At 62.8% G+C, this 54,422-nt stretch carries 50 protein-coding genes, 1 pseudogene and 2 riboswitches (1 of these 53 cut by a window edge); of the genes and pseudogenes, 32 read left to right on the top strand and 19 right to left on the bottom strand.

Going from position 1 to position 54,422, the window contains the following annotated elements; all coding sequences use genetic code 11:
* Positions 1–205 (top strand): annotated as a pseudogene (locus EBS11_RS10090) (hypothetical protein); the annotation flags it as partial.
* On the opposite strand, the gene EBS11_RS10085 reads toward EBS11_RS10090, so the two are convergent.
* The 5 genes from EBS11_RS10085 to EBS11_RS10065 all read right to left on the bottom strand — a co-directional run bounded on the left by EBS11_RS10085 (position 202) and on the right by EBS11_RS10065 (position 6,015).
* Complete coding sequence (locus EBS11_RS10085; protein ID WP_290602441.1) at positions 202–720, bottom strand: ribonuclease HI family protein; 519 nt, start codon at positions 718–720, stop codon at positions 202–204. The pseudogene EBS11_RS10090 and the gene EBS11_RS10085 sit on opposite strands and share 4 nt — an antisense overlap.
* A complete protein-coding gene (locus EBS11_RS10080; protein ID WP_290602440.1) occupies positions 717–1,058 on the bottom strand; it encodes a DUF6677 family protein in 342 nt (113 codons plus the stop codon). Before EBS11_RS10080 ends, EBS11_RS10085 begins: the two co-directional genes overlap by 4 nt.
* A gap of 36 nt (positions 1,059–1,094) precedes the next feature.
* A complete protein-coding gene (mgtA, locus tag EBS11_RS10075; RefSeq protein WP_290602439.1) occupies positions 1,095–3,779 on the bottom strand; it encodes a magnesium-translocating P-type ATPase in 2,685 nt (894 codons plus the stop codon).
* 393 nt (positions 3,780–4,172) lie between these two features.
* Positions 4,173–4,772 (bottom strand): TetR/AcrR family transcriptional regulator, encoded by a 600-nt coding sequence (locus EBS11_RS10070; RefSeq protein WP_290602437.1) that lies wholly within the window; start codon positions 4,770–4,772, stop codon positions 4,173–4,175.
* A 25-nt stretch (positions 4,773–4,797) separates the two neighbouring features.
* Positions 4,798–6,015, bottom strand: coding sequence for a Bcr/CflA family efflux MFS transporter (locus EBS11_RS10065; protein ID WP_290602436.1), 1,218 nt, complete (start codon positions 6,013–6,015; stop codon positions 4,798–4,800).
* A 163-nt stretch (positions 6,016–6,178) separates the two neighbouring features.
* On the opposite strand from EBS11_RS10065, the gene EBS11_RS10060 reads away from it, so the two are divergent.
* Positions 6,179–6,337: a hypothetical protein gene (locus tag EBS11_RS10060; protein WP_290602434.1), complete on the top strand. Its 159-nt coding sequence runs from the start codon at positions 6,179–6,181 to the stop codon at positions 6,335–6,337.
* 232 nt (positions 6,338–6,569) lie between these two features.
* On the opposite strand, the gene gcvP is transcribed toward EBS11_RS10060, so the two are convergent.
* The 3 genes from gcvP to gcvT all read right to left on the bottom strand — a co-directional run bounded on the left by gcvP (position 6,570) and on the right by gcvT (position 11,146).
* On the bottom strand, positions 6,570–9,470 hold the full coding sequence (gcvP, locus tag EBS11_RS10055; RefSeq protein WP_290602432.1) for an aminomethyl-transferring glycine dehydrogenase: 2,901 nt from the start codon (positions 9,468–9,470) through the stop codon (positions 6,570–6,572).
* Positions 9,471–9,573: 103 nt separating this feature from the next.
* Complete coding sequence (gene gcvH / locus EBS11_RS10050) at positions 9,574–9,954, bottom strand: glycine cleavage system protein GcvH (protein ID WP_077403327.1); 381 nt, start codon at positions 9,952–9,954, stop codon at positions 9,574–9,576.
* Positions 9,955–10,024: 70 nt separating this feature from the next.
* Complete coding sequence (gene gcvT / locus EBS11_RS10045; protein WP_290602429.1) at positions 10,025–11,146, bottom strand: glycine cleavage system aminomethyltransferase GcvT; 1,122 nt, start codon at positions 11,144–11,146, stop codon at positions 10,025–10,027.
* 74 nt (positions 11,147–11,220) lie between these two features.
* A riboswitch (glycine riboswitch) is annotated at positions 11,221–11,327 on the bottom strand.
* Positions 11,328–11,354: 27 nt separating this feature from the next.
* Positions 11,355–11,441, bottom strand: a riboswitch (glycine riboswitch).
* A gap of 169 nt (positions 11,442–11,610) precedes the next feature.
* Between gcvT and EBS11_RS10040 the strand changes: the two genes are divergently transcribed.
* The 7 genes from EBS11_RS10040 to def all read left to right on the top strand — a co-directional run bounded on the left by EBS11_RS10040 (position 11,611) and on the right by def (position 21,720).
* Positions 11,611–12,183 carry an ATP-dependent Clp protease proteolytic subunit gene (locus EBS11_RS10040; protein ID WP_290602426.1) on the top strand — a complete coding sequence of 191 codons (573 nt, stop codon included), beginning with the start codon at positions 11,611–11,613 and terminating at the stop codon, positions 12,181–12,183.
* 156 nt (positions 12,184–12,339) lie between these two features.
* Positions 12,340–12,975 (top strand): phosphatase PAP2 family protein, encoded by a 636-nt coding sequence (locus tag EBS11_RS10035; protein ID WP_290602425.1) that lies wholly within the window; start codon positions 12,340–12,342, stop codon positions 12,973–12,975.
* 192 nt (positions 12,976–13,167) lie between these two features.
* Positions 13,168–16,695, top strand: a complete 3,528-nt coding sequence (gene smc / locus EBS11_RS10030; RefSeq protein ID WP_290602424.1) for a chromosome segregation protein SMC — start codon at positions 13,168–13,170, stop codon at positions 16,693–16,695.
* Positions 16,692–17,873 carry a cell division protein ZipA C-terminal FtsZ-binding domain-containing protein gene (locus EBS11_RS10025; protein WP_290602423.1) on the top strand — a complete coding sequence of 394 codons (1,182 nt, stop codon included), beginning with the start codon at positions 16,692–16,694 and terminating at the stop codon, positions 17,871–17,873. The genes smc and EBS11_RS10025 overlap by 4 nt, the downstream gene beginning before the upstream one ends.
* Before the next feature lie 14 nt (positions 17,874–17,887).
* Complete coding sequence (ligA, locus tag EBS11_RS10020; RefSeq protein ID WP_290602422.1) at positions 17,888–20,239, top strand: NAD-dependent DNA ligase LigA; 2,352 nt, start codon at positions 17,888–17,890, stop codon at positions 20,237–20,239.
* Positions 20,240–20,293: 54 nt separating this feature from the next.
* Complete coding sequence (gene galU, locus EBS11_RS10015) at positions 20,294–21,187, top strand: UTP--glucose-1-phosphate uridylyltransferase GalU (RefSeq protein ID WP_290602420.1); 894 nt, start codon at positions 20,294–20,296, stop codon at positions 21,185–21,187.
* Positions 21,184–21,720: a peptide deformylase gene (gene def, locus EBS11_RS10010; protein WP_290602418.1), complete on the top strand. Its 537-nt coding sequence runs from the start codon at positions 21,184–21,186 to the stop codon at positions 21,718–21,720. The genes galU and def overlap by 4 nt, the downstream gene beginning before the upstream one ends.
* Before the next feature lie 126 nt (positions 21,721–21,846).
* On the opposite strand, the gene EBS11_RS10005 is transcribed toward def, so the two are convergent.
* The 4 genes from EBS11_RS10005 to map form a co-directional block, all read right to left on the bottom strand.
* Entirely contained in the window at positions 21,847–22,611 is a 765-nt protein-coding gene (locus tag EBS11_RS10005; RefSeq protein ID WP_290602416.1) for a flagellar brake protein, read from the bottom strand.
* A 154-nt stretch (positions 22,612–22,765) separates the two neighbouring features.
* On the bottom strand, positions 22,766–23,515 hold the full coding sequence (locus EBS11_RS10000; protein WP_152252659.1) for a pseudouridine synthase: 750 nt from the start codon (positions 23,513–23,515) through the stop codon (positions 22,766–22,768).
* A 41-nt stretch (positions 23,516–23,556) separates the two neighbouring features.
* Positions 23,557–26,124 (bottom strand): [protein-PII] uridylyltransferase, encoded by a 2,568-nt coding sequence (locus EBS11_RS09995; protein WP_290602414.1) that lies wholly within the window; start codon positions 26,122–26,124, stop codon positions 23,557–23,559.
* Between the two features lie 35 nt (positions 26,125–26,159).
* Positions 26,160–26,972 (bottom strand): type I methionyl aminopeptidase, encoded by an 813-nt coding sequence (map, locus tag EBS11_RS09990; RefSeq protein WP_076569965.1) that lies wholly within the window; start codon positions 26,970–26,972, stop codon positions 26,160–26,162.
* Between the two features lie 390 nt (positions 26,973–27,362).
* On the opposite strand from map, the gene rpsB reads away from it, so the two are divergent.
* From rpsB to EBS11_RS09910, 16 genes are all read left to right on the top strand, one after another.
* The gene (gene rpsB, locus EBS11_RS09985) at positions 27,363–28,115 is read left to right on the top strand and encodes a 30S ribosomal protein S2 (protein ID WP_086145236.1); all 753 of its coding nucleotides are present in this window, start codon (positions 27,363–27,365) and stop codon (positions 28,113–28,115) included.
* 159 nt (positions 28,116–28,274) lie between these two features.
* Positions 28,275–29,186, top strand: a complete 912-nt coding sequence (gene tsf / locus EBS11_RS09980) for a translation elongation factor Ts (RefSeq protein WP_131378663.1) — start codon at positions 28,275–28,277, stop codon at positions 29,184–29,186.
* A gap of 147 nt (positions 29,187–29,333) precedes the next feature.
* The gene (gene pyrH, locus EBS11_RS09975; protein ID WP_092715775.1) at positions 29,334–30,050 is read left to right on the top strand and encodes a UMP kinase; all 717 of its coding nucleotides are present in this window, start codon (positions 29,334–29,336) and stop codon (positions 30,048–30,050) included.
* A 175-nt stretch (positions 30,051–30,225) separates the two neighbouring features.
* Positions 30,226–30,786 carry a ribosome recycling factor gene (gene frr / locus EBS11_RS09970; protein WP_290602408.1) on the top strand — a complete coding sequence of 187 codons (561 nt, stop codon included), beginning with the start codon at positions 30,226–30,228 and terminating at the stop codon, positions 30,784–30,786.
* Positions 30,787–30,885: 99 nt separating this feature from the next.
* Positions 30,886–31,653, top strand: coding sequence for a polyprenyl diphosphate synthase (gene uppS, locus EBS11_RS09965; RefSeq protein ID WP_290602406.1), 768 nt, complete (start codon positions 30,886–30,888; stop codon positions 31,651–31,653).
* Complete coding sequence (locus EBS11_RS09960; protein ID WP_290602404.1) at positions 31,653–32,486, top strand: phosphatidate cytidylyltransferase; 834 nt, start codon at positions 31,653–31,655, stop codon at positions 32,484–32,486. Before uppS ends, EBS11_RS09960 begins: the two co-directional genes overlap by 1 nt.
* A gap of 10 nt (positions 32,487–32,496) precedes the next feature.
* Complete coding sequence (ispC, locus tag EBS11_RS09955; protein ID WP_290602402.1) at positions 32,497–33,681, top strand: 1-deoxy-D-xylulose-5-phosphate reductoisomerase; 1,185 nt, start codon at positions 32,497–32,499, stop codon at positions 33,679–33,681.
* Complete coding sequence (gene rseP / locus EBS11_RS09950; protein ID WP_290602401.1) at positions 33,678–35,039, top strand: RIP metalloprotease RseP; 1,362 nt, start codon at positions 33,678–33,680, stop codon at positions 35,037–35,039. Before ispC ends, rseP begins: the two co-directional genes overlap by 4 nt.
* 82 nt (positions 35,040–35,121) lie before the next feature.
* Positions 35,122–37,458 carry an outer membrane protein assembly factor BamA gene (gene bamA, locus EBS11_RS09945; protein WP_290602400.1) on the top strand — a complete coding sequence of 779 codons (2,337 nt, stop codon included), beginning with the start codon at positions 35,122–35,124 and terminating at the stop codon, positions 37,456–37,458.
* A 52-nt stretch (positions 37,459–37,510) separates the two neighbouring features.
* A complete protein-coding gene (locus tag EBS11_RS09940) occupies positions 37,511–38,029 on the top strand; it encodes an OmpH family outer membrane protein (RefSeq protein WP_290602399.1) in 519 nt (172 codons plus the stop codon).
* Positions 38,030–38,182: 153 nt separating this feature from the next.
* Positions 38,183–39,238 carry a UDP-3-O-(3-hydroxymyristoyl)glucosamine N-acyltransferase gene (gene lpxD, locus EBS11_RS09935; protein WP_290602398.1) on the top strand — a complete coding sequence of 352 codons (1,056 nt, stop codon included), beginning with the start codon at positions 38,183–38,185 and terminating at the stop codon, positions 39,236–39,238.
* Positions 39,235–39,729, top strand: coding sequence for a 3-hydroxyacyl-ACP dehydratase FabZ (gene fabZ / locus EBS11_RS09930; RefSeq protein ID WP_290602396.1), 495 nt, complete (start codon positions 39,235–39,237; stop codon positions 39,727–39,729). The genes lpxD and fabZ overlap by 4 nt, the downstream gene beginning before the upstream one ends.
* The gene (lpxA, locus tag EBS11_RS09925) at positions 39,729–40,520 is read left to right on the top strand and encodes an acyl-ACP--UDP-N-acetylglucosamine O-acyltransferase (RefSeq protein ID WP_290602394.1); all 792 of its coding nucleotides are present in this window, start codon (positions 39,729–39,731) and stop codon (positions 40,518–40,520) included. Before fabZ ends, lpxA begins: the two co-directional genes overlap by 1 nt.
* Entirely contained in the window at positions 40,504–41,679 is a 1,176-nt protein-coding gene (gene lpxB, locus EBS11_RS09920; RefSeq protein WP_290602392.1) for a lipid-A-disaccharide synthase, read from the top strand. The genes lpxA and lpxB overlap by 17 nt, the downstream gene beginning before the upstream one ends.
* 37 nt (positions 41,680–41,716) lie before the next feature.
* Positions 41,717–42,355, top strand: coding sequence for a ribonuclease HII (gene rnhB, locus EBS11_RS09915; protein WP_290602390.1), 639 nt, complete (start codon positions 41,717–41,719; stop codon positions 42,353–42,355).
* On the top strand, positions 42,352–43,137 hold the full coding sequence (locus EBS11_RS09910) for an RNA methyltransferase (protein ID WP_290602388.1): 786 nt from the start codon (positions 42,352–42,354) through the stop codon (positions 43,135–43,137). Before rnhB ends, EBS11_RS09910 begins: the two co-directional genes overlap by 4 nt.
* Before the next feature lie 65 nt (positions 43,138–43,202).
* Here the strand turns inward: EBS11_RS09910 and EBS11_RS09905 are convergent, their stop codons facing one another.
* A complete protein-coding gene (locus EBS11_RS09905) occupies positions 43,203–44,051 on the bottom strand; it encodes a pyruvate, water dikinase regulatory protein (RefSeq protein ID WP_290602387.1) in 849 nt (282 codons plus the stop codon).
* Between the two features lie 152 nt (positions 44,052–44,203).
* Here EBS11_RS09905 and ppsA point away from each other — a divergent pair, with 152 nt between their 5' ends.
* From ppsA to EBS11_RS09880, 5 genes are all read left to right on the top strand, one after another.
* Positions 44,204–46,633 (top strand): phosphoenolpyruvate synthase, encoded by a 2,430-nt coding sequence (ppsA, locus tag EBS11_RS09900; protein ID WP_290602386.1) that lies wholly within the window; start codon positions 44,204–44,206, stop codon positions 46,631–46,633.
* 166 nt (positions 46,634–46,799) lie between these two features.
* Positions 46,800–47,297, top strand: coding sequence for a Dps family protein (locus EBS11_RS09895; protein ID WP_290602385.1), 498 nt, complete (start codon positions 46,800–46,802; stop codon positions 47,295–47,297).
* Between the two features lie 176 nt (positions 47,298–47,473).
* A complete protein-coding gene (locus tag EBS11_RS09890) occupies positions 47,474–47,890 on the top strand; it encodes an NfeD family protein (protein ID WP_100872737.1) in 417 nt (138 codons plus the stop codon).
* Positions 47,891–47,905: 15 nt separating this feature from the next.
* On the top strand, positions 47,906–48,850 hold the full coding sequence (locus EBS11_RS09885; RefSeq protein ID WP_290602383.1) for a stomatin-like protein: 945 nt from the start codon (positions 47,906–47,908) through the stop codon (positions 48,848–48,850).
* A gap of 637 nt (positions 48,851–49,487) precedes the next feature.
* Positions 49,488–49,796 carry an H-NS histone family protein gene (locus EBS11_RS09880; protein ID WP_290602382.1) on the top strand — a complete coding sequence of 103 codons (309 nt, stop codon included), beginning with the start codon at positions 49,488–49,490 and terminating at the stop codon, positions 49,794–49,796.
* Between the two features lie 289 nt (positions 49,797–50,085).
* Here EBS11_RS09880 and smpB read toward each other — a convergent pair whose 3' ends face one another.
* Positions 50,086–50,535, bottom strand: coding sequence for an SsrA-binding protein SmpB (gene smpB, locus EBS11_RS09875; RefSeq protein ID WP_092804361.1), 450 nt, complete (start codon positions 50,533–50,535; stop codon positions 50,086–50,088).
* Between the two features lie 93 nt (positions 50,536–50,628).
* On the opposite strand from smpB, the gene EBS11_RS09870 reads away from it, so the two are divergent.
* Entirely contained in the window at positions 50,629–51,060 is a 432-nt protein-coding gene (locus EBS11_RS09870) for a type II toxin-antitoxin system RatA family toxin (RefSeq protein WP_290602380.1), read from the top strand.
* Positions 51,053–51,349 (top strand): RnfH family protein, encoded by a 297-nt coding sequence (locus EBS11_RS09865; protein ID WP_290602378.1) that lies wholly within the window; start codon positions 51,053–51,055, stop codon positions 51,347–51,349. Before EBS11_RS09870 ends, EBS11_RS09865 begins: the two co-directional genes overlap by 8 nt.
* A gap of 192 nt (positions 51,350–51,541) precedes the next feature.
* On the opposite strand, the gene EBS11_RS09860 is transcribed toward EBS11_RS09865, so the two are convergent.
* The 5 genes in view from EBS11_RS09860 to EBS11_RS09840 are tightly spaced (at most 5 nt apart) and all read right to left on the bottom strand, a layout consistent with a single transcriptional unit that may run on beyond the window.
* Complete coding sequence (locus EBS11_RS09860; RefSeq protein WP_290602376.1) at positions 51,542–52,651, bottom strand: DUF3596 domain-containing protein; 1,110 nt, start codon at positions 52,649–52,651, stop codon at positions 51,542–51,544.
* 5 nt (positions 52,652–52,656) lie between these two features.
* Positions 52,657–52,959, bottom strand: a complete 303-nt coding sequence (locus tag EBS11_RS09855; RefSeq protein ID WP_290602374.1) for a hypothetical protein — start codon at positions 52,957–52,959, stop codon at positions 52,657–52,659.
* Entirely contained in the window at positions 52,956–54,167 is a 1,212-nt protein-coding gene (locus tag EBS11_RS09850; protein WP_290602373.1) for a hypothetical protein, read from the bottom strand. Before EBS11_RS09850 ends, EBS11_RS09855 begins: the two co-directional genes overlap by 4 nt.
* Complete coding sequence (locus tag EBS11_RS09845; protein WP_290602372.1) at positions 54,164–54,397, bottom strand: hypothetical protein; 234 nt, start codon at positions 54,395–54,397, stop codon at positions 54,164–54,166. Before EBS11_RS09845 ends, EBS11_RS09850 begins: the two co-directional genes overlap by 4 nt.
* Positions 54,394–54,422 carry the 3' end of a hypothetical protein gene (locus tag EBS11_RS09840; RefSeq protein ID WP_290602371.1) on the bottom strand. The gene runs 298 nt beyond the window's last position, so the window shows 29 of its 327 coding nt (coding positions 299–327); its start codon lies beyond the right edge, outside the window; its stop codon occupies positions 54,394–54,396. The genes EBS11_RS09845 and EBS11_RS09840 overlap by 4 nt, the downstream gene beginning before the upstream one ends.

Raw genomic sequence — 54,422 nt, 5'->3', positions numbered from 1 at the left:
CGTGACCCAGCAAAACGCGGCCCTGGTGGAAGAGTCGGCGGCGGCCGCCGAATCCATGCAGCACCAGGCGCACAGCCTGGCGCAGGTCGTCAGCGTGTTCAAGCTCAATGGCCAGCAGGCCGGCGGCCTGAAGGGCATCGATGGCACCGCGCGGCCGGTGGCGAAGGCGCAGAAGGAAGCGCTGCGGATCGGCCGCGCCGCCTAATCCTCCTGCAGCGGCAAGCCTTCCCAGGTCGCAATCGCCCGCTGCGACAGCCTGTCCGCCTCGCCATTGCGGTGGCGCGGTATCCAGCGCAGGCTGACGTCAGGAAATTGTTGCAACAGGGCCACTACGGTGGCCCTGTGCATTTCCAGTCCCTTGGCGCCGGCCGGCGTCGTTCCCAGCACATCGTTGATCACCACCTGGCTGTCGCCGTACAGCAATAGCTGCACCGGCCGCACGTCCAGCGCCGCCCGCAGCACGGCCGTCAGGGCCGCATACTCCGCGTCGCTGCTGCTGCCATGGCCGGCCGCCTGGCTCACTTCGATGCGTTCGCCGTCCGGCCCCAGCAGCAGGGCGCCCACGCCCAGCCTGCCCGGATTCGGGTGGGCGGAACCGTCGAACCAGCCGCGCCAGGCCAGCGGGCCGCCGTGGTCCCGGCGCCTGGCGGCCAGCTGGGCGCGGCGCGCCTGCATCTTCGCTTCCCGGCGCTCCGCGCGCGCCTGCGCTGCCGGCGTCATGGCTTGATGAGCAAGGTATCGATGAGGCTGGCCAGCCAGCACACGGCCAGCACGCCCATGGCCACGGCCATGGCGGGACCATCGTTGGCCGACAGGGCGTCGACTCTTTCCACGATCAGCTGCACGTCGAGGGGCAGGGCGCCGCTGTTGATCTGTGCCATGACCTGGTCCAATCGTGCCATGATCTGGCGCAATACGAACAGCAGCGCGACCAGGGCGGGCACGAGGAACAGGCAGCCGCGCGCCTTGCGCTGCAGGACAAAATGCCCGCTGCCGGGAAAGACGAGGCCCGACAGCAGCAGGGCCAGCGTACGTTTGGAAAGGGGGGAGCCGCTCATGCGCGCCTTTATAAGGGGAAAGAGCGGCTCATCATACTATTGCCAGCCGAATTTGCGCAGATACACGCGTTTCATGACCGTCGTCAGCAGGGTGTAGCACACGAGGATGCCCAGCAGCCAAGGGAAATACGCGAGCGGCAGCGCTTGCAGCTTGAAGTAGGTCGCCAGCGGACCCATCGGCAGGAAGACGCCCACGGCCATGATGGCGGTGGTGGCCACCAGCAGGGGCACGGAGGCGATGCTGTCGATGAAGGGCAGCTTGGGCGTGCGGATCAGGTGCACGATCAGGGTCTGCGTCAACAGTCCCACGACGAACCAGCCGGACTGGAACAGCGTCTGCTTCTCGGGCGAATTGGCGTCGAAGACATACCACATCAGGGCAAACGTGCTGATGTCGAAGATCGAGCTGATGGGGCCGAAGAAGACCATGAAGCGGCCGATGTCGCGCGGGTTCCAGCTCAGCGGCTGCTGGATCAGTTCCGCATCGACATTGTCGAAGGGAATGGCGATCTGCGACACGTCATACAGCAGGTTCTGCACGAGCAGGTGCAGCGGCAGCATGGGCAGGAACGGCAGGAAGGCGCTGGCCACCAGCACGGAAAACACATTGCCGAAGTTCGAGCTGGCCGTCATGCGGATGTACTTGAGCATGTTGCTGAAGGTGCGGCGGCCTTCCAGCACGCCTTCTTCCAGCACCATCAGGCTCTTTTCCAGCAGGATGATGTCGGCCGCTTCCTTGGCGATATCGACGGCCGAATCGACGGAAATGCCGATGTCGGCCGCGCGCAGGGCGGGCGCGTCGTTGATGCCGTCACCCATGAAGCCGACGATATGGCCATTGCCGCGCAGGGCGCGCACGAGGCGCTCCTTGTGCAGCGGGCTGAGCTTGGCAAACACCGTATTTTCCTCGGCCGCCCTGGCCAGGGCGGCGTCGTCCATGTCGTCGAGCTGCGGGCCTTGCAGCACGCCGTGCACGGCCAGGCCCACTTCGCGGCAGATCTTCGCCGTCACCAGGTGATTGTCGCCCGTCAACACTTTCACGGTCACGCCATGTTCGGCCAGCGCGCGCAGGGCGGGCGCCGTCGATTCCTTCGGCGGGTCGAGGAAGGCCACGTAGCCGATCAGGGTCAGCGCCGTTTCATCGGCCACGCCGTACACGGTCTTATGGGGCGGCACTTCCTTGACGGCCACGGCCACCACGCGCAAGCCTTCCGCGTTCAAGCCATGCGTCGTGTCCAGCACTTTCGCCAGCAGGGCGGCGTCGAGCGGAATGCTCACGCCGCCGAGGCGCAAATGGCTGCAGGCGGCGAGGATTTCCTCGACGGCGCCCTTGCAGATCAGCTCATGGTGGTCGTCGCGCTCGGAAACGACGACGGACATGCGGCGGCGCACGAAATCGAAGGGGATTTCATCGACTTTCACGTAATCGCGGGCCAGCTGCATTTCCGTCAGCAATTCCACATGGTCGAGCACGGCGCGGTCCAGCAGGTTTTTCAGGCCCGTCTGGTAGTGGCTGTTCAGGTAGGCGAACTGCAGCACTTCGTCGGACGGCTGGCCGAACACGTCCGTGTGACGTTCCAGCACGATCTTGTCCTGCGTCAAGGTGCCCGTCTTGTCCGTGCACAGCACATCCATGGCGCCGAAGTTCTGGATGGCGTCCAGGCGCTTGACGACGACTTTCTTTTTCGACAGTTTCACGGCGCCCTTGGCCAGGGTGCTGGTGACGATCATGGGCAGCATTTCCGGCGTCAGGCCCACGGCCACGGACAGGGCGAACAGGAAGGCCTCCATCCAGTCGCCCTTGGTCCAGCCGTTGATCAGGAAGACCAGCGGCGCCATCACGAGGGCGAAGCGGATCAGCAGCCAGCTGACGCTGTTGACGCCCGCTTCAAACGCCGTCGGCGTGCGCTCGGTGGCCGTCACGCGCGTGGCGATGGTGCCGAAATAGGTGCGGTTACCGGTGGCGAGCACCAGCGCCGTGGCGGCGCCGGAAATGACGTTGGTGCCCATGAACAGCAGGTTGGCCAGGTCCATGGGGTCGCGGCCGGCGGCGTCGGCCAGTTCGGCCATCTTTTCTACTGGCAAGGATTCGCCCGTCATGGCGGCCTGGCTGACGAACAGGTCCTTGGCGGACAGCAAGCGGCAGTCGGCGGGGATCATGTCGCCGGCCGACAGCACGATGATGTCGCCCTGCACCAGCTGGCGGATGGGCAGCTCCGAGCGCTGGCCGTTGCGCAGCACGGTGGCCGTGTTGCTGACCATGGCTTTCAGGCGTTCGGCGGCGCGGTTGGAGCGGCCTTCCTGCACGAAGCGCAGCAGGGTCGACAGGATCACCATGGTGCCGATGACGATGGTGGCCTTCGGGTCTTCCGTCAGGTAGGAAACGATGGCCAGCACGGTGAGCAGCAGGTTGAACGGGTTCTTGTAGCACAGCCACAGGTGCTGGTACCAGGCCAGGGGCTTTTCATGCTCGACCTCGTTCGGCCCCGTCTGCGCGGCGATGACTTGCGCCTCGGCATCGCGCAAGCCTTCCAGGCGCGTGTGCAGGCGGTTCAGGGCGCTATCGAGGTCTTCATGGGCGGCAGCGAGCAGCTGGCGGGCCAGGTGGTCGGGCACGGGACGGGCCGTGCTGTTTTCCAGCGGCATGGCGCGGCGGCGGAAATGGCCGGCCGTGTGGCGCTTGCGCAGGAACGATTCGAACAAACGGGTGAAGAGATTCATGCTCTTCCTTTCGCGACGAGGTGTTGACGGGCGGCGCAGCCGCAGGCAAGACTTGCGTGCCGCAAGCGTACCATGGCAGCCATGATGCTTGCGGGCAATCCGGGTCAGTAGCCGGTCGCGATCGGAAAGAGGGGGAAGAGGCGCGCGGCCAGACTGGCCGCGAGAGACACCGCACCTTGCTCAGCAAGGCACGGAGGAAACGGGTTCCGCGTTGCTTGCTGTTTAGCTGCCGAGGCAATCGCCGATACAAGATCGGCTACTGTCACTAGAACAAGTACCCACGTGGGACTCCGTAAATGAATAATGGGGGCATCTTATGCACGTGCTGCAACAGTGTCAACTGAAGAAATCTTAGGTTTCCAAAGTGTAATGTGACTGTGGTATTTGCCGCCGTCATGCCGCCATCGCCAGCGAATCGGACAGGATCTGCCACAGCGCCGCGTGGCGCTGCTGCAGGGCGGCGCCGCCTGCGTAGATCAGTTCCACGTGCAGGCTGTCGACGATGCCCAGGTAGGCTTGCGCATACAGGTCGATGCGCGGCGGCGGCAGGGCGGGCGCCAGCCGGCCCAGGCTGGCCACGTAGTGCCGCTGCAATTGCGCCAGCAAGGCTTCGTAGCCCGTACCCACCTCCACGCGCAGGGGCGCGGGCGGCAAATACGCCGTGCGCAGCAGAAAGCGCAGATGGGCCGAATCCGCATAGCGCCGGGCCATGCGGTCGCAGTACAGGGAGCCGGCCAGCCGTCCGCCGGGCGCGGCCAGCGCCGCTTCGTCGGCGAAGCAGGCATCCATGAAGGCCTGCTCTTCCGCCAGCGCGTCGGCAAAGACGTCGAGGAAGAGGGCGTCCTTGCCGGCGAAGTGGGAATACAGCGACGCCTTGCGCATGCCCGCCTGTTCGGCGATGTCGCTGAGGGACGAAGCGTCGTAGCCGTGCTCGGAAAAGTGCACGACGGCGACGGCACAGATGTTATCGGCCGAGGCCGAGCGTTTCTTCATATGCAGGTAGTGGTGGGGTGAGGCGTCAGTGCGCGCCCAGGCTGCTGGCGGCGGCCGGATGGACGCGCGCAGTTGCCAGGGTCAGCCATGATACCAGCAGGCCGGCCCCGGTCAAGAACAGCAGCCAGGGCAGCGGCCCCCGTTCGGACAGGCCGGCCGCCAGCGGCGTGGCCAGCGAGGATAAGCTCATCTGGATGGCGCCCAGCAGGGCCGCCGTGGAGCCGAGGGCGCGCTGCTGCGAGCCCATGGCCATGGCCATCAGCGCCGCTTCCGCGATGCCCAGGCCGAACAGGGCCAGGAACATGCCCGGCACGACGGCGGTGATGCCGGCTCCCGCCCATGCGCCCAGCAGGGCCAGCACGGCGCCGCCCAGCATGGCGGCGCTGCCCGCCACGCACAGGCGCGCCACGCCGTGCCGCGCCACCAGCCGTCCGCTGGCCATGGCGCCCAGCAGCACGGCCACGCCCGTGGCGCCGAAGACGAGGCCGAAGCTGCCGGCGGACAGGCCGAAGTCGCGCTGATAGACGAGCGATGCGCCGCCGATGTAGGCAAACAGGAAGAAGAAGCTGGCCGACAGGGCCAGCGCGGGCAGCAAGAAGGCGCGGTCCGTGGCGATGCGGGCATAGGTGCGGTGCAGGCCTTGCGGCGAAACACGGTTCTTCAGTGGAAGAGTTTCCGGCAGGAACAGCGCGCTATTGATCAGGGTCAAGGCGCCCAGCGCGGCCAGGGCCAGCATCACGGCGCGCCAGCCGTAATGGGCGTCCAGCAAGCCGCCCACGGCGGGCGCCAGCACGGGCGCCAGGCCGACGATGGTCATCAGGAGGGCGAACAGCTGCGCCGCTTTGACGCCATCGGCCACGTCGCGCACCATGCTCATCACCACGACGAGGGTCAGCGCCGCGCCCAGGCCCTGCAGGGTGCGCGCCAGCAGCAGGATGGACAGCTGCTCCGCCTGCGCAGCCCACACGGCCGCCAGCATGTACACGGCGATGCCGGCCAGCAGCGGACGGCGCCGCCCCAGCATGTCGGTCAGCGGGCCGCACAGCAGCTGACCTGCGCCCAGGGCCAGCAGGAAGACGGTCAGGCTCAGCTGCACATTCGCATAGCTCGTGTGCAGTTCGCGCGCCATGGCCGGCATGGAAGCCAGGTACATGTCGATGCCGGCCGGGCCGAGCACGGCCACGAGGGCCAGGGAAGCGGCCAGCCCGAGACTGGCGGCGGGGGGAGTGGTTTGCTGCTGCATTGCGATTCCTTCTTGTCATCAAAAAAAGCGGCATGGACATTGCCGTCTTTTTTATTGTACACTGACTACCTACCGATAGGTAGGCTGGTCAATCACTGAAAAGGACGAGGACGATGACAAAAGAAACCATGACGGGTGCGCCGCACCTGCGGGGAGAGCGGACATGACGGAAGTGGGCATTTCACTCAGCGGCGTGGCCGTGGCCCTGCTGTTCGCCGCCTGGAGTTCGCACCGCTCCCGCTGCGAGCGGCGCGATGTCGTGCTGCTGACGATGCTGGGCACGGCCCTGGGCTTGCCGGGCGCGGCTTTGCTGGCACTGTAACGGGGCGCATAAAAAAACGGCAGGCCTTGCGGCCTGCCGTTCTGTTTTAATTTAATATTCCCGGTTTCTGCCGGGATTTTATTTCTTGATTGCTGAGTTTTGACGTCTGACAAAACCGTAGCGAGCGTCAGTGAGGCTCGGCGCCCCCTTGCGGCCGAGAAGCGCAACCGTACTCTAGTACGGTGAGCATCGCCGGCCGCAAAGCGCGACGCGCAGTAGGTTTGGTCTGGCGTTATTCCTCTTCGTACGAGCTGATAGGCGCGCAGCCGCAGAACAGGTTGCGGTCGCCGTACACGTTGTCGGCGCGGCCGACCGGCGGCCAGTATTTGCGCTGGCGCAAGGAAGCGACGGGGTAGGCGGCGATTTCGCGGCTGTACTTGCGTTCCCAGTTGTCCGACATCAATACCTGTGCCGTGTGCGGCGCGTTTTTCAAGGGGTTGTCGTCGTGGTCGAATTCACCGCTGGCGACCTTGGCGATTTCGCCGCGGATGGCGATCATGGCGTCGATGAAGCGGTCGATCTCCACTTTCGATTCGCTTTCCGTCGGCTCGATCATCAGGGTGCCCGGCACGGGGAAGCTCATGGTCGGCGCATGGAAGCCGAAGTCCATCAAACGCTTGGCCACGTCTTCGTTGCTGATGCCGGTGGCGTCCGTGATGGGGCGCAGGTCCAGGATGCACTCGTGCGCGACCAGGCCGTCGTGGCCCGAGTACAGCACGGGGTAGTGCGGCGCCAGGCGGCGCGCGATGTAGTTCGCCGCCAGGATGGCCGTCTCGGTGGCGGCCGTCAAGCCTTCGGCGCCCATCATGGCGATGTACATCCACGAAATCGGCAGGATGCTGGCCGAGCCGAACGGCGCGGCGCTGACGGCGCCGATGCCGGCCACGTCGCGCTGGTAGCCCGAGGAACGCTGGTTCGGCAGGAATTTCGCCAGGTGGGCGCCCACGCCGATCGGGCCGACGCCCGGTCCGCCGCCGCCGTGCGGGATGCAGAAGGTCTTGTGCAGGTTCAGGTGCGACACGTCGCCGCCAAACGAGCCTGGAGCGGCCACGCCGACCAGCGCGTTCATGTTGGCGCCGTCGATGTAGACCTGGCCGCCGTGCGAGTGGATGATTTCGCACAGTTCCTGGATGCCTTCCTCAAACACGCCGTGGGTGGATGGGTAAGTCACCATCACGCAGGCCAGGTTGGCGCTGTGCTTTTCCGCTTTCGCCTTCAGGTCGGCCAGGTCCACGTTGCCGTTGGCGTCGCAGCTGGTGACGACCACCTGCATGCCGACCATATTGGCCGATGCGGGGTTGGTGCCGTGCGCCGACGAGGGAATCAGGCAGATGTTGCGGTGGCCTTCGCCGCGCGACTCGTGATAGGCCTTGATCACCAGCAGACCCGCGTACTCGCCCTGCGAGCCGGCGTTCGGCTGCAGCGAGACGGCGGCGTAGCCCGTCAAGGCGCACAGCATTTCTTCCAGCTGCGAGATCATTTCGCGGTAGCCCACGGTTTGCGCGTCCGGCGCGAACGGGTGGATGTTCGAAAATTCCGGCCAGGTGACGGGGATCATTTCGCTCGTCGCGTTCAGCTTCATGGTGCACGAACCGAGCGGGATCATGGTGCGGTCCAGCGCCAGGTCCTTGTCGGCCAGGCTGCGCAGGTAGCGCAGCATTTCGTGTTCCGAGTGGTAGCTGTTGAAGACGGGGTGGGTCAGGTAGGCGCTTTCGCGCGCCAGGCTGGCCGGCAGGGCGCTGGTCACATTGGCTTCGACGCTGTCCAGGTCAGGCGCGGCAGGCGCGTTGGCCACGCCGTCGGCGAACACCTTCCACAGCAGCGCGATATCGTCGCGCGTCGTGGTTTCGTCCAGCGACAGGCCGACGTGGGTGGCATCGACCTTGCGCAGGTTGACGCCGTGCTTCAGGGCCGCCGCGTGCAGCTTGTCCGCGTCGGCGACGTTGACCGTCAGGGTGTCGAAGTAGGTGGCGTTGGCGATGCCGTAGCCCAGGGTCTTCAGGTTGGCCGCCAGCACGCCCGTAAAGCGGTGCACGCGCTGGGCGATCTGCAGCAGGCCGGCAGGGCCGTGGTAGACGGCGTACATGGAAGCCATCACGGCCAGCAGCACTTGCGCCGTGCAGATGTTCGACGTCGCTTTTTCGCGGCGGATATGCTGTTCGCGCGTCTGCAGGGCCAGGCGGTACGCCTTGTTGCCTTGCGCATCGACGGTCACGCCCACCAGGCGGCCGGACATATTGCGCTTGAATTCATCGCGCGTGGACAGGTAGCCCGCGTGCGGGCCGCCGAAGCCGAGCGGCACGCCGAAGCGCTGGCTGTTGCCGACGACGACGTCGGCGCCCCATTCGCCCGGTGGCGTGAGCATGGTCAGGGCCAGCAGGTCGGCCGCGACGATGACCATGGCGCCATTCGCGTGCAGTTTTTCCACGCCGGCGCGGTAGTCGCGCACGACGCCGTTCACGCCAGGGTATTGCAGCAGCACGCCGAAGCAGGCGTCCAGCGATTCGATTTCCGAAGGATCAAACGTACGCACGTCGATGCCGATCGGCTGGGCGCGCGTCTGCACCACTTCCAGGGTTTGCGGCAGCACGTCGCTGGCCACGTACAGCACGTTCGACTTCGATTTGCCCACGCGCTGGATCAGGGTCATCGCCTCGGCGGCGGCCGTGCCTTCGTCCAGCATCGAGGCGTTCGCGATGCCCATGCCGGTGAGGTCGGTGATCACTTGCTGGAAGTTCAGGATCGCTTCCAGGCGGCCTTGCGAAATCTCGGGCTGGTAAGGCGTGTAGGCCGTGTACCAGGCGGGATTTTCAAAGATGTTGCGCAAAACGACACCGGGCGTGAAGGTGTTGTAGTAGCCTTGGCCAATCAGGGATTTCAAGACCTGGTTCTTGCCGGCGATGGCTTTCAGGCGCGACAGGGCTTCCTGTTCCGGCATCGGCTGCGAGTAGGCGCCCAGGGGCAGGGCGCCCTTGTTGCGGATGTTGGCCGGGACCAGGGCGTCGATCAGCGCGGCGCGCGATGGATAGCCGAGGGTCGCCAGCATGGCTGCTTGTTCGGTGGAAGAAGGGCCGATGTGGCGGGCGATGAAGGCATCGCGTGCTTCGAGTTGGGTCAGGCTGGTGCGGGTCATGATATAGAGGCCAAAAAAGACTGAAAAACCGGGATGCGGCGCACGGGCGCAGCGCAGAAAAAATGCAAACGGGCCGCGAAAGCGGCCCGTGAGTCAAACGCGATTACGCGCCGGTGGTGGCGCCATAGGCGGCAGCGTCGAGCAAGCCGTCCAGGGCCGACACGTCGGCTGGCTTGATCTTGAACAGCCAGTTGGCGTAGGCGTCGGCGTTGATCGACTCCGGCGAGTTGACCACGTCGTCGTTGACGGCCACGACTTCGCCGGCGATCGGCGCGTAGATGTCGCTCGCTGCCTTGACCGATTCCACCACGGCGGCGTCGTCGCCGGCGCCATAGGTATTGCCCACGGTTGGCAGCTCGACGAAGACGATGTCGCCCAGGGCGTCCTGCGCGTATTCGGTGATGCCGACGGTGATGGTGCCGTCGCCTTCAAGGCGTACCCATTCGTGGGAAGCGGTGTACTTCAGGTCTGCAGGAATGTTCATGTGTGGCTCCAGATGGTAAGTGTTCGTTATTGATTATGGTTGTACGGTCTTGCGGGCGGCTCTAATACGCTTACGCAGCCAGGATTTTACCGTTACGCACGAAAGGCAGCTTGACGACGGAAGCGGCCAGCTGCTTGCCGCGGATTTCCACGTGCACGGTGTCGCCCACGGCCACGCCGTTCGGCACGCGCGCCAGGGCGATCGCTTCCTGCATCGTCGGGCTGAAGGTGCCGCTGGTGATTTCGCCCGTGGCGTCGCTGCCGGCGATGATGACTTTCTGATGCGCGCGCAGCACGCCGCCTTTTTCGCGCAGGATCAGGCCGACGAATTGCGCGTTCTGGCCCTTGGCCTGCAGGGCGGCCTTGCCGGTGAAATCGCGTTCGCTGACCAGGTCGATGGTCCATGCCAGGCCTGCGTCGAGCGGGTTGACGCTTTCGTCCATGTCCTGGCCGTACAGATTCATGCCCGCTTCCAGGCGCAGGGTGTCGCGTGCGCCCAGGCCGGCCGGCTTGACGCCGGCGGCGGCCAGCGCGTTCCACAGCGCTTCCACCTGGGTGGCGGCCACGCCGATTTCAAAGCCGTCTTCGCCCGTGTAGCCGGTGCGCGCCAGCATGACTTCGCCGAAGGCAGTGTCCTTGACGATGACGACGTTGAAGGGCTTGATTGCTTCCGAGGCCGCCTGCGTTTCCGGCAGCACCTGCCACACCTTGGCGCGCGCGTTCGGGCCTTGCACGGCCACCAGGGCCATGGCGTCGTTGCCGTCGCGGCGCTGGGTGATCGTCAGGCCGCTGTTGCTGGCCGTGTTTTGCTGCTGCATCCAGGCCACGTCTTTTTCCGCCGTGCCCGCGTTGACGACGAGGCGGAACCAGTTTTCATTGAAGAAGTAGACGATCAGGTCATCGATGACGGTACCTTCGGCATTCAACATGCACGAGTACAGCGCCTTGCCCGACACTTGCAGCTTGTCGACGTTGTTGGCCAGCAGGCCGCGCAGGAAAGCGCGCACGTTCGGGCCTTCGATGTCGACCACGCACATGTGCGACACGTCGAACATGCCGGCATCGCCGCGCACGGCGTTGTGTTCTTCGATTTGCGAGCCGTAGTTGACGGGCATGTCCCAGCCGCCGAAATCGACCATGCGGGCGCCGAGGGCACGGTGGGCGTTGTTGAGTGGGGTCGCTTTGAGCGTCATGGATTCCTCGGGACGAAGGTAAAAGGGGAGTTAACAAAACATAGAATAGCCAAACACGGCTTTCCAGCGTGATCACTGACCCCCCTGTCCTTTGTACCTGAGAGATTACGGGGGCTTGCCCCGTGCGCCCCTTCGGTGGGCCGCCGGCGTCACGCCGCGGCCGCTCTCCAGAGTTGAGCTAAAGATGTCGCCAAAGCAACAGCTTCAGTCCGCCTGATCGGTCCTTTTGCCTGAGAGTTTTTGGGTAGTGCCCCTTCGGCGGCAACGCTGGGTTGCCCTCTCCCGATCAAGTGGGAGGAATATATGCCAGCAGGGTAGTTCTGTCAATCTGTAACGACGCGGCGCGGGTGCGGCAAAAGCGCCGCCAAAGGCCCTGTTGGCGGGGTCTGGCCCTGTGCAAAAGGGCGCCCGGCCGCGCAGGAATGCGCTATCATGAAATCCTGGCTTTCTCGCGGGTGCCTGCCATGAACAGTACGCAAAACGAGACACAAAACAACACCGAGCAGCACGGTTACTTCACCCTCTCCGGCGACGTCAACAGCGACATGGTGCGGCGCGTCTTCAACGCCGCGGCCGACATCACGGAAGACAAGCTCACCACGGCGCACATCCTGATCCAGTCGAACGGCGGTTATGTCAGCGATGGCATCTGTCTGTACAACTTCCTCAGCAAGTTGCCGCTTGACATCATTACCTACAACGGCGGCGCCGTGGCTTCCATCGCCGTGACCCTGTTCCTCGCGGGACGCCAGCGCCATGCCAGCGACACGGCCCGCTTCATGGTGCACAAGTCGCACGCGACGGCCTCGCCCGGTTCCCGGCCCGATGCGCTCAGCATCATCGTCGAAGGCTTACGCGCCGACGACATGCGTACCGAGCGCATCCTGCGCAGCCACGTCAGCCTCACGGAAGAGCAGTGGCAGGTGCATGCGTATTCCGACCTGCACCTGACGGCCGAGCAGGCGCTGGAAGTGGGCATGATTTCCTCCATTTGCGATTTCGCGCCGCCCAAGGGCAAGCGCCTGACGAATATCTGAGGCGCCCCGCCATCCCTGACGTTGTTTCTTTGCGGTAATTTAAGGGGCGGAAATTGTAATGGAATGTAATTCTTGCCTGCTGTTGATGAAAACCCGGGCGCAAGCAGGGGCAGTCATGGCATAGTGCAAGCTGATCATGAAATAAATGCAGGCACGATGACTTGGTGGAACGGGATTTCTTTTGCGGCCGATATGTCCGTGATGGGGCCGGCGGGCGTGGCGATTGCCGTGTGGCTGCTGGTGTCGCGGCAGTGGAAGCTGGTGCTGGCCTGGAGCCTGTGGTACGGCGGCGGCCTGGCCCTCGTCGTGCTGTCCAAACTGGCCTTCATGAGCTGGGGCGTGGGCAGCAGCGCGCTGGACTTTACCGGCTTCAGCGGCCACGCCATGCGCGCGGGCGCCGTGTTCCCCGTGCTGATGTACGTGCTGCTGCAGCAGGCGGACGGGCGCTGGCGCCAGGCCGGCGTGCTCGTCGGCCTGGCCTTTGCCGTGCTGGTGGCCATATCGCGCGTGCTCGTGCATGCGCATAGCGTCTCCGAAGCCGTCAGCGGCTGCGTGCTGGGGCTGGCCGTGGCGCTCGGTTTCATGCGCAGCGCCCGCGGTGCCGTGAACATCGCCGTCAGCCATGCGCTGGCCTTGGCCAGCCTGGCGCTGATGGTGCTGCTCAGCTTCAAGGCCGAACCCATGCCCACCGAGCAGTGGCTGCAAAAACTGGCCATGGTGCTGTCCGGCCATGAGCGCGTTTTTTCCCGCGCGGACTGGAAACTGGCGCAGGATGGCCGTCCAGCCCCGTGACGTGCTGCCGGCCGCCGCCTGACGCTGCTGTTTTTTGGCCAGAAAAGCAGCGGGAAATGGTATGATGAACCACTTTTTCGCGGTGAGTGGCCAGGCTGCCGTCGCAATGGTGACCGCGGTGACCATGAAGTGTATATGAACCGGGTTCACCCATAAATCAAATGCCAGCATAGGCCAGGAACTCTAAAACACGTGCGTCTCTCTTCCATCAAGTTGTCGGGATTTAAGTCTTTCGTCGATCCCACCAATTTTCAGGTGCCAGGCCAGCTCGTGGGCGTGGTCGGACCTAACGGCTGCGGCAAGTCGAACATCATCGACGCCGTGCGCTGGGTGCTGGGCGAATCGAAAGCGTCGGAATTGCGCGGCGAGTCGATGCAGGACGTCATTTTCAACGGCTCCACGCATCGCAAGCCCGCCGGGCGCGCGTCCGTGGAACTGGTGTTCGACAACAACGATGGCAAGGCATCCGGCCAGTGGGGCCAGTACGCCGAGATCGCCGTCAAGCGCACCCTGACGCGCGACGGCACGTCCACCTATTACATCAACGGCCAGCCCGTGCGCCGGCGCGACATCCAGGACATCTTCCTCGGCACGGGCCTGGGTCCGCGCGCCTACGCCATCATCGGCCAGGGCATGATTTCGCGCATCATCGAATCGCGCCCCGAGGAATTGCGCGTCTTCCTGGAAGAAGCGGCCGGCGTCTCCAAGTACAAGGAACGCCGCCGCGAGACGGAAAACCGCTTGCAGGATACGCGCGAGAATTTGCTGCGCGTGGAAGACATCTTGCGCGAACTCAATGCCAACCTGGAAAAGCTCGAAGCGCAGGCGGCCGTCGCCACCCGCTTCCACGCCTTGCAGGCGGACCAGGAAGAAAAGCAGAAGCTGCTGTGGCTGCTGCGCAAGAACGAGGCGCAGAACGAGCAGACGCGCTATTTCCGCGAAGTGGAACAGGCGCAGACGGACCTGGAAGAACAGACGGCCAAGCTGCGCAACGTGGAACTGACCCTGGAGCAGATGCGCCAGGCGCACTTTGCCGTGGGCGACCGCCTGCATACGGCGCAAGGCCATCTGTACCAGACGAATGCGGAAATCGGCAGCCTGGAAGCGCAGATCAAGTTCGTCATCGAGTCGCGCGCCCGCCTGCAGGCCCAGCTGGCCACCCTGACGGCCCAGCGCGACCAGTGGAACAGCCAGGGCGGCGAATACCAGGAACAGATCGAGGAAGCGGAATTCCACCTCGAGGAACTGGCCGCCAAGGTAGAACAGTCGCAGATGATGGCCGAGCAGAAGGGCGAGCAATTGCCCGAGCTGGACGCCGCCTGGCGCGCCGCGCAGCACAAGAGCACGGAATCGCGGGCGAAAATTATGCAGGCCCAGCAGCAGCTGGAACTGGAATCGGCGCACCAGCGCAACGCGTCGAACATCCTGGCCAGCCTGTTGACGCGGCGCGAGCGCCTGCAACAGGAAAAGAACAGTCTCAGCCTGCCCGACAGCAGCCACCTGGAAAACCTGAAGCTGCAGCTGGAAGAAAAACAGCAGGCGCTGGAAGAGCAGGGCTTCTATCTGGAAGAGGCGCTGGAGCAGCAGCCCAAGCTGGAGCAGGAGCGGGCCGAGGCGCAGGCGCAAGTCAATGCCGAGACGGCGGCGAATGCCCAGCTGGAAGCGCGTCTTTCCGCTTTGAAACAATTGCAGGAACGGGTGCAGACCCAGGGCAAGGTCCAGCCCTGGCTGAAAAAGCACGAGCTCGACACCTTGCCGCGCCTGTGGCAAAAGCTGCAGATCGATGCGGGCTGGGAAGCGGCCATGGAATCGATCCTGCGCGAGCGCACGTCGGCCCTGCAGCTGTCGAACATCGACTGGGCCAAGGCCTTCTTTGCCGACGCGCCGCCCGCCAAGCTGGCCCTGTACGCGCCGTCCACCGTGGCGCCGCTGCCGATGCCGGAAGTGGCGGGACTGAAACCCTTCCTGAATTTGCTGAAACTCAACGATCCGGGCTTGCGCGGCCTGCTGCAGGATTGGCTGTACAACGCCTACGCCGTGGAAGACGCGGCCGAGGCGCTGGCCGAGCGGGGCAAGCTGCCGCCGGGCGGCTATTTCGTCACGCGGCTTGGCCACGTGGTGACGGCCACCAGCGTGCGCTTCTATGCGGCCGATTCGGAGCAGGAAGGCATGCTGGGCCGCCAGCAGGAAATCGACAACATCGGCAAACAGTTGCGCGCCCAGCAATTGCTGGCCGAAGAGGCGCGCGCCCGCTCCGTGCGGGCCGACGCGGCCGTGGGCACCCTGACGCGCAACCTGTCCGACTTGCGCCTGCGCATACAGCAGCTGACGTCGTCCGTGCATACCTTGCAGCTGGACGTGGTGAAACTGTCGGAAGTGGAAGCGCGCTTCAACCAGCGCAGCACGCAGATCGGCGCCGACCTGGCGGAAATCGCCGCGCAGGAAGCGGAACAGATGCAGACCAAGCTGGAATCGGAAGAGAAATTCGAGCAGCTGGACATGGAACTGGGCAACTTGCAGGAAGCCCACGAAGACGGCCATACGGATTTCCTGCAGAAGGAACAGCGCCTGGCCGAGGCACGCGAAGCCTTGCGCGACCTGGAGCGGGCCGCCAAGGATACGGAATACGCGGAAAAAGCCCACCGCGCGAAGATCGAGGAATTGCGCCGCAACATCGCCACGGCCAGTACGCAGGCCCAGCAGGTGACGGCCAGCCTGCAGGCGGGCGAACTGGAACTGGCGAATCTGGAAAGCGGCGCGGCCGCCGACGGCTTGCAGGACTTGCTCGAGCGCCGCACGACGCAGGAGCGGGCGCTGGCGGACGCACGCCACGAGCTGGACCAGATCACGCAGCAGCTGCGCCTGTCCGAAGATGCGCGCACGCAGTCGGAACGCAGCCTGCAGCCGCAGCGCGACAAGATCATGGAAATGCAGCTCAAGGAACAGGCCGCGCGCCTGAACCAGGAGCAATTCGCCCAGCAACTGCTGGAATCGGGCGCCGACGAGGCCGCCCTGACGGAGAAATTGCATCCGGACATGCGTCCATCGTACCTGCAGGGCGAAGTGACGCGCCTGACGAATGCCATCACGGCCCTGGGCGCCGTCAACCTGGCCGCGCTGGACGAGCTGGCGCAGGCGTCCGAGCGCAAGAATTTCCTCGACGCCCAGAATGCCGACCTGACGGAAGCGATCAACACCCTGGAAGACGCGATCCACAAGATCGACAAGGAAACGCGCGACTTGCTGCAAGACACGTTCGACAAGGTCAACCACCACTTTTCCGAGCTGTTCCCCATTCTGTTCGGCGGCGGCCAGGCCAGACTCACCATGACGGGCGACGAGATTCTCGATTCCGGTGTACAAGTCATGGCTCAGCCGCCTGGCAAGAAAAATGCCACCATCCACCTGTTGTCAGGTGGAGAGAAGGCGCTGACCGCGACGGCATTGGTGTTTTCCATGTTCCGCCTGAATCCGGCGCCGTTCTGTCTGCTCGACGAAGTCGATGCACCGCTGGACGATTCGAACACGGAGCGCTTCTGCCGCATGGTCAAGCGCATGTCCGACCAGACCCAATTCCTTTTCATTTCGCATAACAAGATTGCGATGGAAATGGCCCATCAATTGATCGGTGTGACGATGCAGGAGCAAGGCGTATCGCGCATCGTGGCGGTGGACATGGAGTCCGCCGCAAATTTTGCTACCGAGGCACAAGCAGCATGACAGACTTACAAATTACCTTGTTCGGCGCCGGCGGCGTCTTTATCGTCGGTGTTTTCTCCTACAACAAATGGCAGGAATACAAGGCCAAGAAAAGCGTGGAGCGGGCCTTTTCCACCGACCACGACGACGTGCTGATGCGCGAAGGCGAATCGCCCGTCGCCGATGCCCAGGAACCCGTGCTGCGCCAGGAGCCGCGCTTCGATACGGCGCCAGCGGCGCCCGCCGTCAAGGCGGAACCGTCGTTCGGCGCGCCGCCCCCTGTCGCCGTGGCCGATGCTCCCGTGCACGCGGAACCGTCGCTGGGCGATGCGCCCGCCGAATCCGTCCCCGTGGCCGCGCCGGCCGCGCCGCCCGTGCAGGAAGTGAGCGCCGCCAGCGAACAGGCGACCAGCCTGGTCGACCCGCTGATCGACTGCCTGCTGCCCCTGTCGCTGGAAGCGCCCGTGCGCGGCGACAAGATCCTGCCCGTGCTGCAAACCCTGCGCCTGGTGGGCAACAAGCCCGTGCACTTCATTGGTTTGCACGTGAATGGCGACTGGGAACCGATCACGCATGGCGGTGTCTACACGAAGATGCAGGGCGGCGTGCAGCTGGCCAGCCGCAGCACGGCCCTGAATGAACTGGAATACTCGGAACTGGTCACGCGCCTGCGCGGCGTGGCCGACGACATCGGCGCCGAGCCGGAAGTGCCGGACATGATGGAAGTGATGGCCGAAGCGCGCAATCTGCACCGCTTCGTCGCCGGCCACGATGCCCAGCTGGGCGTCAACCTGCACACGAACGGTGCGCCGTGGGCCATTTCCACCCTGCTCGTTGCGCTGGAGAAACAAGGCTTCGACGTGCGTCCGGACGGCCGTTTCGTCATGCCCGATGGCGACGGCGGCTACCTGTTCTCGCTGTCGACCAACGTCACCCTGGCCGAGGAAACCACGCCCCGATTGACCCTGCTGCTGGACGTGCCCTGCGTGGCGCCCGCGCGCGACGGTTTCGGCGCCATGGTCGCCTGCGCCAAGGCGCTGGTGGGCCGCCTGGACGCCACCATCGTCGACGACTACAACCAGGCCCTGTCGGACGCGGCGCTGGCCGAGATCGCCGGCCAGGTGCAAGAGTTTTACCAGGAAATGGACGCGGCCGACATCCCGGCCGGTTCCACCCGCGCCCTGCGTTTATTTAGCTGAAGAATCCCGCAACAATGACCGATCTGACCAACCAGGACGCCGCCAGCCGCGTCCTGGCACTCACCGCCGAACTCAACCGGCACCTGCACGCCTACCACGTGCTCGACAATCCCACCATTCCCGACGCCGAGTACGACCTGCTGTTCGCCGAACTGCAGGCGCTGGAAGCGGCCCACCCGGAGCTGCGCGCGCCCGATTCGCCCACCCTGCGCGTGGGGGCGGCGCCCCTGCCGCAATTCGAGCAAGTCACGCACACGGTGCCGATGTTGTCGCTGAACAATGGTTTCACCGATGACGATATCGTCAATTTCGACCGCCGCGTGCGCGAAGGCCTGGAACTCGATGGTGAAGAGGTCGCATATGCGGCCGAAGTGAAATTCGATGGCCTGGCCATCAACCTGCGCTATGAGCACGGCCTGTTCGTGCAGGCCGCCACGCGCGGCGACGGCGCCACGGGCGAGGACGTGACGGCGAATATCCGCACCATTTCCGGCATCCCCCTGCGCCTGCATGGCGGGAACGTCCCGGCCCTGCTCGACGTGCGCGGTGAAGTGATGATGTTCAAGGCGGACTTTGCCCGCCTGAACGAGCGCCAGCGCGAGGCGGGCCAGAAGGAATTCGCCAACCCCCGCAACGCGGCGGCCGGCAGCCTGCGCCAGCTCGATTCGCGCATCACGGCGCAGCGCAAGCTGCGTTTCTACGCCTACGGCATCGGCGCCCTCGACGGCGCGGCCATGCCCGTGTCCCATTCGGCCCTGCTGGACTGGTACGAGACCCTGGGCATTCCCGTGTCGTCCGAACGCCGTGTGGTGCGCGGCGCACAGGGCTTGCTGGATTACTATGCCGACATCGGCGCGCGGCGTCCTGCCTTGCCGTATGAAATCGACGGCGTCGTCTACAAGGTCAACGCGACGGAAGACCAGCAGGAGCTGGGCTTTGTCTCGCGCGCGCCGCGTTTTGCGCTGGCGCACAAGTTTCCCGCCGAAGAGGCGCTGACGCAGGTGCTGGGCATCGACATCCAGGTGGGCCGCACGGGCGCCATGACCCCCGTGGCGCGCCTGGCGCCCGTGTCCGTCGGCGGCGTGACGGTGACCAACGCCACCTTGCACAATGAAGACGAAGTGCTGCGCAAGGATGTGCGCGTGGGCGATACCGTCATCGTGCGCCGCGCCGGCGACGTGATCCCGGAAGTGCTGTCCGTCGTGCTGGAGCGGCGTCCGGAACCGGCGCCGCTGCCGTTCAAGATGCTGGAGCGCTGTCCCGTCTGCGATTCCCACGTCGTGCGGGAAGAGGGCGAGGCCATCGCCCGCTGCTCGGGAGGCCTGTTCTGCTCGGCCCAGCGCAAGGAAGCGTTCCGCCATTTCGCAGGCCGCCGCATGATGGATATCGAAGGCCTGGGGGAACGTTATATCGACACCCTGGTCGAACTGGAATACGTGCATGGTCTGGCAGACCTGTACAGTTTGACCCTGGACAAATTGCTGGAAATGAAGCTGCGCGCGGACGAGCGCGATGGTTCTACGCCTGAAACAGTGCAACAAGGCAAGATTCCCACCAAGTGGGCGGAAAACCTGCTGGCCGGCATAGAGGCCAGCAAGCGGCCGCCGCTGGAGCGTTTCCTGTTCGCGCTGGGCATCCGCCACGTGGGCGAATCGACGGCCAAGACCCTGGCCGAGTGGCTCGGCAGCCTGGATTACGTGCGCCGGGCGCCGGCGGCCCTGTTGCGCGTGCTGCCCGATATCGGCGGCACGGTGGCCGAGTCAATTGCCGGCTTCTTTGCGGAAGAAAAGAACCAGCAGGCATTGGACGCCTTGCTCGGCGCGGGCGTGACGCCGCAAGGCGAACATGCGCCCAGCGCCAAGCTGCGCGCGCAGCTGGAGCAGGCCAAGCTGCTGGCGGCCATCGGCATCCCGAAGCTGACGGAGCCGCGCAGCAAGCAGCTGGTGGAGCGGGGCGTGACCCTGGCCAGCCTGGCGGCACAGGGCGCCAGTTTCCATGCGGGCTTGCCCGCCGCCGTGGCCGAGTCGCTGGCGGCCTGGCTGGCGCAGGAGGCGAATGTCGCTGCGCTGCACCAACTGGACGCCCTGCGCGAGGAATTGCTGTCACAATTGCCGGAACAGGCAGCCGCTGGCGGCAAGCTGGAGGGCAAGACCTTCGTCCTGACGGGCACCTTGCCCAACATGAGCCGCGACGAGGCAGCCGAGCTGATCGAGGCGGCCGGCGGCAAGGTCAGCGGTTCAGTGTCGAAAAAGACCAGTTATGTCGTCGCCGGCGCGGATGCCGGCAGCAAGCTGGCCAAGGCCCAGGATCTGGGCGTGGCTTTGCTCGACGAGGCTGGCTTGCTGGCCTTGCTGGCGCAGGAATAGGGCGCTCATGATCCACGGTCATCGGTATTCATTCAATATTTTGCAGATAGACCCATGAAAAAAATCAGAAAAGCAGTCTTTCCCGTCGCCGGCCTGGGCAGTCGTTTCTTGCCGGCCACCAAGGCGCAGCCGAAGGAAATGCTGCCCATCGTCGACAAGCCCCTGATCCAGTACGCGGTGGAAGAGGCCGTGGCGGCGGGCATCACGGAAATGATCTTCATCACGGGGCGTAACAAGCGCGCCATCGAAGACCATTTCGACACGGCGTACGAACTGGAAACGGAACTGGAAGCGGCCGGCAAGCGCCAGTTGCTGGAAATGGTGCAGAACGTCATTCCCAAGCACATCAATTGCATCTACATCCGCCAGTCGGCACCGCTGGGCCTGGGCCACGCCGTGCTGTGCGCCCGTCCCGTCATCGGCGACGAGCCGTTTGCCGTGCTGCTGGCCGACGACTTCATGGACGTGGAAGAGGGCACCCGGCCCGTGCTGGCGCAGATGGCCGACGTCTTCCAGTACGAAAATTGTTCGCTGCTGGCGGTGCAGGATGTGCCTCGCGCGGAAACCCGGCAATACGGCATCGTCAGCGCCCAGCATTACCAGCCTGACCTGGAGCTCGTGTCGGCCATCGTGGAAAAGCCTGCGCCGGAAGAGGCGCCATCGACCCTGGCCGTCGTGGGCCGCTACGTGCTGAGCAGCCGCATCTTCGATCACCTGGAAAACCTGGGCACGGGAGCCGGCGGCGAAATCCAGCTGACGGACGGCATTGCCGCCCTGATGCGCGAAGAGCGCGTGCTGGCCTACCGCTACGCGGGCCAGCGCTATGACTGCGGCTCCAAGCTGGGCTACCTGAAGGCGACGACGGCGATGGGCATGAAGCATCCGGAAACGGGGGCCGCTTTCCGTGCATACCTGCAACAGCTGCAAACGACGGAGGAGGCGCAATGACGGTACGCCCGATCCTGAAAATGGGCGATCCGCGCCTGCTGCGCATGGCCGAACCCGTGCGCGAATTCGATACGCCCGAATTGCATGCGCTGATCGCCGACATGTTCGACACCATGCATGCCGCCAACGGCGCCGGCCTGGCGGCGCCGCAGATCGGCGTCAACCTGCAGGTGGTGATCTACGGCTTCAAGCAGAACCTGCGCTATCCCGATGCGCCGCAGGTGCCGGAAACCGTGCTCATCAATCCTGTGCTGACGCCTTTGTCGGAGCGCAAGGAAGAGGGTTTCGAGGGCTGTCTGTCCGTGCCGGGGCTGCGCGGCAGCGTGCCGCGCTGGAGCGAGCTGCACTATGAAGGCGTGGACCAGTTCGGCCAGCCCATCAGTCGCGACTGCGACGGTTTCCATGCGCGCGTGGTGCAGCATGAAGTGGACCACCTGCATGGCATTTTGTATCCGATGCGTATCGTTGATTTTACGCAATTCGGTTACACGGACGTCATGTTCCCGGACCTCGACCCGAACGACGACGATTGATTGCTGCGTCACCTGGCGTCTGACCCGGCGGGTCAGACCCAAAATGTTGCTGGCGATAACAGCGAACGAGTACAAAAAATGGCCGCGCAGCATCAGCTGGGCGGCCATTTTTTGTGCGTGCGCAGTTCAGCGTACCTTGCGGCTGCTGCCCAGGTTGTCGAGCAGGGTCTTCAATTCATCCTGCATGGCTTCCGTCAGGTTCAGGAAGCGGCAGCCGATCTGCACCTGCTCGCCCAGCAGGAAGGAGCGGAAGGTGCGCGACAAACGGATTTCCAGGTCGGCAATCATGACCTTGTCCGGCCCTAGTTCCAGGCGCACGCGCGATAGCTTGCGCCCCACGTACAGACCCACCGTATCGCGCGGGTGGGCGCGCATGCCGATGCCGCCGGCGGAAAAATCGTACAGCTGCAATTCGTAGGGACGGCCTTCCAGCACGAAGGCGGCCAGGTAGTACACGCCCAGCGGCGTTTCCAGGCGTGCCGATTCGCGCCGCTCCAGCACCAGGCAATGGCTGGGGAAGTTCGTCAGGTAGACGTTCGGGCGCTCGGGATAGGCTTCCCATTCGCCGTTGATGGTAAATTGCAGCTTGGCGTTTTGCACCCAGGACACAAACGTGGCGCCCCCTGCGGGCAGGGTGGCACCCTCGTTGAGTTCCAGCACGAATTGCGGCAAGTCGTCGTCGACGGACAGGATGCGCGCCATGATGACGTCTTCGCCCCCGGTGGGGTAGATGGAGATGGCGTCGCCATTATCGGCCAGGCTGCACAGGGTTTCGCCGATATCCCACGGATCGCTCATGTGGTGCGGCTTGGTGCCGGGCGCCATCGGCTCGGCCACGTCGGCCAGGCTGGGCGCGCCCTTGCGCAGGGGATTGGGGATGGGATCGTTCACGACGGCGTATCTCTTATGTTCTAATGGGGAATAGTGTATAGGTTCAGAGCAATATTTGCTAACCAAATCACAATAATTATCTTTATATCACTATCTTCCGGCGCTTTTGCCTGTGCCGGCATGCCGCCTGGCATGCCAGGTGGCGCCGGCGCGCTTAAAACTGTTCGTCCGCGCTCAGATAGCGCCATTGGCCTGTCGGCAAGTCGCCCAGCTTGACCTTGCCGATGCGCACGCGTTTCAATCCCAGCACTTTCAGGCCGACGGCTTCGCACATGCGGCGGATCTGGCGTTTCTTGCCTTCGCGCAAGGTAAAGCTCAGCTGGTCTTCATTTTGCCAGCGCACCTTGGCCGGCAACAGCGGCTTGCCGTCCAGCCACAGGCCATGGTTGAGCTTTTTCAATTCGCTGTCGGGCAGGGTGCCGCCCTTGGTGTAGCTGACGCGCACCAGGTATTCCTTGTCGATGTCGGTGTCGTGGCCGATCAGCTGCTTGGCCACGCGGCCGTCCTGGGTCAGCACCAGCAGGCCGACGGAGTCGATGTCCAGGCGGCCGGCTGCCACCAGGCTGCGCAGCTGCGTGGGGTGGAACTGCTCCGGGCTGCGGTCTTCCGCCCAGCGGTTTTCCGCCTTGATCAGGGCCACGGCGGGCGTGTAGCCGTCTTCGGCCTGGCCGCTGACGTAGCCGACGGGTTTGTTGATGAGGACGGTGACGCGCTTCGACTGCTCGGCGGCCGCCTGGCGCTCCACGGTGACGCGCTGGCTGGGGGTGACCTTGCTGCCCAGCTCGGAGACCACCTTGCCATCGACGCGGACCCAGCCGCGTGCGATCCATTCGTCGGCTTCGCGGCGCGAGCACAGGCCCAGTTCGGACATGCGTTTGGACAAGCGTAATAATTCTTCGGTCATGTTGTTTCAGTTTCAGTAAGGGTAGGCGACGCGCGGCAAGCTTACACTTTCAGCGCATCGAGTAAATCGGTTTCCAGCAATATCTGGTTGCGGGCATTGTTGAGCGCGGGGCCGTCGACGAGGAAGACGTCTTCGACCCGCTCGCCCAGGGTCATGATCTTGGCCGTGTGCAGGTTGATGCGGTACTTGGTCAGCACGTTGGCGATCGAGTACAGCAGGCCCGTGCGGTCGTTGGCGGCCACCGACAGCAGGTAGTACTGGCCCTTTTCATCGGGCCGCAAGTCGACGGTCGGCTGGAAGGGGAAGGTGCGCGACAGGCGCGACAGCCGTCCCTTGCCCGGCGGCGGCAGCGGTGCCTGCGACTGCAGCAGCTCGCCCAGTTCGTGCTCGATCAGGCTGATGATGTCGCGGTAGCTCTTGGCAAAATTCTGCTCCGTGACGAGGAAAGTGTCGAGCGCATAGCCGTTCTTCGTCGTGTGGATCTTCGCGTCGAGGATGCTGAAGTTCTTGCGGTCGAAATAGCTGCAGATGCGCGCGAACAGGTCGGGCTGGTCGGGCACGTACACGGCCACCTGCAAGCCTTCGCCGATGGGGGCCAGGCGGCATTTTACCACTGGCAACTTGCTGTCGAGCTTGTCATACAGCGAGCGCGTCTGCCAGGCGATGTCGGAGGCGTCGTGGCGCAGGAAATACGCCACGTCCAGCTGCTGCCACAGCTTCAGATGGGCGTCCGGCGGCAAGCCGTACAGGCGCAGGGTGGCCAGCGCTTCCTGCTGGCGGTTCTTCAGCTCGCGGTCGGCCGTGTGCGGCTCGCCGCCCAGCACGCGCAGGGTGATCTTGTACAGGTCTTCCAGTAATTTCCCTTTCCACGCATTCCACACCTTCGGGCTGGTGCCGCGGATGTCGGCCACCGTCAGCAGGTACAGGCCCGTCAGGTGGCGCTCGTCCTTGACCACCTTGGCGAAGGCGGCGATGACGTCGGGATCGGACAGGTCCTGCTTCTGCGCCACCTGCGACATCGTCAGGTGATTTTCCACCAGGAAGGCGATCAGTTCCGTGTCCTCGGCCGACAGGCCGTGGTCCTGGCAGAACTGGGTGGCGTCGGCCACGCCCAGCTTGGAATGGTCGCCGCCGCGGCCCTTGGCGATGTCGTGGAACAGGGCGGCCACGTACAGCAGCCACGACTGCGAGAAATCGGCCATCAGCTGGCTGCAGAACGGGTATTCGTGCGCGTGCTCGCTCATGGTGAAGCGGCGCATGTTGCGCACCACCATCAGGATGTGCTGGTCGACCGTGTACACGTGGAACAGGTCGTGCTGCATCTGTCCCACGATGCGGCGGAAATTCGGCAGGTAGCGCCCCAGGATGCTCATCTCGTTCATGCGCCGCAGCGCGTGGATGATGCCGACGGGGGCTTGCATGATGCGCAGGAACAGGGCGCGGTTGACGGGGTCCTGGCGGAAGGCGGCGTCGATCTTGAAGCGCGCGTGCCACAGGGCCCGCGTGGCGCGCGACGTCATGCCTTTCAGGGCGGGGCGCTCCGTCATCAGGACGAAAATTTCCAGCATGGAGGAAGGATATTGCTCAAACGTATCGTCGGCACTGATATCGATCAAGCTGTTGACTTCATTGAAGCGCTCGTTGATGGGCACGGCCACGTCGTCCTGCGGAAACAGGCGCGCCTCGATGTTTTGCAGCAGGATCGTGTTGAGCTGCGTCACCGTCTTGGCGGCCCAGTAATAGCGCTGCATGAGAAATTCGCTGGCGCGGCGCATGTGCGGTCCGTTGCCCGTGGCCTGCAGGCCCAGCGATTCGGCGATGGCCGTCTGCACGTCGAACACGAGGCGGTCTTCACGCCGGCCCGCATGCAGGTGCAGGCGCACGCGGATATCCTTGAAGGCGCGCTCCTTTTCCATCAGCTGGCGCGCTTCCGTCAGGGTGATCAGGCCGCCCGTGGCCAGGGTGCGCCAGGAATTGGCCAGGCCCGCCGCCTTGGCCACCCACAGGATCACCTGCAGGTCGCGCAGGCCGCCCGGGCTTTCCTTGCAATTCGGTTCCAGGCTGAAGGCCGTGTCCTCGTACTTGGCGTGGCGCTGGCGCATTTCCGCCGTCTTTGCCTGGAAAAACGCCTGCGGGTCCATGGCCGCGTCGTAACGCTGCTGCAATTGCGCGAACAGTTCCGCATTGCCGCACACGAGGCGCGCTTCGAGCAGGCTGGTCTGCACGGTGATGTCGGCCTTCGATTCGACCATGCATTCATCGACGGTGCGGATGCTGTGGCCGATTTCCAGGCCCAGGTCCCACAGCAGCTGCACCAGTTCCTCGAGCTTTTCCTGCGTGCCGGCGTCCGGCGCCTGCTGCAGCAGGATCAGCAGGTCGACGTCCGAATAGGGAAACAGTTCGCCACGGCCATAGCCGCCCACGCCCACCAGCGCCGTGCCGGGCGGCAACTCCGCTTCCTGCCAGGCGCGCGCCAGCACGCCGTCGACGCTGTGGCGCAGGCTGCGCAGCAGTTTTTCAGGCTTGCCGTCGGCCTGGAAGGCCGCAATGACGACCTGGCGGTCGGCTTTCAGTTGCTGTTTCAGCTGTTCCCGAACTTGCTTTTTCATCTGGGCCCTGGGTGGCGGTGCGTGGGAGGGAGGAATCAGGCCTTGTTCAGGATGAGGGCGGGCGGCGGCGGCATGCCGGGCGACACGGTCAGCACTTCATAGCCCGTTTCCGTCACCAGCACCGTGTGTTCCCACTGCGCCGACAGGCTGCGGTCCTTGGTCTTGATGGTCCAGCCGTCGTTCATTTCGCGGATTTCGCGGCGGCCCGCGTTGATCATGGGCTCGACGGTAAAGATCATGCCCGCTTCCAGGCGCTCCAGGGTGCCTGGCTTGCCGTAATGCAACACTTGCGGTTCTTCATGGAAGACCTTGCCGATGCCGTGGCCGCAGAATTCGCGCACGACGCTGTAGCCGGCCTTTTCCGCGTGTTGCTGGATGGCATGACCGATATCGCCCAGGTGGGCGCCCGGCTTGATCTGGTCTATGCCCAGCCACATGCATTCATAGGTGATTTCCGACAGGCGCTTGGCCAGGATGGTGGGCGTGCCGACGAGGAACATGCGGCTATTGTCGCCGTGGTAACCATCCTTGATGACGGTGATGTCGAGGTTGACGGAGTCGCCGCTCTTGAGGACCTTGTCGCCGGGAATGCCATGGCAGATGACGTCGTTGACGGAGGTGCAGATGGCCTTCGGGTAAGGCGTGTAGCCGGGCGGGCAATAGTTCAGCGGGGCAGGGATGGTGCCTTGCACGTTGACCATGTATTCGTGGCACAGGCGGTCCAGTTCGCCCGTCGTGACGCCCACCTTGACGAAGGGGGTGATGTAGTCGAGTACTTCGGCGCCGAGCTTGCCGGCTACGCGCATGCCTTCGATGTCGGCGGCGGAATTGATACGGATGGTGGACATGATGTAATTCGCAATCTGCAAGATATTCGGGTGAAAAGCACAGACGAATCCTGCTGAGCGAGGAAAAGTCTGCAAATATGTCGAAATTATAAACGAGGCGCCCCTGATGCGCCGCCTCCTTCCTATGGCCGGAGGGGGATTTCAAGGGGAAAGGGCGGCGCCGCCACACCTTGCACCAGCGTGGTGCGCCGGACGCTTTCGCCTGGCGCGCGATTTGCGCCGCGCACTTGATGTCACGGCTATTTCGGTGTAGAATCCCGGGTTGCTTGAATTCTCTTTTAAGCAATGCAGTAAAACAGTGTCTTTAATTTATATAAACACGCGAATCCGGTCGACAAGGGTGCCTGTATGGTGACTGATCGGATTCCAGACCCAACCCTGGAGTTAATAATGTCCGTAACAATGCGCGAAATGCTGGAAGCCGGTGTCCACTTTGGTCACCAAACCCGTTTTTGGAATCCAAAAATGGCACCGTTCATCTTCGGCCATCGCAACAAGATCCACATCATCAACCTGGAAAAAACCATGGCGATGTACCAGGACGCAATGAAGCACGTGCGTCAACTGGCTGCAAACCGTGGCACCATCCTGATGGTTGGCACCAAGCGTCAAGCCCGCGAAATCATCGCTGCTGAAGCACAACGCGCTGGCGTGCCTTTCGTTGATCAACGTTGGTTGGGCGGCATGCTGACCAACTTCAAAACGATCAAAACCTCGATCAAGCGCCTGAAGGACATGGAAGCGATGGTCGAAGACGGTTCGATCGAGAAGCTGTCGAAAAAAGAAGCGCTGATGTTCTCCCGCGAAATGATCAAGCTGCAAAAATCGATCGGCGGCATCAAGGACATGGGCGGCGTTCCTGACGCAATCTTCGTCGTCGACGTCGGCTACCACAAAGGTGCGATCACCGAAGCGGCTAAACTGGGTATCCCGGTCATCGGCGTTGTCGATACCAACCACTCCCCAGAAGGCGTGAACTTCGTGATCCCAGGTAACGATGACTCCTCGAAAGCCATCATGTTGTACGCTCGCGGTGTTGCTGATGCAATCATCGAAGGCCGTGCAGCTGCCGGTAACGAAGTTGTTGAAATGGTTAAAGCAGCCGCTGGCGACGAATTCGTCGAAGTAAACGAACAGGCTTAATGGCCAGGCTGTCGCAAGGCAGCCGTTTGTAAGCACAGCAGTAATGGAAAAGGGGTGGCAGCAGCTCCCCCTTTTTTTTAACAAAAAAACGATAGTGACCGCTGGCAAGGCGCAAGCCCGTGCCGCGACTATCGACTCTCACCGAATCAGGAGAAACACATGGCAGCGATTACAGCAGCGATGGTAGGCGAATTGCGCGGCAAAACCGACGCACCAATGATGGAATGCAAAAAAGCACTGACCGAAGCCGATGGCGACATGGCGCGTGCGGAAGAGATCCTGCGCGTCAAACTGGGCGGCAAGGCATCGAAAGCATCGGCACGCATCACCGCTGAAGGCGTAGTGGCAACCTACATCGCCAATGGCGTGGGCGCCCTGGTCGAAGTGAACTCGGAAACCGACTTCGTTGCGAAAAACGACGACTTCCTGGCGCTGGCAAACAATGCCGCCCGTCTGGTCGCGGAACACAACCCGGCTGACGTAGCTGCCCTGCTGGCCCTGCCACTCGATGGCAAGACCCTGGACGAAGTGCGCGCTGCCCTGATCGGCAAAATCGGCGAAAACATGACCATCCGCCGCTTCCAGCGTTTCGAAACCAGCAACAAGCTGGCGTCGTACCTGCACGGCTCGCGCATTGGCGTGATCGTCGAATTCGACGGCGCCGATGAGCAAGTAGGCAAGGACGTGGCCATGCACATCGCTGCAATGAAGCCAGTGTCGCTGTCGTCGAACGAAGTTCCTGCGGAACTGATCGAAAAAGAGCGTTCGGTTGCCCAACTGAAAGCCGAAGAAGATGCAGCCAAAGCGGCCGCCGAAGGCAAGCCAGCGCAATCGCCGGAAATCCTGGCCAAGCGCCTGGAAGGTTCCGTACAGAAATTCCTGAAAGAAGTTTCCCTGCTGAACCAAGCTTTCGTGAAAAACGACAAGCTGTCGGTTGAGCAAATGCTGAAGGCGGCAAACACCACCGTCAAGGGTTTCGCCATGTACGTCGTGGGCGAGGGCATTGAGAAGAAGCAAGACGACTTCGCAGCAGAAGTCGCAGCACAGATGGCTGCCTCCCAGGGAGCGTAAGTAAAGCGGGCCGAGAGGCCCGTTTTTTTGGCCCGCCCGCACCCGTCGTGCCGGGCGGCGGCATGGGCAGCCCCGCGCGCCTATCCGGCGCTGCAAGGCGCTGCGCCATGTCATACTCGAATAACCTCATTTATGGAGCCCCAGCTCATGTCAAAACCAGCCTACAAGCGCGTCCTCCTCAAGTTGTCCGGCGAAGCCCTGATGGGCGATGATCCCTACGGCATCAACCGCGCCACGATCGAGCGCATGGTGGCCGATGTGGCCGAGGTGGCGAAATTGGGTGTGGAACTGGCAATCGTGATTGGCGGCGGCAATATCTTCCGTGGCGTTGCGCCCGGCGCGCAAGGCATGGACCGTGCCACCGCCGACTACATGGGCATGCTTGCCACCGTGATGAATGCCCTGGCCCTGGCCGATGCCATGCGCCACGTGGGCATCACCGCGCGCGTCATGTCGGCCATCGGCATCGAACAGGTTGTCGAGCCGTACGTCCGTCCGAAAGCCCTGCAATACCTGGAAGAGGGTAAAGTGGTCGTCTTCGCCGCCGGTACCGGCAACCCCTTCTTTACCACCGACACGGCCGCGGCCCTGCGCGGTTCCGAGATCAGCGCCGAGATCGTCCTGAAGGCCACCAAGGTCGACGGCGTCTATACGGCCGATCCGAAGAAGGATCCGAACGCCACCCTGTTCAACACGATCACGTTCGACGACGCCATCGCCAAGCACCTGCAAGTGATGGATGCCACGGCATTCGCCCTGTGCCGCGACCAGAAACTGCCGATCAAGGTATTTTCGATCACCAAGCCGGGCGCGCTGATGCGCGTCATCATGGGCGAGGACGAAGGCACGCTGGTCCACGTATAAGGGAAGCGGAGCGCCGAGAAACCGTCCATGGCTGCGTTGCAGCGCCTCGCCGTACATTCGTACTGCCTTCGGCGCTGCGCCTTGCCCTGAACGGTTTTCGGCACTCCCGGCTGCGGTGCCATTAAAGCCGCAAGCGCAATAGAATATTCATTATTATCAAGACAAGGAGTAGGTAATGTCCTTAGCTGACGTTAAGAAAAACGCCCAGGAACGCATGGCAAAGTCGCTGGAAACACTGAGGGCCGATCTGGCCAAGGTGCGTACCGGCCGCGCCCATACGGGTATCCTGGACCACGTGATGGTCGAGTACTACGGTTCGCCGACGGCATTGACCCAGGTGGCCAACGTGACCCTGATCGATGCGCGCACCATCGGCGTGCAGCCATACGAAAAGAAGATGGCCTCGACCATCGAAAAAGCCATCCGCGACGCCGACCTGGGCTTGAACCCGTCGGCGCAGGGCGACCTGATCCGCGTGCCGACCCCGCCGCTGACGGAAGAGCGCCGCAAGGAAATGGTCAAACTGGTCAAGAGCGAAGCGGAAGACGCGAAAATTGCCGTGCGCAATATTCGTCGCGATGCGAATGAATCGCTGAAGAAGCTGGTCAAGGAAAAAGCCTGTTCCGAAGACGACGAGCGCCGCTCGTCGGAAGAAGTGCAGAAACTGACGGACAAGTTTATTGCCGACATCGACAAGATGGTCGTCGACAAAGAAAAAGAAGTGCTGACCGTCTAGTTTTCGGCCCCTTTGACACTGCCCGGAAAAGCATGGCTTTTCCGGGCAGTGCTATTTGGCGCATAATAGTTATCTTTTATTTTTGGCATTAGTGTTTTCATGATCTATTCGAGTTCGACAACGGCAGTACCGGAGGTGGGCACGGTGCCGCGCCATGTGGCAATCATTATGGATGGCAATGGTCGCTGGGCAACCAAGCGCTTCCTGCCCCGCGTGGCAGGCCACGTCAAGGGCGCCGACGCCGTGCGCGGTGTCGTCGAGCTTTGCCTCGACCGGGGCATCGAGTACCTGACCCTGTTTGCCTTCAGTTCGGAGAACTGGCGCCGCCCCGAAGAAGAGGTGTCGATGCTGATGCGCCTGTTCGTCACCATGCTGGAACGCGAAGTGGTCAAGATGCACGCCAACGATATCCGCCTGAAGGTGGTGGGCGACTTGTCGCGCTTCAATGAGCAGCTGCAAACCCTGATCGCCAACGCCGAACGCAAGACGGCCCGCAACACGCGCCTGACGGTGACCATCTGCGCCAACTACGGCGGCCGCTGGGACATCATGCAGGCAGTCAACAAAATGACGGCCGAGGCGGGGACCGATGGCCAGGCCGCCGGGCACGCCTACACGGAAGAGCAACTGGCGCCGCACCTGGCCATGGCCTACGCGCCCGAGCCCGACCTGTTCATCCGCACGGGCGGCGAACAGCGCATTTCCAATTTCCTGCTGTGGCAACTGGCGTACACTGAGTTGTATTTCACCGAGACTTTCTGGCCCGACTTCAATGTCGACTGCCTCGACGCGGCAATCGCGTCCTACCAGCAGCGCGAACGGCGCTTTGGCCGTACCAGCGCGCAACTAACTGAAAAGACAAACTGATGCTGAAAACACGGATAATCACCGCCCTGGTCTTGTTGGCGGTCTTGCTGCCGGTTCTGTATCTCAACTATTTCCCCGCTTTCGCCGTGATCGCCACGGCGTTCTTCGGCGCCGCCGTCTGGGAAAGCTTCCGCCTCTTCAAAAATCGCCATGCGCTCGTGATCGCGGCCGTCTGGACTGCCGCGTTCGCTTATACGTTTTTTGTCGGCAATGGCATGGCACAGCTCAATTTCTGGTTCGCCCTGTGCGTGGCCATCTGGCTGATCCGCTTCGTGCCGTCGCTGGCGACGGGCTTGCCGCCCATGGAAGGCCTGGGCAACACCTTGCTCAGCCTGGTGTACCCCGTCACCATCGTCGGCTGCTTCGTCGCCATCGTTGCCCTGTTCCTGCATAGCCCCTTGTTCCTGCTGTCCGTGATGGCCCTCGTCTGGATCGCCGACATCGGCGCCTATTTTTCGGGCAAGGCCTTCGGCAAGCGCAAGCTGGCGCCAAGTATTTCCCCTGGGAAATCCTGGGAAGGCGCCATCGGCGGCGGCATCGCCGTGCTCGTCATCGCCGCCATCACCATCGTGGCCGCGCCGTCGCTGCCGGTGCTGCAGGATACCTTTGCCGTGCAGCTGCAATTGCGCCGCGGCTGGCCCGTGGCCCTGCTGGTGCTGCTGCTGATCGTCGCCGCCAGCATCGTCGGCGACCTGTTCGAATCCCAATTGAAGCGCCGCGCCGGCATCAAGGACAGCAGCAACCTGCTGCCTGGCCATGGCGGCGTGCTTGACCGTATCGATGCCTTGATCCCGGTCCTGCCATTTGCCGCCCTCGTGGCAAGTTGGCTTTAAGGAAACTTTCATGCAATACATTACCATCCTTGGCGCGACCGGTTCGATCGGGGTGTCCACCCTGGACGTGCTCGCGCGTCATCCGGAGCAATACAGCGTGTATGCGCTGAGCGCCCATACCCGCGTGGCCGAGCTGGCCGCCCAGTGCCTGCAGTTCCGTCCCCAGCGCGCCGTCGTCGCCACGGCTGACGCCGCCCTTGAGCTGACGCGCTTGCTGCGCGGGCAGGGCGTCGAAACGCAGGTCGAGTATGGTGAGCAAGCCTTGTGCGCCATCGCCAGCGCGCCGCAGGTGACGGGCGTGATGGCGGCCATCGTCGGCGCCGCCGGCCTGGCGCCCACCCTGGCGGCTGCCCGTGCCGGCAAGAAAGTATTGCTGGCCAATAAAGAAGCGCTGGTCATGTCCGGCCAGCTGTTCATCGATGCCGTGCACGACAACGGTGCCGTGCTGCTGCCTATCGACAGCGAACACAACGCCATCTTCCAGTGTATGCCGCACGCCCACGGCCGCGCGCCGGGCGCCGCCGGCGTGGCGAAGATCGTGCTGACGGCCTCCGGCGGCCCCTTCCTCACGCGCGACGTCGAGACGCTGGACCAGGTGACGCCGGACCAGGCCTGCAAGCATCCGACCTGGGCCATGGGACGCAAGATTTCCGTCGATTCGGCCACCATGATGAACAAGGGCCTGGAAGTGATCGAGGCGCACTGGCTGTTCGGCGCCCCTGCCGAGCAGATCGAGGTGCTGATCCATCCGCAAAGCGTGATCCATTCCATGGTGTCGTACATCGACGGCTCCGTGCTGGCCCAACTGGGCAATCCGGACATGCGCACGCCCATCGCGCATGCGCTGGCGTATCCCCAGCGTATCGCTTCCGGCGTGGCGCAGCTTGACCTGGCGCAAGTGGCGACCCTGCAGTTCGAGCGTCCCGATTTCCGCCGCTTCCCCTGCCTGGCGCTGGCGTTCGACGCCCTGCGCGCGGGCGGCACGGCGCCGGCCCTGCTGAACGCGGCCAATGAAGTGGCCGTGCAAGCCTTCCTTGACGAGCAGATCGGCTTCCGCCAGATCGACCGCGTCATCGCCCACGTGATCGAGACGGTGCCGCATGGCGCCGCCTCCAGCATCGAGGCCGTGATGGAGCAGGACCGCCTGGCCCGCGCGGCGGCACGCGCCTTTATCGCGCACAGGCTGGCCGTATGACCCTGATTACCACCTTGCTGGCGTTTATCGTCGCGCTGGGCTCGCTGATCACGCTGCATGAGCTGGGCCACTATCTGGTGGCGCGCGCGTGCGGCGTGAAGGTGCTGCGCTTTTCCATCGGCATGGGAAAAGTCGTGTATTCGCGCAGGTTTGGCAAGGACCAGACGGAATGGGCCATTTCCGCGCTGCCGCTGGGCGGCTATGTGAGCATGCTCGACAGCCGCGCGCAGGACGTGAGCGGCTTGCCGGAAAGCGAATTGCGCCGTGAATTCACGCGCCAGAGCGTCTGGCGCCGCATCGCCATCGTCGCCGCCGGCCCGCTGGCCAATTTCCTCGTCGCCATCGCCCTGTACGCGGGCCTGTTCATGCATGGCATCGAAGAGCCGTCGAGCAAGCTTGGCCCCGTCGCCGAGCAGATGGCCGCCTACACGGCCGGCCTGCGCAGCGGCGATACCGTCGAGTCCGTGAATGGCAAGGCCGTGGCCAGCTGGTCCGAGCTGCGCTGGGAACTGATCCAGGCCACCCTCGACAAGCAGACCGCCCGCATCGACGTGCGCCGTCCCGACCGCGGCATGCAGGAAGCCATCCTGCCGACGGCCGGCCTGACGGAAGCGGACCTGGAAGGCGACGTGCTGGGCAAGCTGGGCCTGACGCTGGCCCGTTCGGCCCCGACCATGATGGAAATCCTGCCCGGCGGCGCCGCGGCGCGCGCCGGATTGCAGAAGGGCGACGAGATCCTCGCCATCGATGGCCAGCCCGTACAGGACGTGGGCGCCGTCATCGAGACCCTCAGCCGGGCGCCGGGACGCACCCTGCAATTGCAGCTGCTGCGCCATGGCCAGGACCTGACCGTGCCCATCACGCCGGAAGCCGTGCCGGTCGCGGGAGCAGAGGGAGCTGTAACAGTTGGTAAGATCCAGGCGAAGCTGGGACAGGTGCCGGATATGATCACCGTGGCCTCCGGACCGTTCTCTGCCGTGGGCAAGGCCTCCGCCAAGGTGTGGGATACCAGTGTCATGAGCCTGAAAATGCTGGGTAAAATGATCACTGGCCAGGTATCGCTGAAGAATGTGACCGGCCCGATTACCATCGCCGATTATGCGGGCCAGACGGCGCGCACCGGCCTGGTAAGCTACCTGAGCTTCATTGCCTTCATCAGTATCAGTCTGGGCGTGATGAATTTGCTACCCATTCCTGTTCTGGATGGCGGGCATTTGCTGTATTATTCGCTGGAAGTTTTGACCGGACGCCCCTTGCCGGAACGCGTAGGCGAGATTGCCCAACGCCTGGGGATAGGTTTGTTGCTGACCTTGATGGTGCTTGCCGTCTTTAATGACGTATTGCGGCTGATCAATTAATGCGATGGCGGATGCCATTGCGTAAGTCGCACAAGCAGTCTTTTGTGTATGTTGTCCATTGATTTACCATTGAATAACCCCAATGAAATTACATTCTGCTCGTTTTGCCTTGCCATCCTTTCGCCGCAGCCTGATAGGCGCTGCCGTCATGGCCTTCTGTGCCGGCCACGCGCTGGCCGTCCAGCCATTCACTGTCAAGGACATCCGGGTCGAAGGGATCCAGCGTACTGAAGCGGGCACCGTGTTTGCCTACCTGCCGGTGCGGGTCGGCGAGACGTTCTCCGACGAGAAGAGTATCGCCGCCATCAAGGCGCTGTATGCGACGGGCATGTTCAAGGATGTGCGCCTGGAAGTCGAAGGCGATGTGCTGGTGGTGCTGGTCGAGGAACGCCCGGCCATCGCATCGGTGGAATTTACCGGTACCAAGGAATTTGAAAAAGACGTGCTGGTCAAGGCCCTGAAGGAAATCGGCGTCGGTGAAGCCAAGATCTTCGACAAGGCGTCCGTCGACCGCGCGGAGCAGGAACTCAAGCGCCAGTACCTGTCGCATGGCCTGTACGGCGTGAAGATCACCACCACCGTCACGCCGATCGAGCGTAACCGCGTCAACGTCGTGTTCGCCGTCGACGAGGGCGACGTGGCCCGCATCAAGCAGATCAACATCGTCGGCAACAAGGCCTTCTCGGACAAAGAGCTGCGCGAGCAGCTGGCCCTGAACACGGGCGGCTGGTTCAGCTGGTACACCAAGGCGGACCAGTATTCGAAGACCAAGCTGACGGGCGATATCGAATCGCTCAAGTCCTTCTACCTCGATCGCGGCTATATTGAGATGCAGGTCGATTCGACCCAGGTCTCCATCACGCCCGACAAAAAAGACATCTACCTGACGATCAACATCACCGAAGGCGAGAAATACAAGGTCTCCGGCACCAAGTTCGAAGGCGAGATGTTCGGCCGCGAAGAAGAGCTCAAGGCCCTGAACCTGATGCGCGACGGCGACATCTACTCGGGCGCGCGCCTGACGGCGACGAACAAGCGCATCCAGGACCGCCTGGCCACGTTCGGCTACGCCTTTGCCAACGTCAACGCCAATCCCGAGATCAACCGCGAAAAGCATGAAGTGGCGTTTACCTTCTTCATCGATCCGGGCAAGCGCGTCTACGTGCGCCACATGAACATCGCGGGCAACACCACCACGCGCGATGAAGTCATCCGCCGCGAATTCCGCCAGTTCGAGTCGTCCTGGTACGACAGCAACAAGATCAAGCTGTCGCGCGACCGCGTCGACCGCCTCGGCTACTTCAAGGACGTGACCATCGACACGCCGGAAGCGCAGGGCACGACCGACCAGGTCGACGTCAACGTGACGGTGGTGGAAAAGCCGACGGGTAACTTCCTGATCGGCGGCGCGTTCTCGCAATCGGAAAAATTCACCCTGTCGGCCTCGATTTCGCAGGCCAACTTTGCCGGTAGCGGCAACACGGTCGGTATCGAACTCAATACCAGCCACTACAGCCGCACCATTGCGTTTTCGCAAACCAATCCGTATTACACGGACGACGGTATCTCGCGCAGCTTTGAAGTCTACCTGCGCACGACGGAACCGCCGGCGCTGAACATCGGCAGCTACAAGATCAAGCAGACGGGTGGCCGCGTCAGTTTCGGCGTGCCGTTCTCGGAAGTCGACACCATCTTCTTCGGCATCGGCGCCGAGCGTTCACGCATCGAGACCGATATCACCAGCCCGGTGCGCTTCAAGCAGTACGTGATCGACAACGGCGGCCCGTCCGACGGTATCGGTTCGGCTACCACGAATTCCATCCCGCTGACGGCGGCATGGCAGCGCGACAGCCGCGACAGCGCCCTGACGCCATCGATCGGCCGCTACCAGCGCGTCAACCTGGAGGCTGACCTGATCGGCGACCAGAAATACTTCCGTGCCATCTATGAGCACCAGTATTTCCGTCCGCTGTTCAGCAAGGTCACCCTGGCGCTGAAGGGCGAGATCGATTACGGCCATGGCATCGGCAACCACGTGTATCCCGTCTTCAAGAACTTCTACGGCGGCGGCATCGGTTCCGTGCGCGGCTACCTGAGTTCGTCGCTGGGCGCGGTCGAGCCGAGCACCAACGATGCGCTCGGCGGTGCTTCGCGCCTGATCGGTAACGCGGAATTGCAGATGCCATTCCCCGGTTCGGGCAATGACCGCAGCCTGCGCTGGTTCGGTTTCCTTGATGGCGGCCAGGTCTACCAGGAAGGCGAAAAGATGCGCATCTCGCAATTGCGCTATTCTGCTGGCTTGGGGATCAGCTGGATTTCACCGGTGGGCCCGCTCAAGCTGAGCTATGCCAAGCCGCTGAACGCCAAGCCGACGGACCGCCTGGAGCGCTTCCAGTTCCAGATGGGTACCGGTTTCTGACCGGCCCCATTCGAACCGGGCGCCAGCTTTCACTTTTTGACCATGGAGTATCATGAACACCGCATCCGCTACCCTGCCCAAGACCCTTGCCGCGATCGCATTGTGCTGGAGTTCGCTGTTGCCGGTGCAGGCGCAGGCTCAGGAGTCGAAGATCGCCTGGATCAGCAGCGAACGTATTTATAACGAATCGAGGCTGGCCAAGCTGGCCAGCGCCAAGCTGGCCGAGGAGTTCCGCTCGCGTGAAAAGGCCGTGCAGGAACTGGCGGCCCGCTTCAAGGTCGCCAACGAGGCCCTGGAAAAGGACATGCCGACCCTGAGCGAGGCGGAGCGCGCCAAGCGCCAGCGCGAGTTTTTCGAGCTGGACAAGGAATTGCAGCGCCGCCAGCGCGAATTCCGCGAAGACCTGAGCCAGCGCACGAATGAAGAGCGCAGCGCCATCGCGGAAAAAGCCAACACCATCATCCAGCAGATGGCGCATATCGAAGGCTATGACATCGTGCTGCAAGAGGCCCTGTGGGCCAGCCCGCGCATCGACATTACCGACAAGGTCTTGAAGGCGCTGGACAAGTAAAACGGTTTAACACCCGCAGTGCCGCCGCGGCGGAGGTGCGTGGCGCTTGAAAACGCAGCCGTGCGCAGGCACGGAAGCGCCGGGCCGACAGGCACGGGCGAGCGCAGGGCGCGCCGCCGCAGGCACTGGCAGGGGTATTTATAAAGGTACAAGATGGGCACTCGACTAGGAGAATTGGTCGAACGCTTCGGTGGTCAATTGGCGGGCGATGCCAACCTGGAAGTCACAGGAATCGCACCGCTGGCCGACGCCGGCGCTTCGCACATCAGCTTTCTCAGCAATAGCAAATTCCGCGCGCAGGCGGCCCAGAGCGGCGCTGCGGCGCTGATCCTCACGCCGACCGACGACGCGCTGATCGGCGCCGACTACGCCGGCGCGCGCATCGTCACCCCGAATCCCTATGTGTATTTCGCGCGCGCGGCGCAGTTTTTCGCCGCCCTGCATGAAATCAGGGCGCCGGCCGGCATCCACCCGAGCGCCTTTGTCGACGCCGGCGCGCAGGTGGACGCCAGCGCCTCCGTCGGCCCGCATGCGGTGATCGAGGCGGGCGCCGTGATCGGCGCCGGCTGTATCATCGGTCCCGGCTGCGTGGTGGGCCGCGATGCCGTCATCGGCGCCGGCACCCAGCTGTTCGCCAACGTGACGTTCCACGCGCGCTGCGTCATCGGCCAGCGCGGCATCCTCCATTCGGGCGCCGTGATCGGCACCGACGGATTCGGTTTCGCCAACGAAGGCGGCGTGTACATCAAGATACCGCAGACGGGCAGGGTGGTGATCGGTGACGATGTCGATATCGGCGCCAACACCACCATCGACCGTGGCGCACTGGCCGACACCATCATCGAAGATGGCGTCAAGCTGGATAACCAGATCCAGATCGGCCACAACTGCCATATCGGCGCGCACACGGCCATGGCCGGCTGCGTCGGCGTGGCGGGCAGCGCCATCATCGGCAAATACTGCACCTTTGGCGGGGCCGCCATGGTGCTGGGCCACCTGACGATCGCCGACCGCGTTCACGTCGGCTCGGGCAGCATGGTCTCGCGCTCGATCGCGGAACCTGGCCAGTACACGGGTTTTTATCCGCTGGCCAAGAACGCCGACTGGGAAAAGAGCGCCGCCATCGTGCGCAACCTGTCAAGCATGCGCGAGAAGATCCGCACGCTTGAAAAAACAATTAAAACACTGACCACGCAAGACGAAAAATGACTACTGAAAAAAAGACCCTCGACATCCTGGCCATCAAATCGCTGCTGCCGCACCGCTATCCGCTGCTGCTGGTGGACCGCGTGCTGGACTGGGAAGCGAACAAGACCATCACCGCCATCAAGAACGTGACGGTCAACGAAGAGTTCTTCCAGGGCCACTTCCCGCACAAGCCGGTCATGCCGGGCGTACTGATGATCGAAGCGCTGGCGCAGACGGCGGCCCTGCTGTCGTTCCTGTCGATGGGCGTGAAACCGGATGAAAACTCGGTGGTGTACTTTGTCGGCATCGACAATGCGCGCTTCAAGCGTCCCGTGGAACCGGGCGACCAGTTGAAGATGGACGTGGAAATCCTGCGTGTCTCGCGCGGCATCTGGAAATACAAGGCGGTCGGCTCGGTCGACGGCAAGGTGGCGCTGGAAGCTGAACTGATGTGCACCATCCGCAGCGCGCAGGATGCGAGCCAGTCCGCGAGCCATCCAGCGGGGCAGTAATGGCGGCCATCCACTCCACGGCAGTCATCGATCCGAAGGCCGAGCTGGACAGCTCGGTCGAGGTGGGGCCGTATTCCATCATCGGCCCGCACGTGCGCATCGCCGCCGGCACCAAGGTCGGCCCGCACGTGGTGATCGATGGTCATACGACGATCGGCGCGGGCAACCACCTGTTCCAGTTTTCGTCCATCGGCGCGCAGCCGCAGGATAAAAAATGGTCGGGCGAGGCGACGCGCCTGGAAATCGGCGACCGCAACACCATCCGCGAGTTCTGCACCTTCAACACCGGCACGGTGCAGGGCGGCGGCGTGACGCGCCTGGGCAATGACAACTGGATCTCGGCGTATGTCCACCTGGCGCATGATTGCCTGGTGGGCAATAACACGATTTTTTCGAACAATGCCCAGCTGGCGGGCCACGTGGAAATCGGCGACTGGGTCATCATGAGCGGTTTCGCCAACGTGCACCAGTTCTGCAAGATCGGCGCGCATGCCTTCGTCGGCATGAGCACCAGCCTGACGCAGGACGTGCCGCCGTTCGTGCTCCTGAGCGGCAATCCGGCGCAGGCGCACGGCGTCAATATCGAGGGCTTGAAACGCCGCGGCTTTACGCGCGAGCAGATCAACGGCATCCGTGCCGCGTATAAACTGATCTACCGCTCGGGCCTGACCCTCGACGAGGCCAAGGCGGCCCTGTTCGAAGAAGAGCAGGCGTCCTCTCCCGAGGTGGCGGAACACATTCGCGCCATGCGCGAATTCCTTGGCGTGGCGTCGCGTGGCATCGTCCGCTGACCAGGCCAGCGGCCTGTCGGTCGCCATCGTCGCCGGCGAGGTGTCGGGCGACCTGCTGGCCAGCCGGCTGCTGTCCGGCCTCGTGCCGCAGCTGCCCGGCGCGCGTTTCCACGGCATCGGCGGCGAGCACATGGCCAGGCAGGGTTTTGTCTCCGACTGGCCGCTCGACAAGCTGACGGTGCGCGGCCTGTTCGAGATCATTCCCCGCTACCGCGAAATCAAGGGCATCCAGAACGCGCTGCGCGACCAGCTGCTGGCCGAGCGGCCCGCCGTCTTTATCGGCGCCGACTATCCGGGCTTCAACCTGGGACTGGAACAGCAGCTCAAGGAGGGCGGCATCCCCACCGTGCACTACATCGGGCCGCAGATCTGGGCCTGGCGCGGCGGCCGCATCAAGAAAATCATCAAGGCCGTCTCGCACATGCTGGTGATCTTCCCGTTCGAGGAAGAGATTTACCGCAAGGCGGGCGTGCCCGTCACCTACGTCGGCCATCCGCTGGCGGAAATGATTCCCCTGCAGCCCGACGAGGCGGCCGCGCGCCGCACCCTGGGCCTGCCCGAGGACGCGAACGTGGTGACCCTGATGCCGGGCAGCCGCATGGGCGAACTCAAATACAACACGGCGGCGTTCGTCGGCGCCTGCAAGCTGCTGCTGGCGCGCGACCGTTCCTTGCGCTTCGTCGCCCCCATGGCCGGCGAGAAGCAGCGCCAGTACTTTTTGCAGCTGATTGCGGAAGCCGGCCTGCAGGACGTCGAGATCCTGCTCACCGACGGCGGCTCGCACACGGCCATCTGCGCCGCCGATGCCGTGCTGGTGGCGTCCGGTACGGCGTCGCTGGAAGTGGCGCTGTACAAGAAGCCCATGGTCATCGCCTACAGGATGATGCGCGCCTCGTGGGAAATCATGCGCCACATGGGCTACCAGCCGTGGATAGGCTTGCCCAACATCCTCGCACGCGATTACCTGGTGCCCGAGCTGCTGCAGAATGCGGCCAGCCCGCAGGCGCTGGCCGACGCCATGTGGCAGCAGCTGAGCGACGTGCCGGGCCGTCTGCGCCTGGTGCAGCGCTTCACGGACATGCATCACAGCCTGCTGCGCGACAGCGCGCAGGAGAGCGCGCATGCGGTCATGCAGGTCATCGCCGCCAACCGCAAGTAAGCACCGTTTCAACTGCAGTTCCTGACAAAGATCCAACGTGAAAAATATCTATCCCGGCCTGTTTGACGACTTGCCATTCTCGCCCGACGAAATCGTCTGCGGCGTCGACGAGGCAGGGCGCGGTCCGCTGGCCGGCCCCGTCTTTGCCGCCGCCGTGATCCTCGACCCGAACCAGCCCATCGACGGCCTGCGCGACTCGAAAAAACTCACGGAAGCCAGGCGCGACCTGCTGGCGCCGCAGATCAAGGCCAAGGCCCTGGCCTGGGCCATCGCCGAAGCGTCGGAAGAGGAAATCGACCGCCTGAACATCCTGCAGGCGTCCATGCTGGCCATGCGCCGCGCCGTCGAGGCGCTGGCCACCGTGCCGACCCTGGCCCTGATCGACGGCAACCGCTGCCCCGTGATGCCGGTGCGCGGCATGGCCATCATCGGCGGCGACGACAAGGTCGATGCGATTTCCGCCGCCTCCATCCTGGCCAAGACGGCGCGCGACGCCGCCCTCGTGCACCTGCATGCGGCCTATCCCGAATACTGCTTCGACCAGCACAAGGGCTACGGCACCAAGCTGCACCTGGAGCGCCTGCACCTGCATGGCGCCTCGCCCGTGCACCGCCGCTCGTTCGCCCCCGTGCGCAACGTGATCGCCCTGTTCGGCGCGCAGGAGGAGCTGGCATGAAGACGATTACTTCGCGCGACAACGCGCAATACAAGGATCTGCTGAAGCTGGCGGGCAGTTCGCAGGCGCGCCGCAAGTCGGGCCGCACCCTGCTCGACGGCGTGCACCTGTGCCTGTCGTATCTGCAGCTGCGCGGCATGCCGGAACAGTGCATCGTCAGCGAAAGCGCCTTGCAGAACGCGGAAGTGATGGACATCGTGGGCCAGCTGGAAAGCCAGCGTGCCCACGTGCTGGGCTTGCCCGACGCGCTGTACAACGCCGTGAGCCAGGTGGAACACGGCGTGGGCGTGATGTTCCTCATCGAGACGCCGGAACGGGCCGTCACGGCGCCCGTCAGCGTCTCGGCCGTGCTGCTCGATAACCTGCAGGACCCGGGCAACGTCGGCTCCATCCTGCGCAGCGCGGCCGCGGCCGGCATCACGCAGGTGTACTGCAGCGCCGGCACGGCCTTCTGCTGGTCGCCGAAGGTGCTGCGCGCGGCCATGGGCGCGCATTTCGTGCTCGATATCTTTGAAAACGTCGATCTGGCGGCGCTGGTCGCCGGCGCCAAGGTGGCGACCCTGGCCACCAGCGGCTACGCCACCCAGCGCCTGTACGACGTCGACCTGCGCCAGCCCGTGGCCTGGCTGTTCGGCCATGAAGGGCAGGGCGTCGCCGACGACCTGCTGTCGATGGCGACGCACCAGGTGGTCATTCCCCACCTTGGCCAGGTCGAATCGCTGAACGTGGCCGCCTGCGCCGCCGTATGCTTTTTCGAGCAGGTGCGCCAGGGCCTGGCGTAGGCGCCAGGGCCGCAGATGCAAAACGGGGCCGCCAGGGCCCCGTTTTCGCATCCTGCGCCGGCGAATCAGTATTCGCGGCGGTTCGGCTTGATCTCCTGCAGGATCGTCGTGGAGATCTCCTCGATCGACTTGGTGGTCGAGGACAGCCAGCGGATGCCTTCGCGTTTCATCATCTTTTCCGCCTCGTTGACCTCGTAGCGGCAGTTTTCAATGGCCGCATACTTGCTGCCAGCCCGTCTTTCGTTGCGTATTTCCGACAAACGTTCGGGCGTAATGCTCAATCCGAAAATTTTATTCTTAAATTCGTGCAGGGCCGTGGGCAGCTTCTCGCGCTCGAAATCATCAGGAATCAGCGGATAGTTGGCCGCCTTGATGCCGTACTGCATCGCCAGATACAGGCTGGTCGGGGTCTTGCCAGAGCGGGAAACACCCACCAGAATGACATCGGCCGATGACAGGTTCTTGTGCGACTGCCCGTCGTCATGCGCCAGCGAATAGTTGATCGCCTCGATGCGGTTCTTGTACTCCTCGCTGTCGACGATATTGTGCGAGCGGCCGATGGTGTGGGTGGACATCACGCCCAGCTCCTGCTCCAGCGGGGCGACGAAGGTCTGGATCAGGTCCATGTGCATGCCGCTGGACTTGCGGATCACGGCCGACAAATCGCTTTTCACCAGGGTCGAGAAGATGATGGGCTTCTGGCCATCGGCGGCGAAGGCTTCATTGATCTTGCGCGCCGCCTCGTAGGCCTTGTCCATGGTGTCGATGAAGGGCAGGCGGATCTGGCGGAAACGCAGTTCGAACTGCGTCAGCACCGAGTGGCCGAAAGTCTCGGCGGTGATGCCGGTACCGTCCGAAACAAAGAAAACGGTGCGGGCCGCGGAGGGCAGAGGGGGGCGTGGTTCTTGTGTCATGGGTCTTCGGATCAAGATTGTGCGTCGTCAATTTGCGCCGCACAAGGTAAAATGGCTGTAACGGTATGATTGTGCTGCACGACGCCAAGAATAACAAGAAGACTGTCTGTGCGCCTCGCGTAAAGATTTCTATCATCAGTAAGGGTGTCATTATGACCAACGCAGTATCGCAGGAGAAAGACAAGGACGCGGTGTACGTCGCCTCGTTCGAGCATTTGCGCATGACGGATGTCGAATCCGTCGGCGGCAAGAACGCCTCCCTGGGCGAAATGATCAGCCAGCTGGCGGAAGCCGGCGTGCGCGTGCCGGGTGGCTTCGCCACCACGGCGCAGGCTTTCCGCGACTTCCTGTCGTATAGCGCCAATGGCGGCCTGCCGCTGGCTGAACGCATCGCCCAGCGCCTCGAAGGCCTGGACATCGACGACGTGCGCGCGCTGGCGCAAGCCGGTGCCGAGATCCGTCAATGGATCGTCGAAACCCCGTTCCAGCCACGCCTGGCCGCCGAAATCGACCAGTTCTACGCCAAGCTGGTGGCCGACTCCGATACGGAAATGTCGTTTGCCGTGCGTTCCTCGGCCACGGCGGAAGACTTGCCGGACGCCTCTTTTGCTGGCCAGCAAGAAACCTTCCTGAACGTGGTGGGCATCGACAACGTGCTCGAAGCCATGAAACAGGTGTTCGCCTCGCTGTACAACGACCGCGCCATCTCGTATCGCGTGCACAAGGGCTTTACGCATGCTGAAGTGGCCCTGTCGGCCGGCGTGCAGCGCATGGTGCGTTCCGACCTGGGCGCGGCCGGCGTGATGTTCACCATCGACACGGAATCGGGCTTCAAGGACGTGGTCTTCGTCACCTCCAGCTATGGCCTGGGCGAGACCGTGGTGCAGGGCGCCGTCAATCCCGACGAATTCTACGTGCACAAGCCGATGCTGGAAAAGGGCAAGTCGCCCGTGATCCGCCGCAATATCGGTTCGAAGCTGCTGAAGATGGAATTCACGAACGAAGCGAAAGCCGGCCGTTCCGTGAAAACCGTCGACGTGCCCGTGGAAATGCGCAACCGCTACTCGCTGAACGACAGCGAAGTGGTGGAACTGGCAAAATACGCCGTCATCATCGAAAACCACTACGGCCGTCCGATGGACATCGAGTGGGGCAAGGATGGCCGCGACGGCAAGCTGTACATCCTGCAGGCGCGTCCCGAGACCGTCAAGTCGCAGCAGAAGGCGACCGACGTGCAGGAACGCTTCAAGCTGAAAAGCACGGGCACTGTGCTGACCTCCGGCCGCGCCATCGGCCAGAAGATCGGCGCCGGCCCCGTGCGCGTGATCCACGACCCGGCCGACATGGAACGCGTGCAGCCGGGCGACGTGCTCGTTGCCGACATGACGGACCCGAACTGGGAACCGGTCATGAAGCGCGCCTCGGCCATCGTCACCAACCGTGGCGGCCGTACTTGCCACGCAGCAATTATTGCCCGTGAACTCGGCGTTCCCGCCGTCGTCGGCTGCGGCGACGCGACCGACGTGCTGAAGGATGGCACGTTTGTTACCGTCGTGTGCTCCGAAGGCGACGAAGGCAAGATCTACGATGGCCTGCTGGAAACGGAAGTGTCGGAAGTGTCGCGCGGCGAATTGCCGAAGCTCGATACCAAGATCATGCTCAACGTGGGCAATCCGCAGCTGGCCTTCGACTTCCAGTCCGTGCCGAACGCCGGCGTGGGCCTGGCGCGCCTGGAATTCATCATCAATAACAATATTGGTGTGCATCCGCGCGCGATCCTGGAATACCCGAACATCGATGCCGACCTGAAAAAGGCCGTGGAATCGGTGGCGCGGGGCCACGCGTCGCCGAAGGCTTTCTACATCGACAAGCTGGCCGAAGGCATCGCCACCATCGCCGCCGCGTTCTGGCCGAAAAAGGTCATCGTGCGCCTGTCCGACTTCAAGTCGAACGAGTACAAGAAGCTGATCGGCGGTTCGCGCTACGAGCCGGACGAGGAAAACCCGATGCTGGGCTTCCGCGGTGCGGCGCGCTACCTGTCGGCCGACTTCTCCGAAGCGTTCAACATGGAATGCGAAGCGATGAAGCGCGTGCGCAATGACATGGGCCTGACGAACGTGGAAATCATGGTGCCATTCGTGCGCACCCTGGGCCAGGCCGAGAAAGTCATCGACCTGCTGGCGAAAAACGGCTTGAAGCGGGGCGAGAACGACCTGCGCGTCATCATGATGTGCGAAGTGCCGTCGAACGCCATCCTGGCCGACCAGTTCCTCGACCATTTCGACGGTTTCTCGATCGGCTCGAACGACCTGACCCAGCTGACCCTGGGCCTGGACCGCGATTCCGGCATGGAATTGCTGGCTGCCGACTTCGACGAGCGCGATCCTGCCGTGAAAGCCCTGCTGGCCCTGGCCATCAAGGCTTGCCTGGCACGCGGCAAGTACATCGGCATCTGCGGCCAGGGTCCTTCCGACCATCCGGACTTCGCCGTCTGGCTGATGGAGCAGGGCATCGAATCGATGTCCCTGAATCCCGACTCGGTGATCGACACGTGGCAGAAGCTGGCTGCGCTGAAAGCGTAAGCGTCTTTCGCACTTCCTGAAAAAACCCGCTGCCGGTCCCTGGCAGCGGGTTTTTTTATGCGCCGTCACCTGCATCAAGTCCGCGGCGGATGGCGCACGCGCATGAATGATGAGGAAGCGCAAGATCAGCTAAAATGATTCCACCAACACATTGACGGGAGTTCATATGGCAAGCAAGAAACCGACCAAAGCTGCAAAGATCGACATCGGCATTTCGGAAGCGGACCGCGCGAAGATCGCGGAGGGCCTGTCCGGCCTGCTGGCCGACAGCTACACCTTGTACCTGATGACCCACAATTTCCACTGGAACGTCAAGGGACCGATGTTCAACACCCTGCACCTGATGTTCATGACCCAGTACACGGAACAGTGGGGCGCGCTGGACCTGATCGCCGAGCGCATCCGCGCCCTCGGCTACCCGGCGCCGGGCACCTACAAGGAATTCGTCAAGCTGGCCTCGATCAAGGAAATCGACGGCGTGCCGCCGGCGCTGGAGATGGTCAGCCACCTGGTGGTGGCGCAGGAAGCGACCGCGCGCACGGCGCGCCGCCTGTTCCCGCTGCTGGAGAAAGCCAATGACCAGCCGACGGCCGACCTGATCACGCAGCGCCTGGACCTGCATGAAAAGACCGCGTGGATGCTGCGCAGCCTGCTGGAGGAATAAACGCCTGGCCGGCGGCGCTAATTCGCCCCTGACTATTGACGCCATCAGGAATTGCGTTAGACTGCTTGTATATAGGTGTGTGGCAAGAATAATATCAGGCAGTACTGCGCATCAAACCCCGTCGCTTATATAGGCTGCGGGGTTTTTTATTTTTGGATTCAAAAGATGGAGGCATCATGGCTGAATGGGTAGGCTGGTTTGTGGCCGCTGGCGCGGTATTGATCCTGGAATTGTTTACTGGCACGTTTTATCTGCTGATGATTGCCATCGGCATCAGTGCGGGCGGATTGGTGGCGCTGGCGGGCGGCAATGGCAGCTGGCAGGCCGTGACGGCCGCCATAGTCGGCGTGGCCGCTACCTTGTTATTGCGGCGCAGCCGCTTTGGCAAGGCGGCGCGGCGCGATGCGGCCCAGGATCCGAATGTGAATCTCGATATCGGCCAAAGCGTGGCCGTGGCGCATTGGGTCGATGGCGCGGCGCGCGTCATGTATCGCGGCGCCTTGTGGGATGTGGAATTGATACCCGGCAGCGATACGCAAGCCGGTCATTACACCATACGTGCCGTGCGTGGCAGCCGTTTGATTGTTGGATAACCTGGAGAGTAGATTATGGAAGTAAGCATCGGAAGCGTGTCGCTGATCTTGTTATTGCTGGCATTGGTATTTGTCTTCAAGACGGTCAATGTGGTGCCGCAGCAGCATGCCTGGGTAGTGGAGCGGTTGGGTAAATTCCACGCGGTACTGGGGCCAGGCTTGAATATCGTCGTGCCTTTTGTTGACCGCATCGCTTACAAGCACGTGCTCAAGGAAATTCCCCTCGATGTGCCGCCACAGGTGTGCATTACGCGCGATAACACGCAATTGCAGGTGGACGGGATTCTGTATTTCCAGATCACCGATGCCATGCGCGCCTCATATGGCTCGTCGAATTACATTGCGGCCATTACGCAGCTGGCGCAGACCACTTTGCGTTCCGTCATTGGCAAGATGGAACTCGACAAGACTTTTGAAGAACGCGACCATATCAATACGGCCATCGTGAATGCCATCGATGAATCGGCCGCCAATTGGGGCGTCAAGGTATTACGCTATGAAATCAAGGATTTGACGCCGCCGAAGGAAATCCTGCATGCCATGCAGGCGCAAATCACTGCAGAACGCGAAAAGCGTGCCCTGATCGCCGCCTCGGAAGGGCGCAAGCAGGAGCAGATCAATATCGCCAGCGGCGAGCGTGAAGCCGCCATTGCCCGCTCGGAAGGCGAGAAGCAGGCCTCCATCAATCGCGCCGAAGGGCAGGCCACGGCCATCGTGGCCCTGGCGCAAGCCAGTGCCGAGGCTCTACGCCAGGTAGGCGCCGCCATCCGCGAGCCGGGCGGCGAAGATGCGGTCAACCTGAAAGTTGCTGAACAGTATGTAAGCGCGTTTGCGCAACTGGCAAAAACGAATAACTCGATTATCGTGCCTGCCAACCTGGGCGACATGAGCGGTCTGATCGCGACGGCGATGCAGGTGGTCAAAAGCCAGAAGCCGAAAAGCGGCGTGGCGATTCCCTGAGTTTCCAGCCTGACTAGTCAATTAATAGTAAGTCCCTGGTAAGTTCGCCGCATCGCTGTCGATATGCCGCCCGCCTGAAATGGTGGGCGGTTTGCATTTGTACCCTGGCAATATCCGTGGACGACAGGGTGTTTGAATGCATGCGTGGCTGGATTCTCTTCATGCTATGCTGCAGCCACTGTCCGTATTATGTGCTGCGGTGCAGTGCTTATTACGGTTTTCGATTAAAGTGGAGGCCTGCGGACATGCCGGGCAGGCAATGCAGTTATATCCGTTTGCCTGCTCGGGCTTTTCCCGGTGCAGGATCGGTAATCGGTGATAGTATTGCTCCCGGCTGTATTTTGAATTGTCATTTGCAATTACTATAAATTGCAATGAAACAAAAAGTGCTGCAAAATAAATGCCGTGTATCGTCCCGTATCGTATTCACCCAAGCAGGGAATATATGCTAACTATCCTGTCGCTGTGCCCGCTCCAGAATTGGGAAGGGGATCGTCTCATGGCCGTGGAACGTAGGTTTTTTGCTAAAAGAATTGTAAAAAACAATCAAATTTCAAGAAAAATCACCTCAGTCGCGTTACAATTGGATAGAATTTAACTGTTCAGTTATATTTTTCAACTCATACAAGGAAATATCATGGATCTGTCCAGCTTATCCCTGTCCGAACTGCGCACGCTGCAGGACGACATCAAGAAGCAGATGAAAAAACGCGAACAGGACGACCTGTCCAAGGCGCGCGAGCAAATCCTGGCGATTGCACAAAGCGTCGGCGTTTCGGTAAAAGACCTCGTTGGTACGGGTATCCGCGCTAAAACCGGCGCTGTTGCCGTACGTTATCGCAATCCCGATGATCCGACGCAGCAATGGACTGGCCGTGGCCGTCAACCGAAATGGGTCAAGGAATGGACCGATTCGGGCAAGTCGCGTGATCTGCTGAAGGTGTAATCTACCCCTTCATTCGGATGCTTGTCCTGCGTGGTAGTGCAGGTGGAATACAAGGCAGCATGCAAGCATCCGGAACTTTCCATTTATTCGCCGTCGCCGGCCTGATTTCTTCCCGCTTATCTTCATGGTATTTTTAATAATACCAATTTCTTCTCCCGCCTTTTTGTATCATCCCTCCGTTACGCCCCCATTACATTGTTTTTATTTTCCGCCTGCCAGCCGTAATTGGCAAAAGAAAACCCGGCATATAGCCGGGCCTGTTGGTATTGTCGCGAGATGCCTTGCCGTATCAGCGGCGGTGCGTCTTCATTGCCGCCTGTACTTCGCGCGCGCCATCGCGGTCGCGTTCGGCGGCCCGCTTGTCGTGCTGCTTCTTGCCTTTTGCCAGGCCGATCTCGCATTTCACGCGGCCGCCCTTGAAATGCAGGTTGAGCGGCACCAGGGTATAGCCGGAACGTTCCACCTTGCCGATCAGTTTGTCGATTTCCGCGCGGTGCAGCAGCAGCTTGCGCGTGCGCACGGCTTCCGGGTGGATATGCGTGGAGGCGGTCGGCAAGGCGCTGATGTGCGCGCCGAACAGGAATAGCTCGTCGCCGCGGACGACGACGTAGGCTTCCTTGATTTGCACGCGGGCGTCACGGATGGCTTTGACTTCCCAGCCTTCCAGGGCGATACCCGCTTCGTAGCGATCCTCGATAAAGTAGTCGTGGAATGCTTTTCTGTTGTCTGCTATGGTCATGAGATGGTAAATGTGCGCGGGTCGGTTAAACTACTGTCTCGCGCAAGCGCGATAAAATCAAATGTATCCAACATCATAGCAAATGGTTCTTCAATGGCAGTAGTACATAAATCAGTTTTTCTCGGCTACAGCGCCGAACAAATGTTCGCGCTGGTGGCGGCGGTGGAGGATTATCCCAAATTCCTGCCCTGGTGCGGTGCGGTCGAGATACGCGAGCGGGGCGAGAACACGGTCGTCGCCAGCGTGGGCATACAGTACCACGGCGTGCGCCAAAGCTTCACCACGTCCAACAAGAACACGCCTTTCAGCGCCATCAAGATGAAGCTGGTGGACGGTCCTTTCAAGACCCTCGATGGCGTGTGGACTTTCAAGGCCCTGCGCGAGGATGCCTGCAAGATCGAACTGGACCTGCATTACGAGTTTTCCAGCCGCGTGCTGGAACAGATCATCGGCCCCGTCTTCGGCATGATCGCCAACAGCATGGTCGATTCCTTCTGCAAGCGCGCGGAGACCGTGTATGGCTGACGCCAGCATCCAGGTGCAGGTCTGCCACGCCTTGCCCGATAGCAGCTTCCTGCGTGCCCTGACGGTGCCTGCGGGCACGACTATCCAGCAGGCGCTCGAGCAGAGCGGTCTGCTGCAGGAAGTGCCCGGCATCGACCTGGCCGTGAATCTGGTCGGCATCTATGGCAAGCGCAAACCGCTCGACACGGTCTTGCGCGCGCAGGACCGCATCGAGGTGTACCGCCCCCTGCAGGCGGACCCGAAAGAGGCGCGCCGCCGCCGCGCGGGCAACAGGCCCGCCAAGGCCTAGGCGGAGCAGGGCGGCAACGCCCCGCCAGCCGCTCCTGGCCTGACATTTTTTTGCTATTTCCAAATATCTTTTCTATGCTGCAAGGACGGAGGGCGCTTTTTTCTGTATAAGTTGCTTTTGTCCGTCGCAAGCGAGCATCCATGCGGGTTACAGCCATTCCGCAATAAGCATGGGCGAAACGTGGGCGAAAATCTAGGCAACCCCTGCCTTTAGCCCATCAGTCATTTTGCAATACTGATCAGGTAACACGCCACCTTCCTGCTCAACCCAGCGGCCATACGTTCGGGTTATCATAGTCGTATCGGTATGCCCCATTTGCTTTGCCACGTACATCGCGTTGGCGCCCGTCGATAGCAGCGTCGACGCGAAGGTGTGCCTTGTTTGATACGGATTTCGGTAGCGGACCTGGGCCTTCTTGATCATAGCCGCCCAGAAGAGGCTCAGGCGCTGCGTGTTGTCCCAGCCCTGGCCAGTGGCCGGATCAAAGAACACCAGCCCGCCAGCGAGGAAGCTATGTTGTTTCTGCGCAACCAGCGCCTCGACGGCACCACGCCGCAGGTCGACCAAGCGGCGGCCAGCGCGCGTCTTCAGCTCCTCTCGGGATTCCCCCATCACGCGCGAACGCTCAACCTTTGCTTTGAAGCCGGCCCAATCGATCGATTCCCAGCGAAGCGCGATGTATTCGCTGGGGCGCATGCCTGTATAGAAGGCAAACTGAAAGACGTTCCTGGCCTGACCCTGAGCCGCCCCAAGGATGGCCGCAATCTCTTGCGCGGAAAACGGATCCACCTCGTATTCCGCCTTGTACGCGTCGCGGTCTAATGTTTTTTGCAATTTCACCCGGTCCAGCGGATTGCTGTCGATCATGTCGTCGTTTATCGCAAGCTCCAGCGCACCGCGCAGGGGGATGAGAATTTGACGGACCGAGGTGGCCTTCAGCGAAAGATCGACAATCCACGTGCGCAGCGCGGCCGGCGTAAGCTCGGTGAGCAGGGTGTCGCCCCATTGCTCCAACAGAATTTTGTTGAGCACGCGCTTGTAGCTTTTCAACGTGCTGGGTGCGAGGATGCGCTCATAGATCTCGAACTGCTGTTTAAGCAGGTCGCCAACGGTTACATCCTTGCCCCGAGGCTGCAATCCGAACTTCTTCAACTGCGTCGACTCGGGGAAGTACTTGGCATAGCTGAAATTGCCCAGCGCGATCGCATTCAGGATCTCGCCGCGCAGGCGCTCGGCGTATTTGATGTTTGCCTTGCTGTGCGCGAGCTTCAGCGTTTCCCGGCACTCGGTGCCCCGGTACATGAATTTTATGCGGATCGATTCGCTTTGGACGCCCGACCGGAGTTCGACGCCTGGAGGGCTGGACTTGCTTGTTCCCATTTTGCTACCCATTCTTCTACTGCCGGCAGGTTGATCCACAGCCGGCCATCCACAATTTTGCATTGATTGCCGTCGAGCCATTTGCCAGCCTTGCGGCGGGCCTGCACGGAATCGACGGAATCACCTGATATTTCGACGTAACGCTCCAGCTTCACCCAGGTAAGGGGCTGGTGCGCACGCTCGATTGCGGCAACCATCCTGGCCACCACGTCGTGCTCGCTCATGTTCATGACGTGCTCCCGGCCTGCAAGTCGCCGGCATGCCCGCTACCACCGCACGCCGGGCAATCCAGCTCGCCGCTGCCCGGCTCGGCGCCGTTATTCAAGAAGACCAGGCCGCCCGGCGCCGCCGCGATTGTCTGGCCAGCGGCGCGCGCGGCGACGATGGCTTGCTGCATTTCGGGTGAGAGCGGGGCGCGGCGACGAACGAGCTGGGCCTCCAGCTGCGCAATCCGTGCATCACGCTCCCGCACCTGGTTCGCGAATGAGGGCGCCTCGCAATCGCGCGCGCATGGCGCCGGGTGCCCGCCTTCGGCTTGAAGTACCTGGCGTTTGCTTGCCTCCACCTCCTTCACGCGAGCTTCGGCTTTCTCGGCACGCTGTTGCCACGCGTGAACGCAAGTGCATTGGCCGCGCCACTCGCCGTCCAGCCCGTGCACGTCGCCCGTGCCGCCGCAGGCGCTGCACAGGCCGCGCATTTCGGCGCACGTATCCTTGGCGGCAGGCCGCGGAGCAGGGGCGGCTGCGATGCCGGCTTGCTCGCGGCCAGCAGCAACCAGCACGTGGAACACGTCGCTGTTGCGCAGCAGCGCGCCCGGCTCATTCAAGCCCCGTAGGACAGGTAGCGCCGACATTTGATCCATCAGCCGCCCGATGATCGGCTGAGGTACGGCCGCCGGCAGCGGTGAGTGCTTTGGCTTTGCCGCCTGCTTCGCACGGATAGCCTCGACCTTGGTCCAGATCCTGGCCAGCTCAATCTCGCCGGCCGCATGCATGTCCAGGCCCTGGGCCAAGCACAGGGCGGCCAGCGTGACCATGACGCCACCGACTTCCTGCGCGCGCTCGCCGATTGGGCGGCCGTACACATAGTCGACCAGCTGCTGCGCCTCGCTGGCCGTGCAGCCGCACGCCTGCACCAGTTCCAGCGATTCTTCCAAGAAGCGGTGATTGCGCTCAGCGCCGTCGGCCGCGATTTCAGCGCCGAAACACGCCATCATCCAGGGCTGCACGCGGCTCTGGAAGGAATCGGCGGGCGCTGCGTCGGCAGTCACGCCCAGCAAGGCCAGGCCATCGCCGGTATAGCCGCGCTCTACGCAAGCCTGGCGCACGCTGGCCAGCAGTGGCGAGCCTTGGCTGCAGGGGGAGGGGTAGTGCTTGTTTTCTGCCGCGCGCGCCGCAGCGGCGGCAATGCTGCGGACAAGGTCTAAGAGGTCGATCATTGCGGTTGCTCCAGTATGGTTATTTCGGATGGCTCGACAGGCTCTGCCAATCCCTCGATGTACACGGTCATTTCGGCATCGCCCTTGTGCCAGCAGAATCCGGCGATAAAGCAATTCAGGCCTTGGTAGCTCACTTGCCTGGCCAGCTGCTTCGCGCGGTGAATGCGCAAGTCGTGCTGGTCGGCCAGCTCGCGTGGCGTTTCGGCCGGCGCCGGCTTGCGGGCGCTCATGCTGCCGTCGCCGGGCGGCGGGCCC

The sequence above is a fragment of the Janthinobacterium sp. genome (genome assembly GCF_009923995.1).
In the GTDB taxonomy this organism is placed as follows: domain Bacteria; phylum Pseudomonadota; class Gammaproteobacteria; order Burkholderiales; family Burkholderiaceae_D; genus Janthinobacterium.
The sequence above is the reverse complement of the archived record's forward strand: the minus strand, read 5'-3'. Positions and strand labels throughout refer to the sequence as shown.

Bases quoted from the DNA above. Each gene is read 5' to 3' on its own strand.
- EBS11_RS10085 (WP_290602441.1), bottom strand. From the start codon at position 720: ATGACGCCGGCAGCGCAGGCGCGCGCGGAGCGCCGGGAAGCGAAGATG.
- EBS11_RS10080 (WP_290602440.1), bottom strand. From the start codon at position 1,058: ATGAGCGGCTCCCCCCTTTCCAAACGTACGCTGGCCCTGCTGCTGTCG.
- mgtA (WP_290602439.1), bottom strand. From the start codon at position 3,779: ATGAATCTCTTCACCCGTTTGTTCGAATCGTTCCTGCGCAAGCGCCAC.
- EBS11_RS10070 (WP_290602437.1), bottom strand. From the start codon at position 4,772: ATGAAGAAACGCTCGGCCTCGGCCGATAACATCTGTGCCGTCGCCGTC.
- EBS11_RS10065 (WP_290602436.1), bottom strand. From the start codon at position 6,015: ATGCAGCAGCAAACCACTCCCCCCGCCGCCAGTCTCGGGCTGGCCGCT.
- EBS11_RS10060 (WP_290602434.1), top strand. From the start codon at position 6,179: ATGACGGAAGTGGGCATTTCACTCAGCGGCGTGGCCGTGGCCCTGCTG.
- gcvP (WP_290602432.1), bottom strand. From the start codon at position 9,470: ATGACCCGCACCAGCCTGACCCAACTCGAAGCACGCGATGCCTTCATC.
- gcvH (WP_077403327.1), bottom strand. From the start codon at position 9,954: ATGAACATTCCTGCAGACCTGAAGTACACCGCTTCCCACGAATGGGTA.
- gcvT (WP_290602429.1), bottom strand. From the start codon at position 11,146: ATGACGCTCAAAGCGACCCCACTCAACAACGCCCACCGTGCCCTCGGC.
- EBS11_RS10040 (WP_290602426.1), top strand. From the start codon at position 11,611: ATGAACAGTACGCAAAACGAGACACAAAACAACACCGAGCAGCACGGT.
- EBS11_RS10035 (WP_290602425.1), top strand. From the start codon at position 12,340: ATGACTTGGTGGAACGGGATTTCTTTTGCGGCCGATATGTCCGTGATG.
- EBS11_RS10025 (WP_290602423.1), top strand. From the start codon at position 16,692: ATGACAGACTTACAAATTACCTTGTTCGGCGCCGGCGGCGTCTTTATC.
- ligA (WP_290602422.1), top strand. From the start codon at position 17,888: ATGACCGATCTGACCAACCAGGACGCCGCCAGCCGCGTCCTGGCACTC.
- galU (WP_290602420.1), top strand. From the start codon at position 20,294: ATGAAAAAAATCAGAAAAGCAGTCTTTCCCGTCGCCGGCCTGGGCAGT.
- def (WP_290602418.1), top strand. From the start codon at position 21,184: ATGACGGTACGCCCGATCCTGAAAATGGGCGATCCGCGCCTGCTGCGC.
- EBS11_RS10000 (WP_152252659.1), bottom strand. From the start codon at position 23,515: ATGACCGAAGAATTATTACGCTTGTCCAAACGCATGTCCGAACTGGGC.
- EBS11_RS09995 (WP_290602414.1), bottom strand. From the start codon at position 26,124: ATGAAAAAGCAAGTTCGGGAACAGCTGAAACAGCAACTGAAAGCCGAC.
- map (WP_076569965.1), bottom strand. From the start codon at position 26,972: ATGTCCACCATCCGTATCAATTCCGCCGCCGACATCGAAGGCATGCGC.
- rpsB (WP_086145236.1), top strand. From the start codon at position 27,363: ATGTCCGTAACAATGCGCGAAATGCTGGAAGCCGGTGTCCACTTTGGT.
- tsf (WP_131378663.1), top strand. From the start codon at position 28,275: ATGGCAGCGATTACAGCAGCGATGGTAGGCGAATTGCGCGGCAAAACC.
- pyrH (WP_092715775.1), top strand. From the start codon at position 29,334: ATGTCAAAACCAGCCTACAAGCGCGTCCTCCTCAAGTTGTCCGGCGAA.
- frr (WP_290602408.1), top strand. From the start codon at position 30,226: ATGTCCTTAGCTGACGTTAAGAAAAACGCCCAGGAACGCATGGCAAAG.
- uppS (WP_290602406.1), top strand. From the start codon at position 30,886: ATGATCTATTCGAGTTCGACAACGGCAGTACCGGAGGTGGGCACGGTG.
- EBS11_RS09960 (WP_290602404.1), top strand. From the start codon at position 31,653: ATGCTGAAAACACGGATAATCACCGCCCTGGTCTTGTTGGCGGTCTTG.
- ispC (WP_290602402.1), top strand. From the start codon at position 32,497: ATGCAATACATTACCATCCTTGGCGCGACCGGTTCGATCGGGGTGTCC.
- rseP (WP_290602401.1), top strand. From the start codon at position 33,678: ATGACCCTGATTACCACCTTGCTGGCGTTTATCGTCGCGCTGGGCTCG.
- bamA (WP_290602400.1), top strand. From the start codon at position 35,122: ATGAAATTACATTCTGCTCGTTTTGCCTTGCCATCCTTTCGCCGCAGC.
- EBS11_RS09940 (WP_290602399.1), top strand. From the start codon at position 37,511: ATGAACACCGCATCCGCTACCCTGCCCAAGACCCTTGCCGCGATCGCA.
- lpxD (WP_290602398.1), top strand. From the start codon at position 38,183: ATGGGCACTCGACTAGGAGAATTGGTCGAACGCTTCGGTGGTCAATTG.
- fabZ (WP_290602396.1), top strand. From the start codon at position 39,235: ATGACTACTGAAAAAAAGACCCTCGACATCCTGGCCATCAAATCGCTG.
- lpxA (WP_290602394.1), top strand. From the start codon at position 39,729: ATGGCGGCCATCCACTCCACGGCAGTCATCGATCCGAAGGCCGAGCTG.
- EBS11_RS09910 (WP_290602388.1), top strand. From the start codon at position 42,352: ATGAAGACGATTACTTCGCGCGACAACGCGCAATACAAGGATCTGCTG.
- EBS11_RS09905 (WP_290602387.1), bottom strand. From the start codon at position 44,051: ATGACACAAGAACCACGCCCCCCTCTGCCCTCCGCGGCCCGCACCGTT.
- ppsA (WP_290602386.1), top strand. From the start codon at position 44,204: ATGACCAACGCAGTATCGCAGGAGAAAGACAAGGACGCGGTGTACGTC.
- EBS11_RS09895 (WP_290602385.1), top strand. From the start codon at position 46,800: ATGGCAAGCAAGAAACCGACCAAAGCTGCAAAGATCGACATCGGCATT.
- EBS11_RS09890 (WP_100872737.1), top strand. From the start codon at position 47,474: ATGGCTGAATGGGTAGGCTGGTTTGTGGCCGCTGGCGCGGTATTGATC.
- EBS11_RS09885 (WP_290602383.1), top strand. From the start codon at position 47,906: ATGGAAGTAAGCATCGGAAGCGTGTCGCTGATCTTGTTATTGCTGGCA.
- EBS11_RS09880 (WP_290602382.1), top strand. From the start codon at position 49,488: ATGGATCTGTCCAGCTTATCCCTGTCCGAACTGCGCACGCTGCAGGAC.
- smpB (WP_092804361.1), bottom strand. From the start codon at position 50,535: ATGACCATAGCAGACAACAGAAAAGCATTCCACGACTACTTTATCGAG.
- EBS11_RS09870 (WP_290602380.1), top strand. From the start codon at position 50,629: ATGGCAGTAGTACATAAATCAGTTTTTCTCGGCTACAGCGCCGAACAA.
- EBS11_RS09865 (WP_290602378.1), top strand. From the start codon at position 51,053: ATGGCTGACGCCAGCATCCAGGTGCAGGTCTGCCACGCCTTGCCCGAT.
- EBS11_RS09860 (WP_290602376.1), bottom strand. From the start codon at position 52,651: ATGTACCGGGGCACCGAGTGCCGGGAAACGCTGAAGCTCGCGCACAGC.
- EBS11_RS09855 (WP_290602374.1), bottom strand. From the start codon at position 52,959: ATGAACATGAGCGAGCACGACGTGGTGGCCAGGATGGTTGCCGCAATC.
- EBS11_RS09850 (WP_290602373.1), bottom strand. From the start codon at position 54,167: ATGATCGACCTCTTAGACCTTGTCCGCAGCATTGCCGCCGCTGCGGCG.
- EBS11_RS09845 (WP_290602372.1), bottom strand. From the start codon at position 54,397: ATGAGCGCCCGCAAGCCGGCGCCGGCCGAAACGCCACGCGAGCTGGCC.